The sequence below is a fragment of the Corynebacterium sp. KPL1995 genome, from assembly GCF_000477935.1.
In the GTDB taxonomy this organism is placed as follows: Bacteria; Actinomycetota; Actinomycetes; order Mycobacteriales; family Mycobacteriaceae; genus Corynebacterium; species Corynebacterium pseudodiphtheriticum.
Map to the genome: position 1 here is coordinate 228,176 of NZ_KI515715.1, position 57,671 is coordinate 285,846.

A 57,671-nucleotide genomic window follows, 5' to 3' on the forward strand; every position below is an offset into this window, starting at 1 on the left:
ACCAATGCGATCGCCGACGTTGACGATTGGAATTGGGGTGCGGTTCGGCTTGCGTGGGATCTGGTAGATGTCGTGCATGCCCTCGAGGTTTTCGGACTGCCAGGAGTTAACCTCGATGATGACCTTGTCGGCGTTGTCGATCCACTCCAGGTTGTTACCAACAGCAGACGATGGCACGATCATGCCGTCTTCGGTGATCTTGGTGGCCTCAATAATGGCTACCTGGAAACGCCCGAAGAAGCCCTGCTCTACCTGCAAGCCCAGGTGGGAGAGGTGGATATCCTGGTACTTTGCCTCGCCCGCGTTGAACTGGTTACGCAGGTTTGGATCAGAGTTGTACGGGGTTCGGTAGTTAATCGCATTGGCTTCTGCCAATACGCCGTCGCACTCTGGAGCGGTGGAAGCACCCGTGAACAGATCGATCTTGAACTCTTCGCCCTTGTCGTGGGCTGCCTTGGCTTTGTTGGCGATGGCCGTAGGCAGGGCCTTTGGGTAGCCGGCGCCAGTGAAACCGGACATACCGATCTTGTCGCCGTTGTTGACGTGCTCCGCAGCCTTCTCAGCGGAAGTGATCTTGTCTTTAAAGAATGCGTTAAGGATACGGTCAGCCACGTTATCTCTCCTTGTTCTGAACTTTCGTTCTGTTGCTATGCACGCTGTGCAGTCTGGTGGATACCCAGGCCAGAAAAGTGAGGCCTAGAACTCAGTTGCTGCGTAGCGCTTCTGACACCACAGTATAGCGGAGGTCACTGTGATTGTGTTCATGATGAATACTAGTCCACCTCATATTTTTGGTGCTATTCTTCGCACTTTCACGAACTTCTTCGCGTTTGCACCCCACAGCTGGCGTCTCTTCTGATGTGTCGCGTTTGGTGGATTCCGCGTAGTTAGCGACAATAGGGCCTGTGAGCTTAACAATTGGCCCCCACCGGCTTTCTTCTCCCGTCGTCCTCGCCCCCATGGCTGGGGTGACGAATGTTGCTTTCCGACGTCTCTGCCGCGAGCAAGAAGTGAGCAAAACCGGCACGGTCTCTGGTTTGTACGTGTGTGAAATGGTCACCGCTCGTGCGTTGGCAGAACGCAACGAGAAAACGTTGCACATGACAACATTCGCACCGGAAGAGTCCCCGCGTTCGCTGCAGCTGTACACAGTAGATCCGGAATGGACCTATAAAGCAGCAAAGATGATCGTCGAGCAGGATATGGCCGACCATATTGATATGAACTTCGGTTGTCCGGTACCGAAGGTGACCAAGCGCGGCGGTGGCGCTGCGTTGCCCTACAAACGCCGGTTGTTTAGCCAGATCGTGGCCGCTGCAGTCAAAGCCACAGAAGGCACCGATATCCCGGTGACCGTGAAATTCCGTATCGGCATTGACGACGAGCACCACACCCACTTGGATGCTGGCCGCATCGCAGTCGAAGAAGGCGCCCAGGCCGTCGCATTGCATGGCCGTACCGCCGCACAGCGTTATTCCGGCACTGCGGATTGGGAGCAAATCGCGGCGCTGAAGCAACACCTCGCGCACACCGGAATTCCGGTGTTGGGTAATGGCGACATTTTCAAAGCTTCTGATGCCTCCGCCATGATGGAAGCCACTGGCTGCGACGGCGTGGTTATTGGCCGCGGGTGCCTGGGGCGGCCGTGGCTTTTCGCTGAACTTTCCGCCCACCTGCGCGGTGAGCAACTCCCGGCCCCACCGACTTTGGGTGAACTCACCGGCATCATCACGCGCCACGCGGAACTGCTCGCCGAACACCAAGGCGAAGAGCGGGCCTGCCGTGACCTACGTAAGCATATGGGGTGGTATTTGCGTGGTTACCCAGTCGGTGGCGAGGTCCGGGCACGCTTAGCAAAAGTATCCAGCCTGGCCGGTCTCGCCGAGGAACTCGCACCGTGGGAAGATTCTATGGCGCTTGCCGACGACGCCGACGGCGCCCGTGGCCGCCAGGGTTCGCCTTCGAAAGTGGCGCTACCAGAGGGCTGGTTGGATGATCCACAGGACAATGCCCGGGCGCTGGCTGGTGCAGAATCGATGAATTCAGGCGGCTAGTACTAGTGCTGCCGAGCACTAGTACTAGGCACTGTTTTCGCTGTTAGAAGCGTAGACAACATGGTTTTCTGCGATGTCGAATCCCGATTTTTCGTACACGCGCACCGCAGATTCATTATCTTTTTCGACATACAAGATGACGTTCGTTGCCCCTTTATTCACCATCTGTTTAATTCCCAGGCGCAACAGGTGGCCAGACAGACCGCGGCCTTGGTAGGCACTCGCCAGGGCAATCACATAGACCTCACCTACATAGGCCTCGTCGGTAGCTTCTGGTGAATTTTCGGAAGCATCACCCTTTGCACCTTCACCAGCAGCATCACCAGCACCTTCACCAGCAGCACCGTGCCATTTCGTCCAGTGAAAACCCGCTAATGCAGGGTGCTTGTCGACGCCTACTGCAGCATCGTTGTCCCACAAAAGAATCACATCCTGCGGGTCAAACCACTCGGCCTCCATGGAGCGGTGCAAGCGGTCGCGATCCCAACCGCCTTGCTCGGGGTGCCAGGAAAATGCCTGGTTATTAGCCTCTACCCAACTGTTTTCTACGTGATCCGCACCGAAGCGGTCCACAGATTCCGTGTAATCGGCAGCCACAAAGCCAGCGGGGGCTGCACCTGGCTCCGCGGATTTCTGCAACCCCGCACCGGTTAACGACATCACCAGCAGGTGCCGAACAATCTGTAACTGATGTTTTTCCGCGATGGTGCGCGCAGCCGGCAACTGCCCGTGCGCCCACACCTGCAGGCCCGCACCAACGACCTGCTGCAAATGCTCATATAAACACGTTCCATAGCCCTGCCCGCGGTGTTTCGGAGCAATCACCATCTCTGCATTATCATCATCCAGCCCAGCCAATCCCACCAGCTCGTCGTCAAGAAAAGCCAGTACCTGCTGCTGCCCGACACGCTGGTCAGATAGGCCGGCAACAAATTGCTCAGACAATGGAGCAAAACCATCAGCAGCTTCCGCAGCCTGCAGAATCTGTTCTGCTGCCCGGCGCGTTGCGGTAACAAGGTGTTCACTACCTGGTTCGCCGGAACCGGCAAGGTCTGCTTGCGCGCGATTGGCGTCGGCAAGAATGGTGTGCTGGAAACGTAAACGATCGTAATTAACCATGGCCCTACCCTAATACGGTATGAATGAGGAGTGTCATCGATCGTCGTCAAGCGCAAAACCGCCCGCCGTGCGGCCTGGGCCTTGGGCCTGGCCGGTGTAGTGAGTATCGCCTGGATCGGCGATACCGTGGTCGCTTCCAACGTGGAGCGCAAGATTTCTGATGCGGTGTATGAGTCTTATGCGCCCGAATCCGGAAATGAGCTAGCCACGCCCCCATCGGTGTACGTCGGCGGGATTCCGTATCTGCAAGCCTTGCGCTCTTCTCAGGTACCGGTTGTTGGGGTATCGGCACTTGATGTCGATGTCGACGGCGTCGGCATGGTCAACACCGGGGTCACGTTGCAAGGGTTAAAAGCCGAACCGAATCAGGTGTGGTCTGGTGATTTCCTGGGCGCGAAGGCGCAATCCATGCGTCGCACGATGCGGCTTGATGGCGTGGCGATGGGTGCTTGGCTGGATATGAAAGATCTGACAATCTCGCACCCGAAAAATATTTCTCCCGGTGGTGGCCCTGCAACCGAGGCCGTGTTTCAGGGCCGCCCGCCGGGTTTCCACGAACCAGTATCTGTATTGGCAACGCTGCGGCTGGTGGGCGACGAATTTCAGCTGCGCCCGAAAGAAGTCATTAGTTCCTCAGTGCACCCAGACGATGCCGACGACGACGCGCTGGCAGCTTTTGATCTGACCGTAAACACCACGACCTTGCCGTTGGATAAAGCCGCCGACGCGGTGTACTTGGAAGGCGGCTCCATCGTCTTTGAGGCGGTGCGCAATAACGTCATCGTGCAGCCGGAATATCTCGCCCCCGTCGGCAGAGCGAACGAGCTTTAAATCCGGAACAGATCACGCACCACGGCTAAAATGCCGCGCTGCTGTACTGGAATGATTTCTTCCGGCGAGAACACCTCGATGGCATCCGGGATGCTGTTGAGTTCCACGGTTTTTAGTTTGCCCTGCGCCTCACCATCGGCTTGGAAGCGCAGCGCCTCGTCACATTCCAAGGTAATGCGGGTGGCATCATCAAAGCGCAGCGTGCGGGCATCGGTGAATTTGTTCAAGCGGCCCTTTTCATCTGCCCCGAACAGGTGCAGCAGGCCGACGAAGCCGCCAACCCCTGTCAGATCCGTCAAGCCGAAGGTTCCCAGGCCCTTGTCGAAGGAGTTGCGCGGGTTGGTCACCACCGGCAGCGGCCCCAGGAAAGTCCATGGGTTCGTATTGGAAGCGAAAACCAGCGGGGCTTGGTCAATGTGCTGGGTTTGGCCGTCGGCAGATTCTGCATGCGCACTAATCTTCGGTGGTGCATGCAAGATTCGACGCCATGCCTGGTACGAGATACGCAGGTAGCGCAGCGGGGTGGCGGAAAAACCTTGCTCGCGGAGTTTATCGATGCTGTGCAAAACGTCAGCGTCAATACCGATACCGGCGTTGACGGCAAACCAGCGGTCATTCCACGTACCCAGACGGATACGGCGCCGTAAGTTCTTCTTAATGTGCCCTACCAGCAGCTCTGTGGTGTGCACGGGGTCCAGTGGATAGCCCAGCGCACGCACAAACACGTTGGCCGAGCCCGTAGGAATCACAGCCAGGGCCGGAACCTCAGAGGCTTTACGCCGCCCATCGCCGACCTTGCCTAACAGGCCGTTGACCACCTCGTTGACGGTGCCGTCGCCGCCAATTGCGATGACCACGTCGTAATCATCACGACTAAGCCCACGCGTCATGTCTTCAGCGTGACCGGCATAGTGGGTGAATTTAGTGATCAGATGCGAGTCATCAATACTGCGCACCAAAGGAATGATGCGGCGGAAAAGCTCATTGGTTTGACTCGTGGAATTAGGGTTAGCGATTAACAGTAGGCGCACGACTCAATAGCGTAGCCGATCACACGGACGATCACACGGCAGCGTAGCCGATCGCCCGGACGATCACACGGTAGAATTGATGGTTATGACTTCCGAGGAGCAGAACAACCCCAAAAACCAGAAAGACCAGAAGCAAAAAGTCAACCCACAGATGCGTTTGGACGGCAACCAGGCTGTGAATTTAGCGGAACAACAGGCGAAGAAAACTGCCGACAAGAACATTCCGCAGACCGGCCTGGGCGCACTGCCAGTGCCGGATGACACGGCAAACCTGCGTTATGGCCCGAACCTGAACGACGGCCTGCTCGGAGTACTGCCGCTCATCGGCGTGTGGCGGGGCGAAGGCCAGGCGGTGACCTCCGAAGGTCAGCACACCTTCGGCCAAGAGATCACCTTTTCGCATAACGGCGAAAACCACGTGAAATACGACTCCCGCACCTGGTTCATCGACGAAAACGGCAAGCCTGCGGGTGCTTCCCGACGCGAAACTGGCTACCTACGCATCGACGGTAAAGATGCCATGGAGCTGACCTACACTTCTTCCGACGGCATCGTGGAGATCATGTACGGCCAGCCGCACAACGAGCGTTCCTGGGAGCTGGAATCCGCTTCCACCATGGTCACCGAGACCGGACCAAAGACCCTGGGCCCCGGCAAGCGTTTGTACGGCCTGATGCCCAACAACGACCTGGGCTGGGTGGACGAGCGCGTCACCGACGGCGAGCTAGCACCGTATATGTCTGCACAGCTGCAGCGCGTAGCTGGCTAATGGCTGCCGATTAATGGCTGCGCCGCGCGCAACTAGTTAATGGCTACCGCGCGGTGCTTGCTAAAACTGCACCGCGTGGCCGAGGCAACAGCTTATAAGCTGAGTGCTTGTTCAATGAGGCCACGAATTTCCGCATGATTTACCGGCGCTGGCAACTCCACTGCCGGTGAGTTCGTGTCTCCCAGGCTGGTCACCCGCACTGCGATGCGCACTGACGAGATCAGCCACACCGATTCCGCCTGGTACAGCTCCCCAGCTGTTACCGGGCGGTTTTCGCATATCCACCCCTGCTGCCGCGCATAGTCGAATAGAGCATCGACTGTGGTTCCCGCCAGCACATCCCCGGCAGGGGTCACCAGCCGACGCTGGCTGCCTTCCCGCAGCACCAGCACGACAGTGGAGGTCGCGCCTTCCAACACCCGAGCATCGCTTGCCGACGCGGGGCTGGTCGTCGCGTCGCTTGTCGGCTCTACAAAGATCACATCATCGAAACCGTGGGCCTGCCGCAGCGCCGCCATCGTGGCCGCATAGTTCACGGTCTTCGCACCCACCGTCGTGGTCCAGCCACGCGGAACCAATTGCGCCCGCACCCCGTCGTGCCGCTGTTGTAGAACCCCTTGTGTCACTGGCGCGATCACCAGCCACGCCGTCGGCTGGGGCGCACCCGCTCCGGCGTCTCCGGCACCCCCGGTGCCCCCGGTGTACTGCCGTCCGCGCGAATAGGTCCAGGTGCACTTTCCTTCCCGGCCACCGGACTGTTCTTGCCAGTCCGCCACCGCTGCTGCGGTCACCTGCTGCCACACAGCGCGGTCTGGGGCTGGAAGGTCCATCCGTTGCGCCGAACGTTGTAAGCGGTCCAGATGCCGTTGCAGGTTCGCTGCCCGCCCGTTTCGGACCAACAGCGACTCAAACACGGCCTCGCCGCGGGTCACGGCGGCATCGTCCCAAAAGACCACTGGTTGCGCCGGATCATGGCGTCGGAAAGTACCGGCGCGCACATCCACGGTGTAGATGACGGGAGTTAGCGGTGCTGACGAGGGCTGCTCACACATGCCATGGATTATGCCAAGGTTTTAGCGCTACCATGGTGCTGTGACTACGCATTACCGTTCTGTACTGCTCAACCGTCCGAACGCTATGGCTTATCAGGAGGAGCCACCACACCCGGATGTCACGGGTGTGGCCTGGCATTACGGTGAGCCACTGAGCGAGCAACGCGCCATTACCTCCACTGGCGCGATTGTGGATCGCTCACATCGCCGCGTTATACGGGTGACCGGGCCGGAAGCCGCCGCGTTCTTGCATAATTTGCTTTCGCAAAAGCTTGACGACGTGCAAGCGGGCTGGTCTGGTTCTGCCCTGGATTTGGACACGCAGGGCCGCATTCTGCACACTATGGACATCTCGGTGACCACAGACACTAGTGCCGACGCGGGCACCGCAGCTGCCCCCGAAGGGCTGGCCTTCTACCTGGACTGCGAAGCCGGGAAATTCGATTCCCTGCGGGATTTCTTGCAGAAGATGATCTTTTGGTCCCAGGTAACCATCGAAGAAGCCGATTTAGCGATCATCACCGTGCTTGGTGGACCAACGGATACGCACCTGCCTTCGCAGGCCGTCTATTCGCGCACGGTTTCGACGGCAACTCCCGCCGGTACTGACAGCGCACAACCAACCACTGGTTTGTGGGAAGCCAGCCGCACTGACATCGCAGTTCCACGAGAGCAGCTAGAAGCAGCCGTCGAAGAGCTAGAAAGCACCGGTCTGCAGCTGGTCGGACTGATGACGTATACCGCCGAACGGGTCAAGGCACTGGAGGCGGAGTCTGTGGATTTGGATGAAAAATCCATCCCGCATGAAATCCCACACTGGATCGGGCGTGGCGAAAGGGTCGGCGCTGTGCACCTAGAAAAAGGGTGCTACCGCGGGCAGGAAACCGTCGCACGCGTGGAAAATTTGGGTCGTAGTCCGCGGGTGCTCGTATTACTGCACTTGGATGGCTCGGCGCCCACCATGCCTTCTCCGGGCGCGGACATTCAGGCGAAGGGGCGTCGCGTCGGCAAGCTAGGCACCGTGATTGATGATTGCGACTATGGCCCGATCGCGCTGGGTGTCATCAAACGTTCGGCATTGGATGCGGGACAAGTCAACATTGGTGATGTTGCCGCCAGCATCGATGCTGATTCCATCCCGGTCGAGGAAGGAGAAAAGGCTGGTCGGGCGGCTATTAACAAGTTGCGCGGACACTAGTTAGGCCCCAGTGCAGAATTTTTTGCAGTTTTGCTCTATCCTGTAACACAGGACGAATAAAAAAGCAGATGGGGCATCCGAATTCCCTGGATTGCCCTTAACCCAAAGGGGGTCATGGCTATGGGTCGAGGACGCCAAAAGGCAAAGCAGACTAAAGTTGCCCGGGAGCTGAAGTACAACTCCCCAGCAATGGATCTGGACTCGCTCCAGAAAGAGCTCGCCTCTCAACCGCCGGGACGCGGCTGGTCTCAGGACTCCGATGATGACTATGACTATGATTCGGACTACCGAGGAGACTAGCCCCCTAGGCTTACAGCGAAACTAAAGTTTGTCCCTTTAGTTTTTCTCCACCCCACTACCCCTTCCAGGTCGCACAAGGTTTCTCCGTGCGGTCTCCTGGAAGGGGTTGTTGTGTGGCTGCCACGCGGGCAGCCGAAACACCCCAAACAGCCTAAAACTGTGGGTGTGCACCGTGCATGACGACGCGTGGTTCTTCCTGTTCTGCAGCACGAACCGTGCCCAGCTCCCAAGCGTCGATGTGGCGTGCCGTAAGCACAGCTAGTGCCCGGTCGCGGTCCTCCGGAGAGACAACAGCAATCATGCCCACGCCCATGTTGAAGGTTTCTTCCATGGCTTCCAGGCTGACGTTGCCAGTCTCAGAGATCTTCTTGAAGATCGCCCCAGGGGTCCAGGTGGTGCGGTATACATCGGCAGCCAGGCCTTCTGGTATGACGCGCTCCAGGTTTTTCGCCAAGCCACCGCCAGTGACGTGGCAGAACACCGATACCGAGCATTCCGACATCAGTTCCAGGCAGTCTTTCGCATAAATCCGGGTAGGTTCCAAGAGCTCTTCGCCCAAAGTGCGGCCGAATTCTTCCACGTGGCCATCAAGTGGCAGGTTGGCCTGCTCCAGCAAGACGTGGCGCGCCAACGAATAACCATTGGAATGCAAACCAGACGATGCCATCGCGATAATGACGTCGTCTTCGTTGACCTTTTCTGGCCCCAGCACGTCATCAGCTTCTACCACACCGACGGCGGTGGCGGATACGTCGTAATCGTTTTCACCCATGACCCCTGGGTGTTCTGCGGTCTCGCCACCCAGCAGTGCGCAACCTGCGGTCACACACCCCTCGGCAATGCCACCGACAATATCAGCAACCTTTTCCGGGTACACCTTGCCAATGGCCAGGTAGTCCTGCAAAAACAGTGGTTCTGCGCCACAACAGATGAGGTCATCCACGCACATGGCCACCAAGTCAATGCCGATGGTGTCGTGCTTATCCATCGCTTGGGCCACGGCTAGCTTCGTGCCCACACCATCGGAACCGGATGCCAGCAGCGGCTCACGGTACTTACCCAGAGCAAACAGGCCGGCAAAACCGCCAAGGTCACCGCGGACCTCTGGGCGGGTGGCGCGCTTGGCGTGCGGCTTAATCAGCTCAACAGCCTGCTCGCCTGCTTCTACGCTGACGCCAGCATCGGCATAAGTTGGGGAATCCGGCTGCGATCCAGGCTGGGAAGAATTCGTCATAATCTCAATCTATCCTTTTATCGTGTGTATTCTGCGGCGCAATGCAGCGCGGTATCAAGCATCCTGGCTACTCAGCACTGTTGAGCAGCGTGCGCACAGCATCAGCATTGGAATTACCCTGCGGCAGGCCCAATGGGTAATTACCGTCGAAGCACGCGGTGCACAACTGCCTGGCTGGCTGCTCGGTGGCAGCGACCATCTCATCAATAGAAACAAAGCCCAGAGTGTCCGCACCGATGGCACTGCGGATGGTTTCAGTCATGCCTTCCAGGGAATCATCGCCACCAATATTGGCAATCAACTCAGCAGGGGTAGCGAAGTCAATGCCATAGAAGCATGGCCACTTCACCGGCGGCGAAGCAATGCGCACATGCACCTCGGCGGCACCGGCTTCCCGCAACATTTTGATCAGCGCGCGCTGGGTATTACCACGCACGATGGAATCATCCACCACCACCAAACGTTGGCCTTCGATCACCTCACGCAGCGGGTTCAGCTTCAAGCGGATACCCAGCTGCCGCAGGGTTTGCGTCGGCTGGATGAAGGTGCGCTGCACATAAGCGTTTTTCACCAAACCCTGGCCAAACGGAATGCCGGATTCGCGGGCATAGCCCACGGCAGCCGGGGTGCCCGATTCTGGCACCGGAATTACCAAATCACCGTCGGCAGGATGGGTTTGCGCCAGGCGTTTACCGATCTCTAAACGCGTCGCATTCACATTACGGCCCCGGATGGTGGAATCCGGCCGAGCCAAATACACGTATTCGAACACGCAGCCCTTGTGCTTGGTTTCTGCGAAACGCTGCGTGCGCAGCCCGGCTTCATCAATAGCGATCAACTCACCCGGCTCAATTTCCCGGATGAATTGCGCGCCGACGATATCCAACGCACAGGTTTCCGAAGCCACGACCCAGCCACGCTCCAGGCGGCCAAGCACCAACGGGCGCACACCATGCGGATCACGGGCAGCATACAAAGTATTACCGTCGGTGAAAGTCAAAGAAAACGCGCCATGTACGTCTGGCAACAGGCACGCGGCGGATTCCAAAATCGAATTATCATCGCCGACGCCGTCGGCAAGCAACGCGGACATCACGGCAGTATCCGAGGAGGTATCCCCCGCCGTGATAAGGCCGCGCTCTTCGGCCATGCTGCGCAGCTCCAGGTAATTAGTCAGGTTCCCGTTGTGTGCGAGAGCAACATCCTGGCCATGCTTGGACGTACGGAACATGGGCTGGACGTTGGCCCATTCTTTACCACCAGCGGTGGAATAACGATTGTGCCCAATAGCTACATCGCCCTGCAAAGATTCCAACAGGGATTCATCAAAAACATTTGAGACCAAGCCCATGTCTTTAAACACAAGCAAGCCGTCTTCCCCACCGACCGCCATACCGGCAGCTTCTTGGCCGCGGTGCTGGATGGCATAGAGGCCAAAATAAGTTAGTTTCGAAACTTCTTCCCCCGGCGCCCAGACCCCGAATACGCCGCATTCTTCGCGTGGTTCGGTTTCACCGTGATCGTCGAAGTCATTGTGCTCAGCATGGTCAGTAAATGTGTTTGCTACCACGCAGTTCATCATAACGGTTGGCGGTGGAATCCGCTAACAAGCACTTTTCACACGCCTACCGTGGGCTCGGGAAAAGCTGCGAAGAGCTCGACTAGGGCCCCACTAAAACCCGGCTAGAGCCAGGCTAGAGCCAGATTAGAGCTTGATGATGGGCATCCACTGCGCGATTTCACCGGCCCTCGTACCCGACGCCGTCGTGTCTACCTGAGCCACCAGTTCATCCCAGTTGCTGTAGCCGGTGGCCAAACGCAACCAGGCATGTGGGCTGGCCTCCACCACATTGGGCGGGACTCCCCTAGTATGCCGGGGCCCCTCAATGCACTGCACCGCGACGAACGGCGGCACGCGCAGTTCCACGCTATGGCCGGACGCATCGGCGGCGAGTAGACGCGCGGTGTGGCGCACGGCGTCGGCAAGCTGCGAACGGCTCGGCTGTGCAATGCCAGCCGCACGTGCGGCCTCAGGGGAATCGGCGGCGATCCAATCCGCGATCGCAAGTACTGCCGCGCGGGCTTTGGCCGGGTCAGGTTTTTTCACAGAGTTTGGCCTCAAAAGCTTTCTTTTAGGAGTTCCATAGTGGCAACAACCCTATGAACTCAATCTGCAAATTCTACGCTAAGCACTGGCTACGATGATCCACACCGCCACCAGGTGAAAGATCGCCGCAATGATCGTCGCAGTATGGAAATGCTCGTGATAGCCGTAAAAACGTGCGTTACGGCCCGGCCATTTCAAACCATAAGCCACCGCACCGACGGTATACACCACGCCACCGGCCAACAGCAGCCACACCACGGCAGGCCCAGCGTTTGTCCACAGTTGAGATACCAGCGGCACAATCAACCAACCCAGGGTCACGTAAATGGCCACATCAACCCAGCGTGGGCGGGAAAGCCAGAAGAATTTCATCACCGCGCTGGTGATCGCACCGCCCCACACGGTGGCCAACAACCACCACGCCTGCGGCAACACGATCAAGCAAAACGGGGTGTAGGTCGCGGCAATAAACACCGCGATCATGGCGTGGTCAGCACGACGCCAAGCCTGCACGGTTTTCTGCTTAGCCCACGGGATGCGGTGATACAGCGCAGAGACCGCAAACAAGGCAATCAAACCGCAGCCGTAGACCGTCGCACCCAGGGCTTGCCACCATTCCAGGCGCATCCAGGAAAACGTAGTGAGCACACTAGCTGCAGCCAGCATAAGAATGGCTGCGGCCGTATGGAACCAACCTCGAGTGGCCGGGCGCGGTCCACGATCAACCATAAAGAAAGTGCGTTGGACCAGGCCTTCCCGGTCATGGGTTTGCCAGTCACGGCTCTCCCTGTCATGGCTTTCCTGGTTCACAGCGTGCGAGACAGACGAGGCATTGTTTTTCACGCCCCTTATTTTAGACGAGAAAAATCCCGCCGCGGAAGGTCTTGGCAGTTTTTGCCGAACACAATCCGTGGCGGGAACGCCGAACGCTAATAAGTGGCGGGAATGCCGCGCTCTAATAAAATGCGAAGCGCTAGCGCTGGCTCTTAGTCAAGAACAGAGTTTGCTCCGGTGGCGTTACCAAACAAGCCAGGCAACGTGGCTGCCCATACTTCGCGCAGCTCCGCGACCGAAACGGCAACTCCCTCAGCAACCTGCAGGGTCTGCTCTTTGGTAGTGGCACCGATTTCTGCAGCCGGAACGCCAGCCTCCTTGGCAGCCGCCAGCGTGGCTTCCACGTCGTTCGTGGCTACCAGGATGCGGGAGGCTGACTCAGAGAACATCGCCGTGGTGGCATCAGCGTGCACAGCAGACAAATCCACCTGCGCACCGACGCCACCGTCGAAGCACATCTCGGCCAAAGTTTGGCCCAAGCCGCCCTCGGAAAGATCATGCGCTGCGGTGATACCAGTGGCCTCGCCAGCGCTCAGCACAGCCGCCAAGCGCTCTTCGTTCGCCAGATCCACCTGCGGTGGCAGGCCGTTCAAACCAGCACCGGTCACCTGCTGCCAGATGGAACCGCCAAATTCTTCCTTGGTCTCACCCAACAGCACCAGCTTCTGGCCAGCTTCCGGACGGTGCCCGATCGCCTTACGCACATCATCAAACACACCAAGCACGCCGACGACTGGCGTCGGCAAGATTGGTTCCTCACCAGTTTGGTTGTAGAACGAGACGTTACCGCCGGATACCGGCAGTTTCAGCTCCACGGCGCCGTCGGCAAGACCATGCACGGCCTCGCGGAACTGCCACATCACGTCGGTGTTTTCTGGGGAACCGAAGTTCAAGCAGTTGGTGATCGCCACCGGGGTCGCGCCCTTGGCCACGACGTTGCGGTAGGCCTCTGCCAGTGCCAGGCGCGCACCCATGTTCGGGTCCAGCTTGGTGTAACGGCCGGAGCAGTCCGCAGACACAGCCACACCACGGTGGGTTTCTTCGTCGATGCGCAGCACGCCAGCATCCGAATGCAAAGCGTCCACGGTGTTGCCGCGCACGTAGCGGTCGTACTGCTCGGTGATGAAATCGCGGGAGCACAGCGCTGGTGATGCCAGCATCTTCTTCCATGCGGATAGCAGGTCTGCTCCCACAGGCTTGTCGACGCCACGGAACTGCTGCAGCTCGTCTTGCCACTCGGGGCGGGCATACGGGCGTTCATAGACTGGGCCTTCATCGGCCATGGTGTAGGCCGGAGCATCCACGACCACTTCGCCGCCGTGGCGGATCACCAGGTGCTTGCCGTCGACGACCTCGCCGATCTCCGCACAGGTGACATCCCACTTGGCGCAGATTTCGCGGAAGCGTTCCACGTTTTCTGGGGCCACGACTGCACACATGCGCTCCTGGGATTCCGAGGCCAGGATCTCTGCCGCCGTCATGTTTTCTGCCCGCAGCGGCACCGCATCCAGGTTGACTTCCATGCCACCATCACCGGCGGCGGCCAGCTCAGAGGTTGCGCATGCCAAGCCGGCGCCACCGAGATCCTGAATACCCACCACGGTTCCTGCGTGGTACAGCTCCAGGCAGCATTCGATCAGAACTTTTTCTGCGAACGGGTCGCCCACCTGCACGGCCGGCAGCTTGCGCTCTGCGCCTTCGTCGAAGGATTCCGAAGCCAGCACGGACACGCCACCGATGCCATCCAGGCCGGTGCGCGAACCAAACAGCATGACTTTGTTGCCCTTACCGGAGGCAAAAGCCAGCTTCAGGTCTTCCACCTTCAGCGTGCCGACGCACAACGCGTTGACCAGTGGGTTAGCCGCATAGGATTCATCGAAGACGGTCTCGCCACCAATATTGGGCAGGCCCAGCGAGTTACCGTAACCGCCGATACCATGCACGACGCCCGGCAGCACGCGGGAAGTATCCGGTGCTTCTGCTGGGCCGAAGCGCAACTGGTCCATCACGGCAATCGGGCGCGCCCCCATAGCCATGATGTCGCGAACGATGCCGCCGACGCCGGTAGCAGCGCCCTGGTAGGGCTCAACGTAGGACGGATGGTTGTGGGATTCCACGCGGAAAGTCACCGCGTTGCCATCTCCAATGTCAACCACACCGGCGTTTTCGCCAATACCGGCGAGGATTTTTTCGGCCATCTGCTCGGTCATAGTCTCACCGAAGTAACGCAGGTGCGCCTTGGAGGATTTATACGAGCAGTGCTCCGACCACATCACGGAGTACATGGTCAGCTCGGCATCGGTCGGGCGACGGCCGAGGATTTCTTTAATGCGCGCGTATTCGTCGTCTTTCAGACCCAGCGCGGCATAAGGTTGTTCTTGGTCTGGGTTCTGCTGGGCTTGTTCGACTGTGTCGTTGACGATCTTTTTCGCAACAGCGTCATTGGCGACGTGGGCCATAGGTGTGTCTCCTTAGAGCTTCTCGGCGCTCAAAGCGTTGAGTGCGGAACGGAAAATGCCCAGGCCGTCGACAGAAGGCCCAGTCAAAGCTTCAACAGCGTGCTCCGGGTGGGGCATCAAACCAACGACGTTGCCAGCCTCATTGGTGATGCCGGCGATGGAGTTGATCGAGCCGTTGAAGTTGTCGGTATAGCGGAATACCACGCGGCCTTCTGCTTCTAGCTGCTCGATGGTGGCAGCATCAGCTTGGAAACGGCCCTCGCCGTGCTTAGCTGGGATCAAAATTTTCTGTCCCTGCTCATATTCGCTAGTCCAGGCGGTGTTCGCATTCGCGACTTCCAGGTAGGTATCCACGCAGTGGAAGTGCAGGTGCTGGTTACGGGTGAGCGCTCCCGGCAGCAAACCGGACTCGGTCAAAATCTGGAAACCATTGCAGATGCCCAGCGTCGGCATGCCTTCGCGGGCTGCTGGGATCACAGCCTGCATGACTGGCGACAGCGCAGAGATCGCACCGGAGCGCAGGTAGTCGCCGTAGCTGAAACCACCTGGAACAATGACGCCGTCGACGTTGTGCAAGCTGTTGTCGTCATGCCACAGCTCCACCACGTTTGCTCCGGCCAGGCGGGCAGCGCGGGCCGCGTCGACGTCATCAAGAGAACCAGGGAAGGTAATGACACCGATGGTTGGGCTCATTAACGCTCACCCCGGTCAGCAGCTGCGGAAGCACCGGTAGCTTCGTCCGCAGCTACCTCGGCGTCGCGTTCTTCGATGACGATTTCAAAATCTTCAATAACCGTGTTGGCCAGCAGTTTTTCTGCTACTGCCTGGATTTCGGTTTCGGTGACGGTCTCATCGACGTCGAGTTCAAAACGCTTCCCCTGGCGCACCTGGCTGGCGCCGGTCACACCGATGCGGCCCAAGGCCTGCAATACTGCTTTGCCTTGCGGGTCCAAGATCTCGGGCTTGGGCATGACATTGACTACGACTCTGGGCATTGCACTTCCTTTAGCGACTCGGAGTGTGGGCGTGCCACGGAGTGTGGGCGTGCCACCGTTTTCGTTGCCAGTCTAGCGTGAAAGCCGAAAAGATAAATGCATGGGCTTGCGTTCTGGCCGGGGTTCGTCGCGCAAAAATTCTGCTAGACATAACGCAAGCACAGAGCCCACCAGTGCGGTGAACGCCGCCCAGGGTAACCAGCGCTCGGAATCCCAGGCTGCCAGGGGCGGGAAGGCAAAGACTGCACAGACGGGAATTAAATACAGCACCCATCCTTGGCCCCGGGCTAAAACGCCTAATAAGGGCAGTACGATCAATAAAACGTAGTGATCCCACAGGATGCCGCTGGTGGCGGTGAGCGTGGTAAAAATTCCCACTGTGGTGATCTTCCACGGTTCGCTCGAGCGCCAAGCGATGTAGACCACCACAGCGATCAATGCTAACGCCAACAAGCGCGGCACCAAGCTGGTGACCAGCGACGGATCCTCCACGATGGAAACCAGGGCGTCGGGATCTTCCACGACGCCAACATTAATCAGCGAGGCAAAGGCACCATTAACGGGCGCAACTAACGCGGCCGCGTTGAGCTCTTGCAGGGTTTCCACCCAGGTGCGGAACGTGGCAAAGCCCAGGGAAACGATGGAAACCACCACCGCAGTAATACCAAAAAGCAGCCCGGCCACCCCGGCTTTGCGTGCGCGGGGAAAAAACAAGCAGATGATTACAAGCACCACCGGGGTGAGCTTGACGACGGCGACCGCGCCGAGAGCCAGCCCGGCGCGAACCGGGTGTATACGCGCTGCTGCGAGCCCATAGGCCACCCCAGCGAAAATAAAAGGAGTGGTTTGCCCCAGATGCAAGGAGGATTGAAAAGAGGTAGCCACCCAGCCCAGTACAAGGCCTAAGGCCAAATACCCTGGCGGGATTTCATCTTCGAACCAGAACCGCCAAGCGGACACGATGAGTATTACCAGGGCCCACGCTGACAAAACGGTGATCCAAAATACCGCAGAATCAAAGCTCAACAGCTTGGTAATCCAGGACATCACCTGGGCCACAAACGGGGTGTGCACGAATGGGTGCGGGTAGGCCGAAACATCAGATTGTTCGTAGGTGTTGATCCAGGCTTCGCCCGTGATGAGGGCGAAGTCAGTTTCGTGGATGGCGTAGAGGTTTTCGGTGTCGCCTTTCCCCACCAGCAAACCAGCGATCCACAGTGAGCCGAGGTCGCCCGGGTCTTGTGCGCCACGCACCAGGAGCATAACGACCGCGCCGAAAAGCAAGCCGGTGACATGGTGGTACCACCGCACGATGGCCGAAGAATCCGTCGCAGCTTCGGGCTTACGGTGGCGGGCCCGCCGTGTGGAGTTCGTGGAGACTCTCGTGGAGGCTGATGTACTCATGATGTCACTAAGTTATCAGCTTTCACACAAACACTCAGCAGCCACATCTGCCCCAGCAAATACTCACCGGCGACACCCACCCCACCAAGCTATTCGGCCGCCGGAGCTATTTTTATTCCGTGATACCCGTGGCCTTGTTGATCGTCCACGCGTACTCGAACGCCGCCTGCTTCCACTTGCCGTAGCGCCCCGACACTCCCCCGTGGCCAGCCGCCATCTCCGTTTGCAACAAGAACTCGCCGCCACCGGCGATCTCACGCAACTTCGCAATCCACTTCGCCGGTTCCACGTACAACACGCGGGTGTCGTTCAGCGAGGTCACCGCCAGAATATCCGGGTAGCGCTGGTCCGTGATGTTTTCATACGGCGCATATGAGGCCATGTAGTCGTAGTAGTCCGGGTCGTGGTACGGATCGCCCCATTCGTCCCACTCGACGACGGTCAGCGGCAGCTCTGGTTTCAGCATGGATGTCAGTGGGTCCACGAACGGCACGATGGCAGCAATGCCCGCAAACCGGTCCGGCGCCATGTTGGCGATCGCACCCATGAGCATGCCTCCGGCCGAGCCGCCTTCGGCCACCATCGTCTCTGGTGCGGAAAGCCCACGGGAGACCAGGTCGTCGGCCACGTCAATGAAGTCAAAGAAGGTGTTTTTCTTCTTTTCCATCTTGCCGTTGTCGTACCAGCCACGGCCCATCTCTCCGCCGCCGCGCACGTGTGCGATGGCGAAGATCATGCCGCGATCCAGCAGCGACAGCCGCGAGATAGAAAAACCGGGGTCCGTGCTGGACTCATAGGAGCCGTAGCCGTACAGCAAAGTTGGTGTCGGGGTGCTGGTGTCCAAGTCCGCGTGGTGGATGATCGACACCGGAATCTCGGTGCCGTCCCGGGCGGTGGTCCACAAGCGATACGCGGTGTAATTGCTGGCATCGTAGCCGCCGAGGACTTCCTGACGCTTGAGCAGCGTGAACACACCGGTGGCCGGGCGGTAATCATACAGGTGTGCCGGTTGGGTGAACGAGGTATAGCCCAGGCGGATCACCGGGGCGTCCCATTCCGGGTTGCCGGACACACCGACGGTAAATAGTTCTTCCTCGAATTCGATTTCTTGGAAGCTACCCCAGTCGCCGGTGGCATCGGTGATCGAATCCAGCATCATGATCGCCGCGCGTGGGATCGCACCACGTCGGTAAGAAAGCACCAAAAAGTCGCGGTAGGCGTCGACGTCTTCGATGCGCACTTCCGCATCATGCGCAAGCAACACCGGCAAATCCCGCAGGCCAGGCAGGGTGCTTGCCGACGCCACGCTTGCGCTCGTATCGCCACCGTGACCGTTACCTTCGTGAACACCAGCGCCCATACCGCCACCATTTCCAGCCCCACAGCCTTCCGGAACCGGCACGGTGGACACCGCAAAATTCGCACCCGCGGTGTTGTGCGTGACAATCCAATAATCCGCACCAGCTACCACCGCGTGATCAACTTCGTATTCCACCCCCGGCTCACGAGCCCACAGGCACTCGAACTCACCTTCTGGGTTGTTGTAATCCAGCACCCAGACTTCGGAGGTGATCTTCGAGGAGGTGACGATCATCAGGTATTTTTCAGAGCGTGTGGCACCAACCCCGACGTTGTAGCGCTCGTCTTTTTCTTGGAAAACCAACACGTCTTCCGACTGCGGCGTACCGATGCGGTGCCGCCAGACGGTATCCGGGCGCCAAGCTTCGTCGACACGCTGATAAAAGATGTAGTCCTCGCCTACCCAGCTGGCGCCGTAAAAAATGCCCGTGAGCTCGTCGGCAAGATAGTCGCCAGTCTGCAAATCTTTCACGTATAGGTGAAAGCGCTCGTCACCGGCGGTGTCCACGGAATACGCCAGGTAGCGCCCGCTGGTGGTCACCGTGGAAGCACCCAGGGAGAAAAACTCGTGGCCTTCGGCCAAAGCGTTGAGGTCCAGCAGGATTTCCTCGCCCGGCACCGGGCCGTCGTCTGGGATGCTCGGCGGGGTCCACGGGTCCGTGCCCTCTTCTACCGGGATGCGGCAGGAATAGCCGTAGTCTTTGCCCTCTTCGGTGCGCCCGTAATACCAATAATCGCCCGCGCGGGTGGGCACGGACATGTCGGTTTGTTTGATGCGCGAGGTGATCTCGGAATAAATATTGTCCCGCAGGCCGGCGAGGTGTTCGGTCTGCGCGTCCGTGTAGGCGTTTTCCGCCTTCAGATAAGCGAGAGTGTCCTCTGCTTCTTTGTCGCGTAACCACTCGTAATTATCCACGAAGTCCCGGCCATGAAAACTACGTGTGACCGGGTGTTTCTTCGCCTGTGGCGGCTGCGCGGGTGCTGGGGTGTACGGAACGCTAGTAGCAGAATTATCCATACCGCCACATGATACTGGTTTTAACTAATGCGCTCGCCAGCCCGCTTGCCGACGTTTAACCGCCTAGCCAACCCGCTTTCCGGGGTGCTTGCCGACGTTTAACCGCCTAGCCAGTCGCTAAATTGCGCACCGCTCAGACGTTCATAGGCCTCGATATAGCGCGCCCTAGTCGCTGCCACGACGTCGTCGGGGAGCTCGGGCGGGGTCGACTGACCATCCCAGCCGGATTCCGCGCTGGTGAGCCAGTTGCGCACGTATTGTTTATCGAAGCTCGGCTGCACCTGGCCTTCCTGGTAGGAATCTGCTGGCCAGTAGCGGGAAGAATCCGGGGTCAGTACCTCATCGCCCAAGACCAGCTGGCCGTCGGCATCCAAGCCGAATTCAAGCTTGGTATCGGCCAAGATGATGCCCCGTTCGGCAGCTAGCTGCTGCGCGCAAGCGAAGATGTCCACGGTGGCGCTACGCAGCTGCTCGGCGCGCTGCTCACCCAAAGAATCAGCTACCACTGAAAAGCTAACGTTTTCGTCGTGCTCGCCCTGCTCCGCCTTGGTTGCCGGGGTGAAAATTGGGGTCTCCAGCTTGGAGGCTTCCACCAGGCCGTCGGGAAGCACCACCCCGCACACCTCGCCGGTCTTCTGGTATTCCTTCAGCCCAGAGCCGGTCAGGTAACCGCGGGCGACGCACTCGAAAGGCAACATGTCTAGCTCATGGCACACCATCGCGCGGCCCAGCACGGATTCTGGAATGCGCGGGTCATCCAATGGGCCTGCCAGGTGGTTGCGCACACCCATGCGCTGGGATAGTTCTTCGAAGAAGTACGCAGAGATCGCGGTGAGCACCCGCCCTTTATCCGGGATTGCTGGTTCCAGGGCGTAGTCATAAGCAGAGATCCGGTCCGAGGCGACAATCAGCAACGTGGAATCGTCAATACGGTAGATATCGCGCACTTTGCCAGTGGCAATCGGGGTATAAGCAGAAAGTTCTGGTCGCGTGGTCATCTACGCTCGTGGGCCTTTCGTGAATTCAGGGTTCGGAAATGCGGGGATTCAGGAATTCGGGTGCTAAAGCTAAGGCATGCCCGCAGGCTTGCTTTAGCCATGCTGGGGCATGCAGAAGGGGCGCGCCGGAGAACATGCCGGAACAGTAACGGGCTTAGAGAATCTCGCCTGGGCGATAATTCGCAGCGTCCGGGTGCTCGTTGCGCAGTGTGCTTACCCGCGCCAGTACGCGCTTTACCTGTGATTCTGCGGCACCGATGAAAGCGTGCTTGTCCGCTAGCGCCTCGTCCAAAGCCTGCTTATCCAGTGGCAGTGCGTCGTCGGCAGCCAAACGCTCCACCAGGTCTTGGTCCGCACCGTTTTCGCGCATGTTCAGGGCCACGGCGACGGCGTGCTTTTTGATGATTTCGTGGGCGGTTTCGCGGCCCACCCCGGCGCGCACGGCGGCCATCAGGATGCGGGTGGTGGCCAAGAATGGCAGGTAGCGCTCTAGTTCGCGGTCAATCATGGCTGGGAAGGCGCCGAATTCATCCAACACCGTCAGGAAGGTTTCGATCATGCCGTCAATGGCAAAGAACGCATCTGGCAGGGCAACGCGGCGCACCACCGAGCACGAGACGTCGCCTTCGTTCCACTGTGTGCCAGCTAAATCGCTGACCATAGTCAGGTAACCGCGCAGCACCACCTGCAGGCCGGAAACCCGCTCACAGGAGCGCGCGTTCATCTTATGCGGCATGGCAGAAGAACCAACTTGGCCTTCTTTGAAACCTTCGGTAACCACCTCATTGCCAGCCATCAAACGGATGGTGGTAGCCAGCGAAGACGGTCCGGCACCGAGCTGCACCAGGGCAGAGACGGCGTCGAAATCTAGGCTGCGCGGGTAAACCTGCCCAACGGAATGGAACAGGTGGGCAAAGCCGAGGTAGTCCGCGATTTCGGTTTCCAAGCTGGCGAGCTTATCGTGCGAACCGCCCAGCAAGTCCAGCATGTCCTGGCTGGTACCCATTGGGCCTTTGATGCCGCGCAGTGGGTAGCGGCTGAGCAGGCCGTTGATGCGGTCGATGGCCAGCAAAATTTCTTCCGCCGCGCTGGCAAAACGCTTGCCCAGCGTGGTGGCTTGCGCGGCGACGTTGTGGGAACGGCCGGCCATCACCAGCGACTGGTAATTGGCGGCATGCTCACTCACGCGAGAGACCACGGCGATGGCTTTATCGCGAATGATCTGCAACGAGCTGTAAATCTGCAGCTGCTCGACGTTTTCCGTGAGATCACGCGAGGTCATCCCCTTATGGATGTGCTCGTGGCCCGCCAGCGCGTTGAATTCTTCAATGCGGGCTTTGACATCATGGCGGGTGGAACGCTCGCGCTGCGCGATGGATTCCAGATCAACCTGGTCGATGACCTTTTCATAATCCGCGATGATCTCCGCGGGAATATCAATGCCCAGGGAACGCTGGGCGCGCATCACGGCGATCCACAGCTGACGCTCGTAGATCACCTTGTTGTGCGGGCTCCACAGATTCACTAGGTCTGCAGAACCGTAGCGGGAGGCAAGGACATTACTCATCGGCATTTTTTGTTGCGTCACATTGTGTATTATCACACGAATTTCGCTAGACCGACAACGCTTGCCGACGCCACCCCTACCCCGGGCGTCGGCAAGCAACCATGGGCATTAAACACCCGTGGGCATTAAACACCCGTGGGCATTAAGCAACGGGGTATTAGACAACCGTGGGCTTTAAGCGACCATGGGTAATCGCTAAATGCTGATCTCGCCGCGTGCGGCCTTGGCCCCGATATCGCGACGGTAGAATCCACCGGCCATCTGGATGCCGCCGATGGTCTGGTACGCGGCCTCGCGGGCGGCGTCCAGATCCGCGCCGGTGCCGATTACGTTCAGCACGCGCCCGCCATTCGAGTAGTATTCGCCGGATTCGCGGCTAGTGCCACCGTGCAGAATCTTTTCCGCGTTCTCGATATCTTCCGAAACAATCCGGTCGCCTTGGCGCGGGTTAGCCGGGTAGCCCTGTGCAGCCAAAACGACGGTGACAGCCGAGCCTTCGTGCCACTCCAGAGGTGCCAGCTCAGCCAAGGTGCCATTCGCACAGGCTGCCAGTGCCGGGGCCAGTGGCGATTGCAGCATCGCAAGCACCGCCTGGGTTTCTGGGTCGCCAAAACGGCAGTTGAATTCCACCACCGCTGGGCCGTCTTCACCCCAGGCCAGCCCGGCGTACAGCAGGCCGGAATAGGCACAACCGCGCGCAACCAGTTCCTTGGCTACGGGGCGGCAGACTTCGTCCACGATGCGCTGCACGCCGTCTTCCGGCAACCACGGCAATGGCGTGTAGGCGCCCATGCCGCCGGTATTCGGACCTTCATCATTGTCGTAGGCACGCTTGTGGTCTTGGGCAGGCAGCAGCGGAACCACGTCTTCGCCATCAACCAAGCAGAACAGGGAAACCTCTGGCCCGGAAAGGAAAGATTCCAACAGCACGGGGTTGCCGCCTTCGTGTACGGCGTGGATGTGCGCAACGGCTTCGTCGTAATCCTGGGTGACAACCACGCCCTTGCCACCGGCTAGGCCATCATCCTTGACGACGTAATTGGGACCGAAATTCTGCAATACCCGCGCGATCTCTTCCTCGCTGGCACCGGGGGTAATTTGTTCGGCGCGCGCGGTAGCTACACCAGCGGCAGCCATCACGTCTTTGGCAAAGGCCTTGGAACCTTCGATGCGGGCAGCGTCTTTGTTGGGGCCAAATACAGCAAAACCAGCTTCGCGTAGCGCATCTGCCACACCTGCAACCAGCGGAGCTTCCGGGCCGATGACCACGAGTTCTGCCTGCAGCTTCTGCGCCAAAGCCACCATGGCTGCGGCGTCATCGGCGCTGCCAGCATCGGTGTGCCGGGTGGCTAAGTTCTCCATGCCTGGGTTGCCGGGGCAAACATGCAGCTCATGGGCTACGGCCTGGGAGGCACCGTTCTGGCCGTCAGTATTCGAACCTTCACCGTTCGAACCTTCAGTGTTCAGGGCGTCATTTTTCTGCGCGTCGCGAGAAAGCCCCTGCAGCAGGGCATGTTCGCGGCCGCCAGTTCCGAGTACGAGAATACGCATGGCCTATATCCTATATGGCTGGGCTTGCCCGCCGGGCTGCGCACCAAAGCCCGGTAGTGTGGTGGCATGAGCACAGTATTTAGCAAAGTCATTAATGGCGATCTGCCTGGCCGTTTCGTCTACCGCAGCTCGGATGTGGTGGCGTTTTTGAGCATCGAGCCGCTCACCTACGGCCACGTGTTGGTGGTGCCGGTCGAAGAGGTGGATAAGTGGACCGATATGGCCCCAGAGCTGTGGGCGCGGATCAATGCGGTTGCTTATGAAATCGGCAATGCCGTGATCGAAGCCTTCGACGTCCCGCGTGCTGGCAATGTCATCGCTGGTTTTGAAGTCCCCCACACACACATTCACGTTTTCCCGGCCCGCAGCATGGATGATTTCAATTTCGCCAACGTCATCCCAGCCGATCAGACCGATGAAGCCGCGATGGACGAGGCTGCGCAGAAGCTACGCGCAGCGCTGGGCACTAACGAGGACGGCACCAAGATTTAACGTCCCGGAACCGGGGCGGCCTCCGGCTCCTGTTTGTTCGCCCGCTGTTTAGTAATTTTCGCCGTAGTCGTCGAAGGTTTCTTCGCTTGCCGAAGGCTCGTCTAGCGCCGGAATGCGCACGGTGAAGGTCGATCCAACCCCTGGTTCACTGTCGACGGTGATTTCACCATCGTGCTGGTCTACCAGCGATTTCACAATCGCCAGCCCCAGCCCGGAGCCGCCACCGGCACCCCGGGCGCGGGATGGATCTTCGCGGTAGAAGCGCTCAAAAATCAGCCCGGTTACTTCTTTACTCATGCCGCGGCCGTCGTCGGTGATGTCGATGCAGACGTAGCCCTTCGCGCTTTCCCCGTCTGTGCCCTTGTTGCCGTCTTTCCCAGCCTTGCCATTTTTGCCGTCTTCCTGGCTCCAGCCGCTGGTTTTCTCCTCGGCCTCGTAGTTATCGCCGGCTTCCTGCTGTTCGGTCGCAAGGCGTATACAATCGGCTTGGCTTTCCTTGCGCAGCGTCAGCGTGACTGAGGCCTCCGGCCCACCGTGGTTCAAACCGTTAGTGATGAGGTTCAGCAATACTTGGTGTAGGCGGTCTGGGTCGCCAGAAACCACCGGAATATCGGTGGTTTTATTTTCCACCCGGATGGTGCGTTCTGGGTAGGCGGCTCGTGCGGTACCAACCACCGCCAGGGATAGTTCCAGCACGTCGACGGTGCGTTTATCCAGCCGGGAACCTTCTGCCCGCGTAAGCGCCAGCAAGTCTTCCACCAACAACTTCATGCGCCCGGATTCATCGTCAATGGTGGCAAACACATGGTCCACATCATTGGTGGCTCCGGAGCGGTACAGCTCCACGTAGCCGCGCAAAGAGGTCAATGGGGTGCGCAGCTCGTGTGAGGCATCGCCGACGAAGCGGCGCATTTGTTCCTCTTTCGACTGCGCGGTTTCGACGGAATCCTGCAGCCGTTCCAGCATGATGTTCAAGGCAGCCGCCAGTTGGCCTACCTCCGTGTTCAGGGGCCATTTTGGCACGCGGAGGTCCAGATCACCTTCGGCAATATCACTGGCGGTGCGCTCCACAATCTGCAGGGGTTTCAGGGTTTGTCTAATCACCGCAAACGCCAATAATGCCAAAAATCCCAGCATGACCAGGCTGATTAAGGCCTGCAACATTGCCAAACCGCGTAGTAGGCCGTTTTCGCGTTCCAGGTTCTTGGCGACGATCGTCACCACGCCGTTCTGCTGGTTGGCCAGTGCGCGCCATTCTGGTTGCTGTGGCCCGTCAACGCTCGCTACGCTACGCGGCCCACCGCCGATGACCAGGTTGTTGATCTGCGGCAGGGTATCGCGGTCGTTATACACCCGCGAGGAACCATCCGGGAAGATGTGGATCACGGCGTAATCTGTGGGCGGGCTGGCGGAAAGGTTGCCGGAAAAGAGTTCGGAATTTTGTGCCCACCCGGCCATGGATTGGGTTAGGTCGTCGTCGACGCGCTGGTAAAAGACCTCACGCATGACGGAGTACACCGCAAACGAGCTAGCAAAAAGCCCGAAGGCAGAAACCAGGACGGTGAGCACCACCAGCCAGGTGCGCAGACGCAACGGCCGGTGGGTGCGGTATGCGCGGTAGGAACGGCGTTTGCGTTCCCCCTGCGTGCCCCATCCTGCGGTTGGTTCGGGGGCTTTCTGCGGCTCGGACTCGGACATTGGCGTAATTCTAGCGCTTCGGGCTCTGCTTTAACGGCATTAAGGCTTTAGTTACTTCAGCATTTTTAGCGGCGTGGTTTCCGCAGCACGTAGCCCACTCCACGCACGGTGTGGATCAGCGGGGTATCGCCGGTATCAATTTTGCGGCGCAGGTAGGAAATATAGGATTCCACCACGTTGCCGTCGCCGCCGAAGTCGTAGTGCCAAACGTTATCCAGGATCTTCGCCTTGGACAGCACTACTTCTTTATTCAGCATCAAAAAGCGCAGCAGGTTGAATTCGGTTGGGGAAAGTTCAATGAGTTCGCCGCCTTTGGTGACTTCGTGGGTGTCATCATTCAGCGTCAGATCGGCGTAGCTAATCGAGGAATCTTCTGCTGTATCCTCCTGCACATTGCCGCGGCGCAGTACGACGCGCAGGCGGGTGATAACTTCTTCGAGGCTAAATGGCTTGGTGATGTAGTCGTCTGCACCGATGGTCAGGCCATGGATGCGCGATTCGACGCCATCTTTCGCCGTCAGGTACAACACGGGGCCTTCCAGGCCTTCGGCACGTAGTTTTTGCAGCAACTCGTAGCCGTCCATGCCTGGCATCATGACGTCCAGAATATAAGCGTCTGGGCGGAATTCCCGGGCCACGCGCAACGCGTCTGTGCCGGAGTTAGCGCTACGCACGTCGAAGCCTTGGAACTTGAGGGAAACAGTTAAGAGTTCAACAATATTAGCTTCATCGTCAACAACGAGAACCTTAACGGGATCGTTATGGGTGTAATCATCCATGGAAATCACTGTCTTCTTTCTTGGTGCTGGTGTAACTAGTTTATCTAAGTCTTTTCTACGGCTAGGAACTTGCACCCAACTGACCGGACACTGAATAGATTCTGTGAGCACCCAAGGCCGCTGAACCAGTATTGTTGAACATATGGGATTTTCTGACCTCGTCCGCGCAGCCGAGCACAAGATCAACACCTACGGCGTCCAGCGTAAGACCCGGGCGGGTTGGCTGCCGAAAATCGTTCCGTACACCGGCTACGGCACCACTGAACGTGTGCACGTTATCGGGCGAATTCTTATGGACGATCCAACGTTCGATGATTCCGATTCTGCCGCTACCGGCAGCCACCGCACAGCTGCAGGACACGTGGAAAATTTCGCGCACGAGGCCCAGCGAGGCTACCGCCAATTCTTTACCGTCCAGGTGGGCGATCACCCGGTGCAGGTGCACGTCGGCGGCGAGGTGGTGCAAACCTATACTGATTCCAACGGCTATTTTGATGTGTCCATCGTCGGCCATGGCTTAGAACCTGGTTGGGGCGAGGTGGATGTCACTGCCGAGGGCGCAGAAGCTGTGAAGGCCAAAGTGCTCATCACCTCCAGTGAAGAGACCATCGGGTTGATCTCTGATATTGACGACACCATCATGGTCACCAACCTCCCGCGCGCCTTGCACGCGGCCTACAATTCTTGGTTCAAAAAGACGAACAACCGGCAACCGATCCCGGGTATGGCGAAGTTGTACAGTGAGCTGCTTAAGGACCACCCCAATGCCCCGGTGTTTTATCTCTCCACCGGTGCGTGGAACACTTTCCATACGCTCGAGCAGTTCATCGACGACAACAACCTGCCCCAAGGCCCACTGCTGTTGACCGACTGGGGGCCAACCCCCACCGGTTTGTTCCGTAACGGTTCTGAACACAAGAAAGTGCAGTTGCGGAACCTGATTATCGATTACCCAAATATCAAGTGGATTTTGGTAGGCGATAACGGGCAGCACGACCCACTCAACTACGGCGATTTAGCCATTGAGCACCCCGGTGCAGTCGCGGGCATCGCTATCCGTGAGCTCACCCCCACCGAACACATGCTTTCGCACGGCACGATGAGTTCCCTGACCGGCCCACCACGCACCAACCGGGGCGCCGTGCCGACGATTTATGGCCCGGATGGCCATGCCTTGCTGCGGGAGTACCGGCAGAAGCCGTTTGCCTAGTTGGCACAGCCGCCGCGAGCTTGGATGAGACATCACCTAATGGTGTTAATCTGCATCCATGACTGATGACTTATTGATCCGTATGCGCGATGTGCGGAAAAATTATGCGGCGAAATCCGGCACCGTGCATGCCTTGGATGGGCTAAACCTGGAGGTTGCGGAAGGAACAGTCCGGGGCCTGTTGGGCCCCAATGGTGCGGGTAAGACCACTACCGTGAAAGTCTTGACCACCCTCACGCGGCCGACTTCCGGCGAGGTCACCATCGACGGCCTGGATGTGGTGCGTCATGGCCACGAGGTACGCAACCGCATTGGGGTTTCTGGGCAAAACGCCACTATTGATGAGGAGCTCACGGCCAGGGAAAACCTCATGCTAGTGGGCCGCCTGTTCCATCTGGGCGATAAAGGTGCGAAAAAGCGCGCCGATGAGCTGCTCGAGATTTTTAATTTGGAGCACGCCGCAAACCGCCCGATCAAGAGCTTTTCTGGTGGTATGCGCAGGCGCGCTGATCTGGCGGCGTCTTTAGTAAACGATCCGAAGATTTTGTTCTTGGACGAGCCGACCACAGGCTTGGACCCGGCTGCGCGTTTGTCTTTGTGGGAAGTTATCAAACAGCGGGTGCGTTCTGGCACTACTTTGCTGCTGACCACGCAGTATTTGGAAGAGGCGGACTATTTGGCCGATCAGATCAGCGTGATTGACCAGGGCAAGGTCATTGCCGAAGGCACTGTCGATGAGTTGAAGTCTAGTGTCGGTGGCCAGCGGATTTCCGTGGTGCCGGTTAATCAGGCGGACCATGCTGCCGTACAGAGTTTATTGGATGCGGTTGCGGCCGATCACGGATCGGTGACCATTGATGGCAACGAGTTGAGTGTGTCTGTGCACGATGGTCCTGCTGCCCTGGAGCAGGTGGTGGCCAAGCTACGCGCGCAGGAGATCGCGGTGCATGATGTTGGGATGTCGCGCCCAAGCCTGGATGAGGTCTTTTTGGATCTCACTGGGCAAAGCGTTACTGGGGAAACCCACACGGAGAATACTGACGCTGGGGCGGGTATTCCGGCCCACGGCACGCAAGAATTTGCACAGAAAGGCGGCACTAACTAATGAGCGTTACGAGCCCTACCCCGGCTATTACTTCTGCCCCTGCGATGTGGCTTGCGGACGTCCGCGCGGTGGTTATTCGCAATTTGATTCGGATGCGCCGTTCGCCGGATATCATCGTGTTTACCGTGTTGCAGCCGATCATGTTTGTGTTGTTGTTTTCGCAGGTTTTTGGCGGCGCTATTGATATTCCGGGAATGAGTTATGAAAATTTCTTGATGCCGGGAATTTTTGTGCAGTCGGCGATTTTCGGTTCTACTACCTCGGGCCTTTTTATCGCGAATGATAAGAAGGATGGCTTGATTAGTAGGTATAAGACTTTGCCGATGGCGCGTTCGGCGGTGGTTTTTGGCCGCACGGTGGCTGATATCACGTTGGCGAGTGTCACTTTGTTGGTGATGGTGGTTACTGGTTTGGCGATTGGTTGGCGTCCGGAGTCTTTCTGGGGTTTTGTGCAGGGCTATTTGTTGCTGTTGTTGTTTGTGTGGGCTTTTTCTTGGTTGATGGTCACGTTGGGTTTGGTGGTTCCGCGCCCGGAGGCGATGAATTCGGCGACGTTTATTACGTTGTTTCCGTTGACTTTTTTGTCGAATGCTTTTGTGCCGCAGGAGACGATGCCTACGCCGTTGCGGGTTTTTGCGGAGTGGAATCCTTTGTCTGCTTTGGTGCAGGCGTTGCGTGATTTGTTTGGTAATAATGGCGCGTTGGAGACTCCGGATGTGTGGAGTTTGCAGAATCCGGTTGCGTTGGTGTTGGTTGGCGCTGCGTTGTTCTTTGTGGTTTTTTGTCCGCTTGCGGTGCGGGCTTATGACCGGAAGGCTTAGGTTTTAGCGTTTTTGGGCGCTTTGGTTATAGCAAAACGGGGCATCCGGTGTGATGGGCACTTGTTGAGAGTGCGTTCACACTAGATGCCCCGTTTGCTTTGGGCATTGCTTGCGCGTAGTGCCCGGTTGCCTGGGCTACGCGTCTGGTATCCCCCGGCCTGGGCCGGGGTTTACCGTGTCCTAGCTTTGTGCTGGGACTTCCGCGTTATTACTTGCGGTTGAACAGTCCTTGGAACCAGCCGACGATTCCGCGGGACTCTGTCTGCTGCTCACTGGAGGATGAGGACAGGTCGACCGAGGAACCAGTAGCCGAGGAGGACTGGTTGGCCTGGGTGTTCATGCAGTGCTGGTAGCTCAGGCCGGCTACGGCGATGGCAGCTGCTGCCAGGCCGATGTGGCGGTTTTCGTGAGCGAATTGACCCAGCTGCTGGTTGAACTGGTGTACGCGACCGTTGATGTGATCCAGAACGTCCAGTGCAGCGCGTCCTTCTGGTCCCACGCTACGACGTACTTGCTGGTCAATCGCGTGGATTTCGCGGTTGAACTGCTCACGCAGGCCGGCCAGGTGCGGGTTCATGACCAGTTCGTACATGTTGTGCAGTGGCGACAGCAGGATCAGCGGGATGGCGGTGACGCCACCGGCGAACACTGCACACTGCAGGTGACGCGGAATGTCGAAGTTGCTGGAGCCCAAGGAGGATCCTGGCAGTTCGGACGAACCTGGATTTGGCAGAGGCTCGTTGCCCTTGCCGACAGTCACAATGATCTGGTCGGATTCAGCTTTGTCGCCATCCTTTTGGGAAACGATGTACTGCGCTTCTGGGGTTGCTCCACCAGGTAGATCGATAGACCAGTTGCCATTCTCGTTCACCTTTGTGGTGGTGGAGAAGCCGTTAGGTCCGGTGACCGTGATGGTAGCGCCTGGTTTACCGGTACCGGTGATGATGTTGTCACCTGGGTGTACATCATTGACCGTTGGCGCTTCAGTGAAGACGTCACCTGCGGTGAGGTCATCGTTATCATCACCAGTCAGTACTGGAAGCTCTCCGAAGTTTCCTGGTACGAACTCTTCGCCAGTAACTGGTACTTGGGTGACGAAGGACTTGGTTTCTTTGGTTCCATCTGGGTAGGTGATGGAAACCTCGACGACGATTGAGTCGCCTGGCTTAGCATCAGCGCCTGGTTTGACGGTGATGTCGCCGTTTTCTTCCAGGTCGACGTCCCAGTCTTGCGTACCCTTGTTGTGGGTTCCGTGGCCCCAGCCAAGATCTACCTTAGTGCCGTGAGGCAAGGCATCACCAGTGTTCTTAACCGTGACAGGAGAGCCATCTTCAGGGGTGCTGGTATCAGCCCAGTTAGGCTCGATCATCTCAGCTTGACCGAAAGCTTCCTCAGCGGTGAGTTCGGTTTCTTCAGACTGCAGCATTGGACCGTACTCGCCAAAGTTTCCAGGTACGTACTCTTCACCGGAAACTGGTACCTGAACGATGAATTCTTTAGTCTCCGTTGAACCATCGGCGTAAGTGATTACCGCCTGGACCAAGACAGAGTCGCCGTGTTCAGCATCAGCACCTGGAGTGACGGTGATGTCGCCATTTTCTTCCAGCTCGACATCCCAGTCTTGCGTGCCCTTGTTGTGGGTTCCGTGGCCCCAGCCAAGTTCAACTGTGGTGCCGTGAGGCAACGCATCACCGGTGTTGTTAACGGTGACAGCAGAACCATCCTCAGGTGTATCGGTATCGTTCCATTCTGGGTCAAAACGATCGGCTTGGTCGAAGACATCTCCTGCAGTGATGTCACCGGAATCCTCACCTGTGATTGGACCGAACTCGCCGTGCGTTGTGTTCGGTGTATTCGGACGATCGGAACCTCCGCTATTTGGATAGTCCGGTTCGCCGAGATTTTCTGGGAAGAATCCTTCAAAGGTTAGAGGGACTTTGACGATGAAAGTCTTGGTCTCCTTGGAGCCGTCTGCGTAGGTGAGTTCCACGTGTACTTCGATGGAGTCCTCTGGCGCTGCATCGCCGCCTGGGATCACAGTAATTGATCCATTTTCTTCCAGGCGTACGGTCCAGTCCTGTTCACCCTTGTTGTGTTCACCGTAGCCAACCAACAAGTCAACATCGGTGTCATGAGGAATCTCATCGCCGGTGTTAGGAACGTTCACGCGCGAACCATCATCTGGAAGGTTGGTGTTCTTCCATTCTGGATCGACGACCTTGGAGATCTCCTTAGTCACCTTCGCATCAATCGGACCACCAACATTGTTGCCATCAGCATCAGTGATCTGAACCTTCGCAGCCTTCTCAGTAACACCATCACCCAAAGTTCCCTCAGGAACCGTAACAGTAATCTCACCAGTCTCCGGATCAACAACTACCTTCGCACCAGCAACAGGCTTGTCATCAATAGTGACGGTACCGCTCATACCCTCAGTCGGATTAGCAACCTTCTGACCAACCTTAGTCGGAGTACCCTCAGGCAGCTTATTACCACCCTCAGCAGCATCACCAGTAATAGAAGGAGCAGGAGCAGGAGTGGAATTCTTATCCTTAGGATTCGAACCCTTCTCAAGCTCGTCAGTATCTGCTACACCATCACCATCATCATCTGCATCAGTGGCATCAGGCTGACCATCACCATCGGTATCACGCTGAACAGTCAGAGTAAACGACTGCTTAGCCGCAGGCTCACCAGGAACCGTAACCTCTACCTCGAAATCACGAGAATCCTCAAACTTAGAGTTCTTTGGATTTTCCTGATCAAAAGAATCCTTCCAATCCGAAATCTGCGGAGTACCAGAAATCTCACCGGTCTCAGGATTAACGCTCAAACCATTAGGCAAACCAGAAGCAGTGATCTGACCCTCACCCTTGTTCTCTACAACAGGCTTAATCGGATCAATTTCCTGACCTTCAACAACACTCTTGGGTCCCAAACCAGAAATAGACGGAGCAGAATTCTTAGCTGGTGTGAAAACGACATCAACATGATCAGTCGACCCGTCCTCGTACTCAACCTTCACCGGAACGGTGGTCTCTGCAGTCACCGGATTATCGAGGGAAACCACACCAGTTTCCGAATCAACAGTCACCCCTTCGGGGGCACCTTCTCCCTTACCGAAGAAGGTTCCCGTTGGTTTTTCCTTGATCTCATCGGAATTGCCTTCAGCATGGAAGGTTGGCTTCTCAGAAGTCTTACCACCAGGCTTAGGCTTACCATACTTCGGCTGAACCTGCTCAGCAGTCTTCTTAGCAGCAGGCTTGAACACAACATTAGTTGTATCCGAAGAACCATCAGAATAGGTTACTTTAACCGGGACTGAGGTCTCTTGATCGACAGGTTGTGCTAGTGACACCACACCAGTATCAGCATTGACCGTTGCACCCTCAGGAGCACCATTTCCTAGGCTGAACTTAGTACCGTTTGGTTTATCAGCGGTTTTCGATTGATCATCTTGATCAACAAAACTTGGCTGCGCAGATTGTGTTCCACCATTTTCTACAGGTTTATATTGAGGCTCAACGTCTTCTGCAATGTCAGCCAAATTAGGGTTGAATTTTGGCACGTTCTTGCGTTCATACCATTTGCCAATCGAACCCATCGGCTGCCCGTACCAACCAGCAAATGTATCTATGTTTGGCGCCCCTTCATCAAATTTGATTTTCCCCTGAGAACGAAGGGACTCTGCTGGGATCGCGCCGACAAACACTGGATCTTTCATACCCTTCGGTGGCTGTTGTCGATTTGCCACCTGCGGATTTTTAGAATAAACTATTTCCTGATCAAAAGTCCATACATATTTCCTACGGTTTTGAGCATCTTCAAAAGTTGCTTTCATTGGGACTTTTACAGACGTACCGGCTGTCTTTGGACTTCTTCTTACATTTGGTCCAAGTGAAAACAGGATTTGACCGGTCTCTTCAACCACATATGGATGGTTGCTAGGCGAATTACTATACTTAGTCTCTTTATTTATAGGCGTGGTCACTAGTGAGCCATCATTTTTACGACCGACACCATACCAACCAGTATTCCCACCCCCTTGACTAAAAGTCCAGGTTGGATCTTGCAACTCAAATTTTGTCCCTTCCGGGAAAAATTCTCCCGCCAAAATTCCGGTTGTTCTTAAAGAACGTTTACCGGTTTTCTGACCAACAAGATCAATTTGACTGTTCGCATAGAACACGGGTGGATTGAAATCAAGTTTACCTGACCCACGTTCTTTCAGGTCTGATTGGTCGGCGCGCGCAGCAGCCGAAATCTCAGGGTAGGCAACGGACTGGGCGAATGGTGCAACCAGCGCCATAGAAAGAGCAGCGGCCGCGATGGTAACGCCTTTACGGCGCACTGCCTTGTTCATGGGAATTTGGTGATTCAAAATAATTCCTTCCGGGAATCAGACGTCGCCCCATATTTGGGGTCAGGGAATTTCAAGCTGAACAACAAGCTTGCTAGCGACAGGATACAGGCTTTTCAGGGATCGGCAAGCACCATTCGGCTGAAACCTAGCAGCATATCTGGGTTTTCGCATTAAATTTCCGCGTTCTATCGAACAATAGAGAGCTCTTAGCTGTGCGTTTCCCAAAAAATGTTGAACAACAATAGAACAAAAATCTTTATGCTTGTTGATAAAAATTACATTCTTGTAACGCCAGAGAATCAATAAAGCCACAAATCGGCACGCACAAGGCGCGGGGCCGAATTACCAGACAAGGGAAAATAACAGTAATTCCCCTGGCAGTAATCGACCCCGCCAGGGGAATGCTGAGCTGGAGACGAGACTCGAACTCGCAACCGACGCATTACAAGTGCGTTGCGCTACCAATTGCGCCACTCCAGCACCGTGCAACCGTTTCTCGCAACCACCGCTGAATTTACACAGCATTGCGGTATGCGCGGGGCACGAGAAAACATTTTAGCCCAGGCGTCGGCAAGAGAAAAATTACCGCGCCAGCCAGGGCACTCTTCCGGGCAAAAAGCCACACCGCCAAAACATGTAAAATCCCCACAGACTGTACAGACCACCCCCAGCAACCGCGCGATATGAGGTATAGCCACTGTGTCTTGGTTGAACAACCTGAAAACAAACCTGCGGGGCACCGGCTCCAAAATATCCACCGTCGACGCCGCCAAAGCCGCACCGCCACCATCGCCACTGGCACCGGTGGATCTCACCAACCCCGCACACCTGACCGGAGTCATGGAAATCGCCGCCCGCATCGGGGAAATCCTGATCTCATCCGGCAACTCGAACTCAGACGTGCGCGCACAAATCCACTCCGTGCTTAGCGCCTACGGCCTGTACCAGGCACACGTGGATATCACCACAAAAACAATCACCATCCACGCCAATATCGGCACCATCAACGAGCGCATCCCTGTCAACGTCTTCCGCGTGGCACCAGACTTGACGGTGGACTTCTCCAAACTCACCGCCGTGGACCGGCTAATCCGCTCCATCCAGTCCGGCGCCACCCCGCCAGAACGCGCCGAGCAGATCCTCGACAACATCATGGCCGAAGTACCGCCACACTCGCCGAAGATGGTCAACGTCGGCTGGGGCATGCTGGGCGGCGGTGTATCCGTGATGCTCGGTGGCGACGCCGCAGTGGGAATCCTGGCGTTCATCATCTCGTTTGCGATCATGGCCACCAACTCCTGGCTTTCGAAATTCCGGCTGCCCGCGTTTTACCAAAACGTGGTGGGCGGATTCATCGCCACGGTGCCCGCAGCTGGGTTTTATACCTTCGCGGGCAATATCGGCTGGACCTTCTCGCCGTCATACCTGATTGCTTCCGGCATCATCGTGCTGGTGGCAGGTTTGACGCTGGTGCAGTGCTTTGTCGATGGCATCACCGGCGCCCCGGTCTCCTCCGCAGCGCGCTTATTCGAAGCCATTCTGATGACCGGCGCCATCGTCGGTGGCGTGGCACTAGGCATTCAATTCGCCATCCTGGTCGGCTGGCAGCTACCACCGCTAGAGCACACCAGCCCACCAAACGCACACGAGATCCCGCTGCGCATTGTGCTCGGCGCGCTTTCTTCTGCTGGTTTCGCCTTCGCGTGCCAGGCGCGCCGTGCCGCAGTGGCGGTGGCCGGCGCCACCGCTGGAGCAGGCATGATCTTCTACTACGGCATCATGGTGCCCCTTGGCGCCGGCGTGGTGCTGGCCTCGGGCGTAACCGCGGGAATCATCGGCCTGGCCGGTGGTTTGCTGGCTCGCCGTTATGAAATCCCACCACTAATCGTCGCCGTGTGCGGCTATACCCCCATGCTTCCCGGTTTGATGCTCTACCGCGGCATGTACGCGATGATCAACGAGCAAGCCATCGTCGGCTTTTCCAATGCCGGTGGCGCCATCGCCATCTCCGCAGCCCTGGCAGCCGGTGTGGTCTTCGGCGAAAAAGTAGCCCGCAACCTACGCCGCCCCCGCTCCTACCGCGCCTACGCCGCCGTGCAACGCGCCGGACGGTTCTCTTACCGCCAGGCCGCCAAAGCCGCCGCCAAAGGCAGCTCCGCAGCGCGGCGCATCCCCCGCGGCAACAGCGGAACCAACGCGGGCAAGCAGGCGTCGGCAAGCACCAACGTCAACAGCGACGCGCACGCCGCGCAAACACGGCCCTCAGAAACCCAGACCTCACAGCGCAAAACCGACCACACATAGCGTAGAATGGCTTAGTTGTAGGTAAGACGCACAGCGTTGTAGGTAAAACGCACAGCAGACCCAAAAACGATACCGTTCCAGGAGGAAGCACTCCATGCCACCAAAGGTCACTGACAAGCATCCCGAAGTAGAACAAGAACAGGCAGTCGAAGAACAAACCGCTTCTGCCGCCCGGCGCATCGTTGCCACCTACGCCGAAGACTTCATGGATGGCGTGACCCTGATGTGCATGCTCGGTGTAGAACCAGAAGGGCTCGTGCACTCCAAGGTTTTGGCCGAGCAAAACCCGCAGCCGGCAGACGATTCTGCAGAGGGCTCCGGCACGGCCAAAAAGACCACCAAAAAGACTTCCAAGAAGGCATCGAAGAAAGCCACCAAGAAGTCCAGCAAAAAGTCGACGAAGAAGACTGCTAAAAAGGCCTCCAAGAAGTCGACGAAGAAGACCGCAAAGAAGTCTGCGAAAAAGACCTCTAAGAAGGCCACCAAGAAATCCACAGCCAAGAAATCTGCTGACTAAGCCTGCCGGAACGGTGGCACGGTGAATAAACGAAATGGTGATTGAGGTACCACGGTGAGTGTTGGGCACAACGGGCACGGCGTCGGCGCGCATGATTTCGTGGTGGTCGCGAACCGCCTGCCCGTGGACCTGCTCAACAACGCCGACGGCACCACAGAATGGAAAGCCTCGCCCGGCGGGCTGGTCTCTGCGCTTTCCCCCATTTTAGAATCCCGGCAAGGCTGCTGGGTTGGCTGGCCCGGTGTGGCTGATGCCAGCCCCGAACCGTTTTACAACGACGCCGGGGCACTGCTGCACCCGGTCACGCTTTCAGAATACGACTACGAGGCGTTTTACGAAGGATTTTCCAACGCCACCCTGTGGCCGCTCTACCACGACCTGATTGTTCCCCCGACCTACCACCGCGAATGGTGGACGGCCTACCGCGAAGTCAATACACGCTTCGCCGAACACGCCGCCGCCGTGGCCGCACCCGGGGCCACCGTGTGGGTGCAGGACTACCAACTGCAATTAGTCCCCGGCATTCTGCGCCAACTACGCCCGGACGTGCGCATCGGGTTTTTTGCACACATCCCTTTCCCACACCCGGATATCTTCCGACAACTGCCCTGGCGCCACGAAATCATCCGTGGGTTACTGGGCGCCGATGTGGTGGGATTTCAGCTCACCACCGATGCCAACCACTTCTTACAGCTGGTGGCTGCAGGATATGGGGTCTCCAACCATGACGCCCGCGATAGCCTGGAATCAGCGCCGCAAGGGCAGGGTTTTTCTGCACTAGGTACTGCGAGTTTGCGGGAAATTACTGCGCGCATCACCACCCCGGATTCCCGCGAGGTTGGGGTGGCTGCATTCCCTATCTCTTTGGATTCTGCAGCACAGCTGGAATTCACAGACGCCGATGCTGCAGAAATCACGCGCCTACGGGCAGCTCTTGGCAACCCGCAGGTGGTGTTTTTAGGTGTAGACCGGCTGGATTACACCAAGGGCATCGTCGAACGGCTACAAGCTTTTGAAGAATTGCTAGAAGCCGGGGTGCTACACCCGCGCGAAGTATCCTTCGTACAACTGGCTACCCCCTCCCGCGAACGCATCGAGCACTACCGCAAAACCCGCTCGGTGGTGGAAGAAGCCGTCGGGCGCATCAACGGACGTTTTTCCACCTTCGGCCACCCCGTGGTGCACTACCAGCACACCAGCGTGCCCAAACAAACACTGCGCCGCTATTACCGCCTGGCCGATGTCATGGTGGTCACCCCGTTTAAAGACGGCATGAACCTGGTGGCGAAGGAATACGTCGCCTGCCACAACGACGGCACCGGCGCGCTAGTGCTTTCCGAATTTGCGGGCGCAGCCAACGAATTACCGCAAGCGGTGCTGTGCAATCCTTTCGATATGGAATCGATCAAAGCCGCGATGGTCACCGCCGTGGCCGGGCTACGCGAGCACCCGGAGCGCATGCGGGACCGTATGCAGCACATGCACGCCCACGTGTTGGAATACGACGTAGCCCGGTGGGCGCAGTCTTTCCTGTCCAACTTGGATAGGTTCGGCTCGGAAGAACTCAACCTCAGCAAATTCGCTGCCGGAAGTGGTGAGCGCCCATGAGATTGAGCTTTCGCCGCAGGCGCAGCTGCAACACCGGCCACAGCGGCAGTTACAGCGCCAGCTGCAGCCCGCACCCCAGCGCGAATCCCAGCCGTCGACAAGTGCTGGCCGGGGTGCTGCTCAGCGCCAGTGTGGGCTTAGCTGCCTGCGGGAACGAAGAAACCGGCGCCCTATTAGATTCCACATGGCAGATCACCCACATCTATTCCGCGCCAGAAGACCCCACCGAAGTACCAACCGATATCGCCGGGGTACCGCGCCTAGGCTTTAGCCAGAACAGCATGGCGGGATACACCGGCTGCGCACCACTGCAGGCCCAGGTGAGTTTCAGCGATGACTCCGGCGCGTCCGTCGCCGCTAGTGAAGCCAGCTTTGTGCTGCTCAATGAAGTCATCAGCGACGAGATCGATACCGAATGCACCGGAACCGCCGCCTGGGTACACAGCCACATTGCCGGCTTGTTGCAGTCCGGCAACCGCTTCGCCTTGCACTTTGACAGCCGCGGCGAGCTAGTCATGCAGCTTGACGACGGGCAGCCGATCAATTCACCTGCACTGCGCATGTTCGTGCTGTAGTAGGCCACCCGCCGAGCCACTATCATGTGGGGCATGAACACCCCGCACTCTCTAGCCACACACCCGGCTTTTGTGGCAGCCACAGAAACCCCACGCCTGCTAGTCGTCTCCGATTTCGATGGCACGTTGGCGGGTTTTGATCCTGACCCCTATGCCGTGCACGCCCACCCCGGTTCGCTGCAAGCACTTCGGGAACTATCCGAGCTGCTCAACACCACCGTCGGGGTGCTATCCGGCCGACACGTAGCTGGTTTAGAAAAAGTATGCCCACTGGAACCGCCCATATTGCTGGTTGGCTCGCACGGAGCAGAAGACCGCGACGGGGCCACGATACCGCTGACGGCGAAGCAACAGAACTTCTTAGACGACGTCGGCGCCGAGCTGGAAGCTTTAGCCGCGCAACACCCCGGCACCTACGTGGAGAACAAGCCATTCCAACGGGTGTTTCATGTTGCTCCCCTGGCAGTGGAGGACCCAGCGGCTGCACAGGAAATCTTGGCGCGTGCCCGCCAGGTCGATGCGCGCGGGTTCCCCGTCACCCCCGGAAAGAATTTGGTGGAGTTTTCTGCCCTAGAAATCACAAAAGGCACCTGGCTGCAGCGCGAAAAACAACGCTTACAGGCAGATGCCGTGGTGTTTTTCGGTGACGATACCACCGATGAAAATGCCTTCGCCGTGCTCGGCCCCGATGATGTGGGAATCAAGGTCGGGGCCGGTGCTACCTGCGCGGGCCACCGGGTCGCAGATATTGACGAGGTGGCGAACGTATTGCAGGACCTAGCGGCCCGGCGCGGCAGGTACCTCGCTAGGGATTAAACGGCCGGGGGCAAAGGCGGCAGCGAGGGATTTAGTGCTCATCCCAGTGGCCGTCGTGGAATGCGTGGCGGTGGCCATCGTGCACGTAGTCCACGTGGTCATCGTGTGGCACAGCGACGTGTCCGCAATTTGGGCCATGCTCGTGCTCGTGGGTTTCGTGTGGCTGGTGCTGCTCGTTTTCGCACTCGTCCCAGTGGCCTTCGTGCTCGCGGTGCAGGTGGCCGTCGTGCACGTAGTCAACGTGATCATCGTGTGGGATAGCAACGTGACCGCAGTTTGGGCCGTGCTGGTGGGTGTGCTCTTCGTGGATTGCGTGAGTCATTTTCTGACATCCCTTCCGCCTCGTTTTCAGTACATTTTCATTAAACATCATTGCCGATGGATTTTCAACAAGCAGACGTTAATGAAAATGACACCGTTTACGGCTTAAGCATGACCTTGATGGCTTCACGACGGTCCATAGCCGCATAACCTGCGGCAGCATCATCCAGCGACAGAGTTTTATCGAAAACATCACCCGGTGTGATCTTGCCCGCAAAGATTAAATCAACCAATTCTGGCAGGTATTTGCGCACTGGAGCCGGGCCACCTTCCAACGAAACCATCGAAGCGAATAAATCCTTGCCATCCAGTTGCACCCCATGGCTAACACCAACGAAGCCCACATTGCCGCCGCGGCGGGTAGCACCAATGGCTTGTTTCATCGAACCATCCGTGCCCACGGCCTCAACACAACCATGCAAGCCCAAACCGTCGGTCAGTTCTTTTACTTTTTCAATAAATTCCTCACCACGCTCGGCGATAATGTCCGTGGCACCAAATTTCTTCGCCAGCTCCTGGCGGGTTTCATGCCGGGAAGACACCACGATGCGCTCCGCGCCCATCTGCTTGGCAGCCAGAACCGCAGACAAGCCCACGGCACCATCGCCGACTACGCCAATAATCTTGCCTGCACCAGCACCGGCAACATCTGCGCCATACCAGCCAGTACCCAGCACATCAGAGGCAGCCAGCACGTGACGCAACTGGTCCTCATTTGGTTCGGCAGGCAACTTCACCAGGGTGCCGTCGGCAAGCGGGACACGAGCAAATTCCGCCTGAGTGCCCACACCACCCATAAACTCGCGATTTAAGCAGCCAGAGGGGTAACCCGCCTGGCAGATTTCACATTTACCGCAGCTAGCGACGAAAGAACCAACAACCCAGTCGCCAACCTGAATATCCTGAACCTCAGAACCGATTTCGGTGACTTGGCCGACATACTCGTGGCCCATGCGAGCACCTGGGTTTACCTCTTCGTCACTGCGGTACGGCCAAAGGTCAGAGCCGCACACGCAAGCCGCCGCAACTTTGATAACGGCGTCGGTAGGTTTTTCTAGTTGTGCATCGGCGACATTTTCAACACGGACATCGCCGGCAGCATGGATGGTCACAGCGCGCATGTATGTGCACTCTCCTTGTCATGATTGAATTTCTGCTTTTGTGCAGAATCCCGATTCTAAGAAGCAGAACACACTGGGGCTGGGTGCAATTTTCAATAAGGGATCACAAGCTAGGAAAATGCAGTTGACACGGCAACTTTATGCAATCTGCTACGCGCAGCCGCTTAGCTGCGGGCAAACTTTTTCTGCCAAGCCGTGTCGAATTTTGGAAGCAAAGCCCATGAGATGCGTGAATTCATCACGATGCGCATGGACATGAATGTGCGAACTCGGGCGGTGAGAATCCTGCTCCTTGACGTACTCCACACGAAACAACGGTGCTTCGGTATCACTGCCATAAGGCATCACACGAATCGAGGACTTCTCAACCGCTAGATGCTTCCCTTGAGAATCCCAAGTGCAATTAATCTTCATCCCCAGGCCTAAAACCGGCCATCCCCGAGACTTCAACTTCACCACTTTGGGTAAGTCTTCTTTCTGCGCGAACTGAATAACAATGGAATTACCGCGTGCGGATTGCGCAATCACGGTTTCAAGAACAAAGTCATTGTCAGCAAAATATTCCAGCGCATCCGTCAATGTCCAAGCCAGCTCATCAGCTTTAGCCTCTAACAATTTTTCATCAGCACTACTCAATGCCAAGCAACCACCTTAAAGTTTCAATCCGGTCCCACACACCCGCTTCTTTCGGGGAAAGGCTATACGTGTAAGCGCGTGCTTCAAATTCTTCGATTCCACCTTCCACGCTTGCCTCTAAATCCTGTAATTGCCGGGCGGCTTCTTCTTCTGTCAGATGGATATGGCGAACGGCCATCATTTCCTCCTTTCCATCACGTCGATATTCTGCCTTCTACCGCTCACATAACTACAGATTCTGCGCAATTTCCATAGAACGCGAGTTCTAATTATGTGGTGGGGCTACCGTAGAACCGGAATATAACGAAGTCCCCAAAATCCTGCGCACAGGCGTACTATCCGGCTCGTCAATCAACCCACGCAGCACACGCCCGGCCGCAGCCCCCTTGGCTTTGTTCGGCTGGATGATCGTCGTCAAACCAGCATGCCGAGCTTCCGCGATACCGTCGAAACCAGTCACCGAAAGCTGTTCCGGAACCGAAATCCCGCGCTCACGGGCCTCGTTCAACACCGCCAAAGCCATGGAATCAGTAGTGCAGACAATCGCGGTCAGTTCTGGATGCTTATCCAGCATCTCACGGGCGGCACTGCGCGCATTATTGGCGTCGTTAATATGCCGTGAAATCACCGGAATCTGCACGGGATCCAGCCCGGCGCGCCGACACTCATCCAACACGCCGGATACCCGCCCGCGCTGCACGTGCATGTCTGCCCCAGGAATATCGGCTGCAGCCACAGCCCCATCAACACGCTGCTGGAACAGCCGGATCGACAACACACCGATGCGCCGGTGGCCCGCTTCCAACACGGCACGGGCAGCCGGGCGGATCGCAGCATCATCATCAATACCCACGAAAGGCGCGCCAGAATCCGTCGGCTGGTCACACACCACCACCGGCAACCCACGCGCGCGGGCCGCCCGCAAATAGGGATCGTTCGCAGCCACCGAATAAATAATGAAACCATCCACCCCAGCCTGGTTCACTGCAGTGGTGGCTGCGGTAGTGGTGGCGTCGGCAAGCGTGTCCGGGCCCGCGGGAATCAACGTCAACGAAAAATCGGTGCCGTGGGTGGACTCGGCAATCCCGGCCAAAAAATCCACCGATGCCATGTCCTCGAAGGCATAAGACAGATGTTCGGTCAGCACCACACCCCAGGAACCAGCATGTTTGGTGCGCAACGAGCGCGCCGTCGGGTCCGGCCCCGGGTAACCGCGGGCTTTCGCAGCCGCCATGATGCGCTCACGGGTGGCCGCGGACAACTGATCCGGGCGGTTATAGGCATTAGAAACCGTCGTACGGGACACGCCCAGATCAGCGGCAATCGATGCCAAAGTTCCTTTGCTGAGCCCAGACCGTGATCGCGGTGCCATGCGGGTGATTCTACCGGGCTTCGGCCAGGCCATTCTTCACCGCCTTGACGACGAGCAAGCACTCCGATTTTTGTGGCCCACCGCAAGCCAGGAAGACGCCGTCAAGCTGCTTATTTTCACTAGATTTTCAATTGACAACTGTTTTCACCACAACCATAGTGTTAACTATGATCACACAACGTCGAGGAGTCTTGACCGCAACCGCCACCGCCGCCATGATGTTCCTGGCAGCCTGCTCATCAGGAGAAACAGAAAGCACCGCCACGTCGGCAAGCAACGGCGATACCGCCGCGGGCGGCGAAGGCACCATCGAAATCGTAGCCTCGACTAGCGTGTGGGGCGATCTCACCAAAGCCGTCATCGACGACGAATCCGTCGCGAATATCCGCACCATCATCAGCGACACCAACACCGACCCCCACCACTTCGAACCCACCGCAGCCGACCTGGCTCGCGCCAACGAAGCCGACGTCGTCGTCGCCGGTGGCGGCGGATACGACGCCTGGCTCTACGAACCTCTCGACGAAGACATCGTTATCCACGCCCTGCCACTAACCCCGCACGAACACAACTCCGGCAACGAAAAACCAGAAGGCACCGAGGCACACGCACAGTACTACGGCGACAACGACACCTTCGACGTCGCCAACAACGAACACGTCTGGTTCGACACCAAAGCACTATCCACCGTAGCCAACGGCGTTGCCGACCGCATCAAAGAAACCCACCCAGATGCGCCACTGAAAATCGACGAACTCAACGCCGAGCTAGATGAGATCGCCGCGCAAATCAAAGCCCTGCCAGCCATCAACATCGCGCAAACGCACCCGATCGCCGACTACATCCTCACCCACACAAAGATGGACGAAGTCACCCCAGAGTCATACCGGCACGCCACGCTGAACCACAGCGATGCCGCCGCCGCCGACCTGGCCTCATTCCTCGAGCTCATCGAAAACGACGAACTCGACGTACTCATCTACAACCCGCAAACCGAAACCGACCTGACCAAACGCATCCGCGAAGCCGCCGAGGCCAAAAACATCCCGATGGTTCCGGTCGGTGAAACCCCACTGGGTGGCGAAAACTTCCTGGAATACTTCCACTCCGTCGTCGATGACTTGGAAGCAGCCGCCGCAAAGGCGAGCGCATAAACCGCGATGCCGATTCAGTTTTCCAACGCTGGTGTAGACCCGCTATGGAGCGGGCTGGACTTGGACGTACAACCCGGCGAATTCATCGCCATTTTGGGGCCGAACGGCTCCGGCAAATCGACGCTGCTGAACACAGTCCTGGGCACCCGCACGCTTACTGCTGGCTCCGTGCGCGTCGACGGGCGCATCGGCTATATCCCGCAACAGCACATGTTTGATAAACATCTGCCGGTGCGAGCACGGGACTTGGTGTCGCTATCCCTCGGCCACGGGGTGTTTTCGGGGCGTCGGCCGAGCAAACACGCCGTCGACGAGGCACTAGCCTACGTCGGCGCAGAAGGCATCGCGGACCGATCCGTCGGCACGCTTTCCGGTGGCCAACAGCAGCTGATCCGCCAAGCCCAAGCCTTTGGCACGGACCCGGACGTGGTGCTTGCCGACGAACCCCTGCTCTCGCTAGACATGGCCCGCGAGCACGATACCGTCGCCCGGCTGCACGAACACCGAGCGGCGGTCCTGTTTGTCACCCACGGCATCAACCCAATCCTGGATGTCGTCGACCGCGTGCTGTACCTGGCACCCCGCGGGCACATGTTGGGAACAATCGACGAAGTTATGCAAACCCAGGTGCTCAGCGAGCTGTACGGCACGCATGTGGAAGTAGCAACCTTCAACGGGAAGCTGGTGGTGGTCTAGTGAGTTATTGGGAAGATACCGCCTATTTGCTCTCGGTGGGCTTTGTGCAGCAGGCGCTGATTGCCTCTGCCCTGCTGGGGGTTTTATCCGGTGTGATCACCAGTTTGATTGTGCTGCGGCACATGTCGTTTTCCGTGCACGCAACCTCGGAGCTAGCGCTGATGGGTGCTGCGGCCGCGTTATTGTTCGGCATCAACATCGGCTTCGGCGCAATCATCGGCTCGATTACCGCGGCGGTGATTCTGGCGGTGCTGGGGCTGCGGGGTAACCAAGATTCTGCGATTGGTGTGGTCATGAGCTTCGGCTTGGGCCTATCCGTGCTGTTCATCCACCTGTACCCTGGCAACACGACGACGGCGATGTCGTTGCTGACCGGGCAGATCGTCGGCGTCTCCGGCGCATCGACGTGGATGCTGGCGGCAACCACGGTGGTGATCACGGCGTTGATCATCGTGCTGTGGCGCCCCCTGCTGTTTGCCTCGGTGGATCCGCTGATGGCACAAGCCGCCGGTGTTCCCGTGCGCGGGCTGGCCGTGTTGTTCGCGGTGATGGTGGGTTTGACCGCCGCGCAATCCGTGCAGATCGTCGGTGCGTTGCTGGTGATGGCACTACTGATTACCCCAGGTGCAGCCGCGGTACAGGTGACGTCCTCGCCGGTGAAATCCGTGGTGCTCTCGGTGGTATTCGCTGAAATCGCTGCCGTCGGTGGTTTGGTTGCTTCCCTGGCGCCGGGCCTGCCGGTTTCGGTGTTCGTGACGACGATTTCGTTTGTGATTTATTTGCTGTGCCGGATTATCGGGAATTTGCGCAGCCGCAAGACTTCCCGCGATGAAGTCGCTTATGCACGCCGCGTAAAAGCATTGGGTGCAGGAAACAATGCCACTGTGCAACCGCACCACGTCGCGCAGGATGCTGGCGGCGCTCTGGATTCTGGCGGCGCCGAAGGAAAAGCTGACCGGGGCTGAGCTAACGGCGCGGGTACAGGCTCGGGTCTCGGCCCGGCGCGGGTAGCGGGCAATAAAACAACACAAAACCGGGGCTTGCAGCCTGCCAGCTAGTGCTGGTGGTGGCTGCAAGCCCCGGTTGTTATTCGCGATAAGTTTTCGCCTAGAGCGTGGCGGTGCCTAGGGCGTAGTGGTTATCGCTTAGTGCGAGTTTTTACTTCTTCCCGTTGTCCCACTGGTTATCGGTGCTCCACTGGGTGGTTTCTGCGTTGGCATCTACACCATCAGCGGTGGAGTTGTTGCCAGCTGCGTTATCGAAGTTCGGGGTAGAAAAGTCTTGGTCGTCAGAGTATTCCTGCCCGGAGCTCTGGCCGTAGTTCTGGGTGGAGTTCTGGCTGGAGAAGTTCTCGCCGCCGAAGTTCTGCTCAGCACCGGCGATACCGGAGCCAGCAACGCCAGAACCAGCAACGCCAGCGCCGACAGCCTGCTGGTTATCAGCAGCTTCTTTTTCTTCCTTGCGCTTACGGAACGGCGCGACAAACAAGTGATCCAGCGAGGCCCGACCAGCACCGGCAGCAGACAGTGCCAGACCAGCAGCTCCGATTACGGCAACAAACTCCCAGCCGCCGTCGGAAACAAAGATGCCGGAATCGCGGTGCGCAAACCACGCAGCACCGGCCATCTGCACGAACAGTACCGGGCCAACCAGGCGCACCAGCAGGCCGAGGATGATGGCTGCGCCACCACCAATTTCAAACCAGGTAGCAACCTGTGCGGAAATCTCTGGGGAAGGCACACCCATTTCCTGGAAGGAGCTTGCGGTGCCGTCGATGGTCCATTCATTAAACTTCTGCCAGCCGTGCGCGATGAGCACGCCACCCAGAATGATGCGGGCGATAAGCAGGAAAATATCTCTGATGACAGTCATATCACCAGTCTAACCTGTTTGTGGCCACGTCACCTATTGACTCCGCGGCGTTTCTTCCCGGATAAAGCGCCAGACCGCTACGTACCCTTAGCGTTCAGCACCTGCCGCAGTTCCGTGACCACTTCTACGAGATCCGCGGCATCAGCCATCACCTGGTCAATCGGCTTATACGCATCCGGAATTTCATCCACCCATTGCTCACCTGGCCGGTACACGATATCGCCCATGCGATTCGCCAAATCTTCCGCGGTGTACTGCTTCTTTGCTTGCCGACGCGACATCACTCGCCCCGCCCCGTGCGGCGCAGAATTCAGGCCCGCAGCGTTACCGCGACCACGCACCACATATGATCGCGCGCCCATCGAACCGGGAATCAACCCGAACTTGCCGACGCTGGCATCAATCGCGCCCTTGCGGGTAAGCCACACGGACTCACCATTGATGGTCACCTTTTCGGTGTAGTTATGGTGGCAGTTCACCCGTTCCACCTCGGTATCCGCACTATCTGCGGGCACCTCCATGGAAATACGCCCGTCGTCATGCGCCTGGCGCATCATGCGGGCCAGCTGATCAACGAAGCGATCCATCATCTCATCGCGATTCAGCCGTGCAAAACGTTGCGCCCACGCGAGTTCCCGCAGGTAAGTATCGAAGGACTCGGTACCCTCACGCAGGTACGCGTGATCCTTTTCTGCAAGCTCGACGCCCGCTTCCCTGATTTCTCGCGTCGCGATCTTAATGTGCTTTTGCGCGATCTTGTTCCCCACCCCGCGCGAACCCGAGTGCAGGAAACACCAGACATTATCGTCACCATCCAGGCACAACTCGATGAAGTGGTTGCCGCCACCCAAGCTGCCTAGCTGCTCGCGCCACTTCGGGGAATGCGACAGGTCGACGTCGTCACGCTCGGCTAATTCTTCGAGTTCCTGAATGCGGGCCTTGGTGTGCTCGCGGTGGATCTTCTTATTGTAATTTCCCGGCGAAAGCGGAATGGAACGCTCAACCTCGTCCCGCAACTGCTCCAGGGAAATCTGCGCGATGTCGTCGGCAGTAAAAATGGTGCGCACTGCAGCCATTCCACAACCAATATCCACCCCGACAGCAGCCGGAATCACAGCCCCCTTAGTAGGGATAACCGTGCCGATGGCTGTGCCCTTGCCGCTATGCGCGTCGGGCATCAACGCGATATGCGGAGAAACAAAATCTAGCTGCCCCAATCCAGCAGCTTGGTCTGCGGTGTTCTGATCAATAATGCTGGCCCACGATAAAACCCGTGGGACAAGTTCTATTGGCTTATGTGTCATGCTCACGAGCGTAGCAGCCAGGTAGCACACTACTCGAACATGAATGCGATTACATTATACGACAGGAGCCTCAGCTGGGCCGAAAGCACCGACAACAGGCCACAAGCAATGGCAAATGGCCAAACACGACGAGGCGGCAACAAGCCTGCCGCCCCAACCAAAACAAATGAACTAGCCGACGCGGCGCTGGCGCGCGAACTCACTCAAGACCGCACCGGCTGCCACCGACGCGTTCAGCGATTCCACCCACCCCACGGTCGGAATAGACATCAGCACATCACAGTTTTCGCGCACCAAACGCGAAATACCCTTACCTTCCGAGCCAACAACAATAACCACGGGATCTGTGCCGCCGTCGTAGGTATCCAGCGTGTGCTCTCCGCCAGCTTCCAGCCCAACAACCTGGTAGCCGTTCTTCTGAAATTCTTTTACCGTGCGCGTCAGGTTCGTCGCCCGCGCCACCGGCAACTGCGCGGCCGTACCAGCAGAAGTACGCCAAGCAACAGCCGTGACCGAAGCCGAACGACGCTCCGGAATAATCACACCGTGACCACCAAAAGCAGCCGCCGAACGAATCACCGCACCCAAATTTCGCGGGTCTGTGATGTTATCCAGAATGACAAACATGCCGGTCTCATTGCGCTGCTGCACATCAGCAAGCAAATCCTCTACTTCCGCGTATTTAAACGGCGGAATCTGCAAACCAATACCCTGGTGCATGCCGTTGCCGGTTTTCACGTCCATCTCATGACGCGGCAACTCGGTGATCGGAATACCACGGCTGTTCGCCATCTGCACAGCCTGCGTCAACCGCTCATCCGAACCCGTACCAGCCACCACGAACAACATGCTCGCCGGAACCTTTGCGTTCAGGCATTCCACCACCGGATTCCTGCCGACGACCAGCTCCGTCGTCGCCTCGTGGCGCCCAGAATTAGAACGCTCACGCTGCTGTTTCGCCTTATGCTTCTGGTGATAAACCCGATCTTCCGCCTTCGGCGTCGGCCCTTTGCCCTTCAGGCCACGACGACGCACAGCGCCAGAACCCTTCGTGGCTCCTTTTTTGTTGGTCTTGCGGATGCCCGCTCCGCCCCTACCGTGGGTACGTGCCATAAAAATTCACTATCCTTGCTGTAAAAATTTCATTTTCGAGTATTTCGAATTTACTGTACTTTGTCGGCGCTGCACCACGCGATTTTCTGGTGGTACGCCGCGCGAGTTTGCTAACACTACGCCGAGCGAATTTACTAACTCTGTGCTCTGCTAGCCCTGTGCCCAGCGATGTTGCTGCGAATATCCACCTAGCGCAGTTTCCATTCCGCGCCACCCGGGGTATCAATGACCTCAATGCCAGCCGCAGCCAAACGATCCCGCACGCCGTCGGCAGTAGCGAAGTCTTTCTCCCTGCGCGCCGCGGCCCGGAGCTCAAGTTCGTGTTCTACCAAACTAGCAAGCGCTTGCTGCACACCACCATCTGCGGACTGCTGCGTGCCACCAGCCCACTGCGTATCCAACGGGTCAATGCCCAAAATGGCAGTCATCGCACGCACCAACGACGCCAACGCCACGGCTTTGGCCTTGGCAGCATCTTTGCCTGTGTCCTTGGCAGCCAGTGCATTATTGCCTGCCTTCACCGTGGTGTGAATGACGGCCAACGCACGCGGCACCGCAAAGTCATCGTCCAACGCGGCAGCAAATTTTTGCCAGTATTCGGAAACTTCCTGGGCAATGCTGTCCTGAGCGTCATCGTCAGTAAGCAAGGCACCACCGGCCACACCGGCGTCGGCAAGCATGCCCTGTTCCACCGCCAGCTTGTCGACGGGCGCTCCCGCCAACTTCGACGCACGATTAACGAAATCCTCAATGCGACGGAAACCAGCGGCGGCCTCATGCACCGCAGCCTCGGAATACTCCAACACGCTGCGGTAATGCGCGCTACCCAGGTAGTAACGCAGCTCCACCGGACGGACCTTTTCCAGCAAAGCGTCGATATCCAGGACATTGCCCAGCGACTTGGACATCTTCTCGCCAGCCATGGTCACCCAATGGTTGTGCATCCAGTAACGAGCAAAACCATCACCGGCAGCGTGCGACTGCGCAATCTCGTTCTCGTGGTGCGGGAACTGCAAATCCAGCCCGCCGCAGTGCACATCAAACTCCGCACCCAAGTAATACGTGGCCATGGCCGAGCACTCCAAGTGCCAGCCAGGGCGACCATCACCCCAAGGTGTGGGCCAGGCAGGCTCACCCGGTTTCGCGGCCTTCCACAACGCAAAATCCAGCGGGCTCTTCTTGCCCACGTTGTCGGTCTCGCCTTGCTCCATTTCTTCTGGGCGGTTGCCCGAAAGGTGGCCATAATCCGAGCCTTCTGCTTGCTGCCAAGCCAGAACGTCAAAATACACCGAGCCGTCGACGGCGTAAGCAAAACCACGGTCCATCAACCGCTGCATATACTCCACCATCTGGGTAACATGCCCGGTTGCGCGCGGTTCCACGCTCGGGGCCATGACGCCGAGTGCTTGATAGGCGCGGGTGAATTCACGCTCATGAGTGGAAACCCACTCCCACCACGGGCGGGAATGCGCTTCAGCTTTGGTGAGGATCTTATCGTCGATATCCGTCACATTGCGCACGAATGCGACATCGTAGCCTTTGGCCAGAAACCAACGGCGCACAATATCAAAAGCCACCCCGGAACGCAGGTGGCCGATGTGCGGTTTCGCCTGCGGGGTGGCCCCACACAGGTAGATCGAAACCTGGCCTTCGCGCAGGGGTTGAAAGTCGTGGGTCTGGCGCGTCGCGGTATCAAAAATCCGTAAGCTCACAGGGTACTAGTTTACGCACTCCTGCCCGCACTAGTTCGCGCGCCATACCACTGCGTTGGCGATTGCCGCGCGGCCTTCCTCGCGGCCAGTAAATCCCAGGTGATCAGTGGTGGTTGCCGAGACCGACACCGGGGCACCCAGTAGCTCACTTAAAACCTGTTGGGCTTCTTCCCTACGCGGGCTGAACTTCGGGGTTTGCCCGATCAGCTGCACCGCAACGTTGCCGATGCGGAAGTCGTTGTCGTCGAGAAGCGCACGGACCTCGCGCAGAAGCTGCGCACCGGAAACATTGTCGTATTCTGGTCGGCCGACGCCGACAAACGAGCCCAGATCACCCAAACCAGAGGCAGACAACAACGCATCCACCATGGCGTGCGAGACAACGTCGCCATCCGAGTGACCTTCGCAACCGTCGACGCCGTCGAAAAGCAACCCGGCGATCCAGCACGGCTTGCCTGCCTCAATCTGGTGCGCGTCGCTAGCGATACCAACGCGCGGGATGGGCATGGCCGGTGGCTGCGTGGTTTTTGACTGCGCGGGTTGTGGCTGCATCAAGTGGGACTGTGCGGAATTACCTTGCACTGGGATGGTCTGGAACGAAGAATTCACGCTTTCAGACCCTTCAGTGACGCCGTCGGCAAGAAATGCCCGGGCCAGCAGCAAATCCTTGCGCGTGGTGATTTTAAAAGCCAGCTCGTCGCCGTCAACGCACACGACGGGCACGCCCTGCCACTCAAGCAGCGAAGCATCATCGGTGGGCACAAAACTGCGGGTCCCGGCTTCAGCATCCGCTTGCACGCTGGCGTAATACATCTCGTTGGCAGAAAACAGCGCGCTGTAGCGAAAGCCCTGTGGCGTCTGCGCGGCACGCACATTGCTGCGGTCCACGGTTTTGGTGATCTGCGCCTGGCTGCGCGCTTCGCCGTGACCAGCAGTTTCCGTCACAGCTTTGATCGTGTCCACGACCGGCACCACGGGAACCACCCCCGAAGCGCCATCTGCCACTGCACGCGCTACCCGGTCAATCATGCTCGCGGGGGTCAGAGCCCGCGCAGCATCATGAACCAGCACGATCGGATCGACGCCTGGCTCCACCGAAATCGCTTCCAGCCCAGCCATGACGGAATCCGCGCGTTCCCCACGGCCAGGAACCAGGCGGATCGTGCGCCCATCGCTAGCATCGGCGCCAGCGCCGCGGGTGGCGTCAGCGGACTCGCACCGGGAAATCACGTCGGCAGCCTCATCCAACATATCCGGCGCAGCAACAACAATGATCTCGTCGACAAGCTCGGTTGCGTGCATGGCACTAATGCTGCGTTCCAGCAGGGATCTTCCTGCGAGTTCAACAAACGCCTTCGGTTTATCCGCGCGTAAACGAGTGCCCTGCCCGGCAGCGGCGATAATCGCAATTACTGGGGCAGGGCGAGAGCTCGAAATATTCATCAACAACTAGTTTTCAGCGGTTAATTTTCAGTAATCTCGTCTTCAGCTATCTAGTCTTCGTCGTCGAAGCTGAGATCATCCAAGTCCACATCAACCTTGGTATCCACCTCTGGGCCAGTGTTGCCGATCAAGCCAGCAGCCCGGTGACGCTCGATGGTGGCATCGACTTCGGCCAGCATCTTATCGGCTTTGGCCTCATCCACTGGGCCTGCCAACGCGAGCTCGCCGACTAAAATCTGGCGTGCCTTCACCAGCATGCGCTTCTCACCTGCGGAAAGGCCCCGATCTTGATCGCGGCGCCACAGGTCCCGCACAACTTCAGCAACCTGGTTGATATCACCAGAAGCCAGGCGTTCCTGGTTTGCCTTATAACGACGAGACCAGTTGCCGGCTTCCTCTACGTCAGTCTCGCGCAATACGGAAAAGACCTTCTCCAGGCCTTCCTTACCGACGACATCGCGCACGCCGACGCGCTCCACGTTCTTGGATGGGACGCGAACCACCAGGTCAGATTGGTTGATGGAAAGCACGACATACTCGAGCGTTTCCCCGCCCATCTCGCGCGTTTCAATGGCCTCGACCTTCGCCGCGCCGTGGTGCGGGTAGACAACAACCTCGCCGACCTTGATTTCCATTCCCACTCCTCGCTTAACAGGCAGACTTCAAGCCACCAGTTTAACACGCAGCAAGTGCTTGCCGACGCCCGGGAGCGGCTCAGGTGGGCGTCGGCAAGCACTCCACGGCACCTACCGGACCGCACCCATAAAAAGTTTGCCCCCGAATGCCCCGCATGAGCGATGGTACAAACCGGAAACTGTGTACCGCCGGGGGTAAACAGCTAAGGTAAAGTCTGAAAAATCTTTGTGCTCGATGAGTTGTTGGAGGACCCCACAGTGACGTCCCTGAAATCGTTTGTTCGTCGCGGCGGCACCATTTCCGCTGCTGCCCTGGCCAGCCTTACCCTGGCTGCCTGCTCGGCAGGACACATTACCCAGACTTCTTCGCAGGTCGCGACCGTCGATGGGCAGAGCGCGAACAGCGAAAACGGCGAACTTTCGGTCCGCGATGTCACCATCACCGTGGAAGATAACGCCGCGGCGTTGAAATTCACCGCCACCAACCAGGATCCTTCCATGAAGGCCCACACCCTGGAATCCATTTCAGTCGACGGCAACCAGGTTTCCTTGGGCACCCTGGACCCCATCGAGCCAGGATGCTCAGTCTTTGGCGACAGCGCATTGGAATTGAAGGACACCCCACAGGCAGAAAAAGCCTGCATCCAGTACGTCGAAACCACCCTAGACAATGACGACTACGCACCGGGCGGCCACCGTCCAGTGGAATTCGTCTTCGATTCGGTCACCATCACCGTCGACGCTGCCATTGCAGCTGCACCGTTGACTACCGGCGAGCACGACCGCGACTGGGAAGAAGGCTACGCACCACGCGGTGACGGTTCCATCAGTGGCAATCACGGCCACGGACATGATCACAGCCACGGCGGCGGCCAGCACTAAAGGCAGCAGCCTCCTGCAGCTCCCCCGCTGATCCACCACCCTGCACGGCAGCACTGCACAGCACACGTTAGCTGATCGCTCTGCTGCCGGCGGGGTGGATTTTTGTGCCCGGGGACTCGAATATATTGTCGAATTTTATTTTTGGATTGGGCGGGGTGTGCGGCACCTGCCTTAGGATGAGTGCCATGGCGAAAAAACAGCGGGCGATCCACACCTGTTCCGAATGCGGCTACTCCTCCCCAAAGTGGTTGGGGCGCTGCCCGGAGTGTGGCTCGTGGGGCACCCTGGAAGAAGCTGCCCCGATCTTTTCCGCTGGCCTCGCAGCTGGTTTGGGTTCCGGCGCGAAAGCTTCTGCTGCGCGCGGGGGTGCTGGTGGTTTGGGTGCGGGTACGCGGACTTCTAGCAGTGGGCGTCGCGGAGGGCTGGCCCCCAGCAGCGCCGCGGTGCCGATTACCCAGATCTCCGCGCAATCTGCGCAAAGCATGCACACAGGCATCGGGGAATTGGATCGTGTGCTGGGCGACGGCATCGTCGCCGGTTCCGTGGTGTTAATGGCTGGCGAACCGGGCGTCGGCAAGTCCACTCTGCTGTTAGAGGTAGCAGCGCGCTGGAGCCAGGTACCAGAACCCCAGCCAGATAGCGGAGAAAGCTCCGCTGCCGCTACCGAAATCACTGCAGATCAGCAAGCACAGCCTGCCACCCGCACGGCGTTGTATGTGACGGCAGAGGAATCCGCAGCACAGGTCTACTCCCGGGCGAAGCGTACCAGTGGGTTGTCCCCCACGCTATACCTGGCGGCGGAATCAGATCTGGATGTCGTGTTCCAACAAGTCGAGGCGCTACGACCATCGCTGATCATCGTCGATTCTGTGCAAACCATGCAGGCCACCGGAGTGGAGGGGGTTGCGGGCGGCGTGGCGCAATCCCGCGCGGTCACGGCCGCGTTGACCACGCTGGCGAAAACCACCGGTATTCCGATTCTGCTGGTCGGCCACGTCACCAAAGACGGCAACGTTGCCGGTCCGCGCGTGCTGGAGCACCTGGTTGATGTGGTGCTGAACTTTGAAGGCGAGCGGCAATCCAGTTTGCGGATGCTGCGCGGAATTAAAAACCGTTTTGGTGCTACCGACGAGGTCGGCTGTTTTGAGCAAACTGCCGACGGCATCCGGGAAGTCGCCGACCCATCCGGGCTGTTCCTATCCCACCACGGCGCAACACCCAACGGTTCCGCGGTCACCGTCGCCATGGACGGGGTGCGCCCAATCGTGGCCGAAGTGCAGTCTTTGACGGTCGATCCCGTCGCCAAGAATCCCCGCCGGGTAGTCACCGGATTGGATCAAAACCGCATCCCACTGGTACTCGCCGTGCTGCAAGCGCGCGCCGGTGAACGAACGAATGAAAAAGACGCCTACGTGGCGACGGTCGGCGGGGTACGCATCACCGAAACCGCCACGGATCTGGCGGTGGCCTTGGCGACGTGGTCGTCGCTGCATGAAACACCACTGCCGGCCAAGACCGTGTTCATTGGAGAAATTGGTCTGGCCGGCGAGATGCGCACGGTGCCGAATTTGCGGCGGCGTTTACAAGAAGCCGCGCGTATCGGTTATCGCTGCGCGGTTGCCCCAAGCCGCAACGACGCAGAAGACCGCGCGCTCGCGAAAGAACTCGCCGCCGAAGGCATGGATCTGCGCAGTGTCAGCACCCTGCGCCAGGCACTAGCCGTGGTTCGTGAACTGCGCGGTTAACCGCCCCGGGAAGGCGGGCCGGTCATGGTCCTCACTTCGTCACGCAGATAAGTTAGGCGGTCAACACGGTGATGCTGAACATGCCACCGGTACGCCTGGAAGAAGAACCAGGAGCCGGTAGACCAATATAGATAAACGAAATGTTTATTTCACATCAAAATGAACACGGCAACACATGCTGCTATAAAAATTGCCGAGACAACAGATAGTGAAATCATCTTTTTTGCATTGGTAGAACCAGAGAAAAAACGGCTTACCGTGAACAAAGTAAAGAAAAGGGCGAAAAACTTAAGCACGTAAGCCCAGTAAGGAACGTGATCTTCACTAAATAAGGAAAAGTCAATAGTGAAGATGCCAGCGATGACTAGAGCAAGTGCCCACCCCATTCCCTTACGGGCATACAGCTCTCGATCATGATTCTTTTCCATCTAGCACCTCGCAGCAGTAACTAGACCAGAGCCAATTCCATGACATGCCGCTCGAAGCCCCCACTGCACCCACTTATTAGAAGTACATCCCCTAAAGGCAAGACCACTGTCATTCGGATTAGCCTTAACCTCCCTTGCTGAAATCGGCGCCGTTGCCATAACGACATCAGAAAAAAGGTTTTTCTTTGACATAGATTCCTGCCTTCCAAGGTCAGGGGCTTTTCTCTTTCGCTTCCATTATAATTACGTCTTCGTTTTATAAGGAAGAGAATTGGAAAAACATACGCATCTATACACCTCAATAGGTGTGCCGCTACCCCCCCCCGAGGCCCGCAGTTAAATTACGCCCGCAGCGCGAAGGTCAGTGCGTCGGAGGCGTTATCGCCCACCACCGCGTGCAGGAAGTAATTGCCTTCCGGGGTAGCCGGGCGGTGGTTGCACTCGCCCGGCGCGGAATTCGTCTTCGACCATACAGCCTCGAAGTGGCGGGTCTGGCCAGCCTTGAATTCCTGATTACCAGTAATCACGGCTGGGTAGCAGTCTGTATCTGCCCACATGCGATGGTTCGTGTTCAGATCATAAACCTCGAAGCGCAGCGGGTTCTCGTCAAGATTGACCGCGCAGTCGTGGCCGGTGGGATTTTCGATAGACATGTAGAACGTCGGCTGGTCACCACCGGCGTAATAGGCCTTATCGCTGTGCGCGGTGACCCGCAAATTATGTAGGTCACAGGCGCCAGCAGCCGACGTGGCCTCGTCAGCTTCTGGGTACGGCGATGGGCGCTCGTCGGCAGACTTCGCGCCTTCCCTGCCCTTCTTCGGGCGGTCCGATTCCTGCGAATCGTCAGCAGCATCGATGTCATCGGCTTCTTTCGCCGCACTGTCGTTGGCTGCCTCGTCGGCGTCCTTGTCTGCGGCCTTATCGGCTTTGCCGTCTTTTTCCTCCCGCGCTGCGGTGGCCGTGGCGGTTTGGTTAGCCGCCGAATCCGCAGCAGATTGCGGGTTCTCTTCGCTGCCACCACCGAAAATGGCGCTGAAGATCCAGACCAACAAAAGCACAAGCAAGAGAA

At 58.0% G+C, this 57,671-nt stretch carries 51 protein-coding genes, 1 tRNA gene and 1 pseudogene (2 of these 53 running past the window's edge); 19 read left to right on the forward strand and 34 right to left on the reverse strand.

Annotated features, from left to right (window positions below; genetic code table 11):
• A protein-coding gene (locus tag HMPREF1292_RS01050; RefSeq protein ID WP_021354028.1) for an acetyl-CoA hydrolase/transferase family protein crosses the window boundary here: on the reverse strand, window positions 1-612 show its start. Its footprint begins 900 nt before the window's first position; only the first 612 of its 1,512 coding nucleotides appear in the window; the start codon lies at window positions 610-612; the stop codon falls past the left edge of the window.
• Window positions 613-905: 293 nt separating this feature from the next.
• On the opposite strand from HMPREF1292_RS01050, the gene dusB reads away from it, so the two are divergent.
• On the forward strand, window positions 906-2,054 hold the full coding sequence (gene dusB / locus HMPREF1292_RS01055; protein WP_024272930.1) for a tRNA dihydrouridine synthase DusB: 1,149 nt from the start codon (window positions 906-908) through the stop codon (window positions 2,052-2,054).
• A 24-nt stretch (window positions 2,055-2,078) separates the two neighbouring features.
• Here dusB and mshD read toward each other — a convergent pair whose 3' ends face one another.
• A complete protein-coding gene (mshD, locus tag HMPREF1292_RS01060; protein ID WP_023018356.1) occupies window positions 2,079-3,173 on the reverse strand; it encodes a mycothiol synthase in 1,095 nt (364 codons plus the stop codon).
• Between the two features lie 30 nt (window positions 3,174-3,203).
• On the opposite strand from mshD, the gene HMPREF1292_RS01065 reads away from it, so the two are divergent.
• Window positions 3,204-4,004: a DUF2993 domain-containing protein gene (locus HMPREF1292_RS01065; protein ID WP_023018357.1), complete on the forward strand. Its 801-nt coding sequence runs from the start codon at window positions 3,204-3,206 to the stop codon at window positions 4,002-4,004.
• Here the strand turns inward: HMPREF1292_RS01065 and HMPREF1292_RS01070 are convergent.
• Complete coding sequence (locus HMPREF1292_RS01070) at window positions 4,001-5,035, reverse strand: diacylglycerol kinase family protein (RefSeq protein ID WP_021354023.1); 1,035 nt, start codon at window positions 5,033-5,035, stop codon at window positions 4,001-4,003. The genes HMPREF1292_RS01065 and HMPREF1292_RS01070 overlap by 4 nt on opposite strands.
• A gap of 151 nt (window positions 5,036-5,186) precedes the next feature.
• Here HMPREF1292_RS01070 and HMPREF1292_RS01075 point away from each other — a divergent pair, with 151 nt between their 5' ends.
• Window positions 5,187-5,804, forward strand: a complete 618-nt coding sequence (locus HMPREF1292_RS01075; RefSeq protein WP_027018064.1) for an FABP family protein — start codon at window positions 5,187-5,189, stop codon at window positions 5,802-5,804.
• Window positions 5,805-5,896: 92 nt separating this feature from the next.
• Here the strand turns inward: HMPREF1292_RS01075 and HMPREF1292_RS01080 are convergent, their stop codons facing one another.
• A complete protein-coding gene (locus tag HMPREF1292_RS01080) occupies window positions 5,897-6,856 on the reverse strand; it encodes an aminodeoxychorismate lyase (protein WP_023018358.1) in 960 nt (319 codons plus the stop codon).
• Window positions 6,857-6,941: 85 nt separating this feature from the next.
• On the opposite strand from HMPREF1292_RS01080, the gene HMPREF1292_RS01085 reads away from it, so the two are divergent.
• A complete protein-coding gene (locus HMPREF1292_RS01085; RefSeq protein WP_023018359.1) occupies window positions 6,942-8,054 on the forward strand; it encodes a folate-binding protein YgfZ in 1,113 nt (370 codons plus the stop codon).
• 120 nt (window positions 8,055-8,174) lie between these two features.
• The gene (locus HMPREF1292_RS01090; protein WP_023018360.1) at window positions 8,175-8,354 is read left to right on the forward strand and encodes a DUF3073 domain-containing protein; all 180 of its coding nucleotides are present in this window, start codon (window positions 8,175-8,177) and stop codon (window positions 8,352-8,354) included.
• Window positions 8,355-8,505: 151 nt separating this feature from the next.
• On the opposite strand, the gene purM is transcribed toward HMPREF1292_RS01090, so the two are convergent.
• From purM to purD, 12 genes are all read right to left on the reverse strand, one after another.
• On the reverse strand, window positions 8,506-9,588 hold the full coding sequence (purM, locus tag HMPREF1292_RS01095) for a phosphoribosylformylglycinamidine cyclo-ligase (RefSeq protein WP_023018361.1): 1,083 nt from the start codon (window positions 9,586-9,588) through the stop codon (window positions 8,506-8,508).
• 67 nt (window positions 9,589-9,655) lie between these two features.
• Window positions 9,656-11,167 (reverse strand): amidophosphoribosyltransferase, encoded by a 1,512-nt coding sequence (gene purF / locus HMPREF1292_RS01100; protein WP_232218031.1) that lies wholly within the window; start codon window positions 11,165-11,167, stop codon window positions 9,656-9,658.
• Between the two features lie 126 nt (window positions 11,168-11,293).
• Window positions 11,294-11,695, reverse strand: coding sequence for a sterol carrier family protein (locus tag HMPREF1292_RS01105; RefSeq protein ID WP_023018363.1), 402 nt, complete (start codon window positions 11,693-11,695; stop codon window positions 11,294-11,296).
• A 78-nt stretch (window positions 11,696-11,773) separates the two neighbouring features.
• The gene (locus tag HMPREF1292_RS01110; RefSeq protein ID WP_232218032.1) at window positions 11,774-12,424 is read right to left on the reverse strand and encodes a hemolysin III family protein; all 651 of its coding nucleotides are present in this window, start codon (window positions 12,422-12,424) and stop codon (window positions 11,774-11,776) included.
• A 257-nt stretch (window positions 12,425-12,681) separates the two neighbouring features.
• Complete coding sequence (gene purL / locus HMPREF1292_RS01115) at window positions 12,682-14,988, reverse strand: phosphoribosylformylglycinamidine synthase subunit PurL (RefSeq protein WP_023018365.1); 2,307 nt, start codon at window positions 14,986-14,988, stop codon at window positions 12,682-12,684.
• Window positions 14,989-15,000: 12 nt separating this feature from the next.
• A complete protein-coding gene (gene purQ / locus HMPREF1292_RS01120; RefSeq protein ID WP_021354014.1) occupies window positions 15,001-15,681 on the reverse strand; it encodes a phosphoribosylformylglycinamidine synthase subunit PurQ in 681 nt (226 codons plus the stop codon).
• Window positions 15,681-15,983 carry a phosphoribosylformylglycinamidine synthase subunit PurS gene (gene purS / locus HMPREF1292_RS01125; RefSeq protein ID WP_023018366.1) on the reverse strand — a complete coding sequence of 101 codons (303 nt, stop codon included), beginning with the start codon at window positions 15,981-15,983 and terminating at the stop codon, window positions 15,681-15,683. The genes purQ and purS overlap by 1 nt, the downstream gene beginning before the upstream one ends.
• Before the next feature lie 72 nt (window positions 15,984-16,055).
• The gene (locus tag HMPREF1292_RS01130; RefSeq protein WP_023018367.1) at window positions 16,056-17,387 is read right to left on the reverse strand and encodes a glycosyltransferase family 87 protein; all 1,332 of its coding nucleotides are present in this window, start codon (window positions 17,385-17,387) and stop codon (window positions 16,056-16,058) included.
• 112 nt (window positions 17,388-17,499) lie between these two features.
• On the reverse strand, window positions 17,500-19,764 hold the full coding sequence (locus tag HMPREF1292_RS01135) for a S9 family peptidase (protein WP_023018368.1): 2,265 nt from the start codon (window positions 19,762-19,764) through the stop codon (window positions 17,500-17,502).
• A 98-nt stretch (window positions 19,765-19,862) separates the two neighbouring features.
• Window positions 19,863-20,762: a phosphoribosylaminoimidazolesuccinocarboxamide synthase gene (locus tag HMPREF1292_RS01140; RefSeq protein WP_023018369.1), complete on the reverse strand. Its 900-nt coding sequence runs from the start codon at window positions 20,760-20,762 to the stop codon at window positions 19,863-19,865.
• A gap of 154 nt (window positions 20,763-20,916) precedes the next feature.
• A complete protein-coding gene (gene purB / locus HMPREF1292_RS01145) occupies window positions 20,917-22,335 on the reverse strand; it encodes an adenylosuccinate lyase (RefSeq protein WP_023018370.1) in 1,419 nt (472 codons plus the stop codon).
• A 189-nt stretch (window positions 22,336-22,524) separates the two neighbouring features.
• The gene (gene purD, locus HMPREF1292_RS01150) at window positions 22,525-23,880 is read right to left on the reverse strand and encodes a phosphoribosylamine--glycine ligase (RefSeq protein WP_023018371.1); all 1,356 of its coding nucleotides are present in this window, start codon (window positions 23,878-23,880) and stop codon (window positions 22,525-22,527) included.
• Between the two features lie 66 nt (window positions 23,881-23,946).
• Between purD and HMPREF1292_RS01155 the strand changes: the two genes are divergently transcribed.
• Window positions 23,947-24,372 (forward strand): HIT family protein, encoded by a 426-nt coding sequence (locus tag HMPREF1292_RS01155; RefSeq protein ID WP_023018372.1) that lies wholly within the window; start codon window positions 23,947-23,949, stop codon window positions 24,370-24,372.
• A gap of 48 nt (window positions 24,373-24,420) precedes the next feature.
• Here the strand turns inward: HMPREF1292_RS01155 and HMPREF1292_RS01160 are convergent, their stop codons facing one another.
• The gene (locus HMPREF1292_RS01160) at window positions 24,421-26,070 is read right to left on the reverse strand and encodes a cell wall metabolism sensor histidine kinase WalK (RefSeq protein WP_023018373.1); all 1,650 of its coding nucleotides are present in this window, start codon (window positions 26,068-26,070) and stop codon (window positions 24,421-24,423) included.
• A gap of 65 nt (window positions 26,071-26,135) precedes the next feature.
• Complete coding sequence (locus HMPREF1292_RS01165; RefSeq protein ID WP_023018374.1) at window positions 26,136-26,849, reverse strand: response regulator transcription factor; 714 nt, start codon at window positions 26,847-26,849, stop codon at window positions 26,136-26,138.
• Window positions 26,850-26,991: 142 nt separating this feature from the next.
• Between HMPREF1292_RS01165 and HMPREF1292_RS01170 the strand changes: the two genes are divergently transcribed.
• Genes HMPREF1292_RS01170 through HMPREF1292_RS01180 form a run of 3 tightly spaced genes read left to right on the forward strand, consistent with a single transcriptional unit; the run spans window position 26,992 to window position 29,985 of the window.
• Window positions 26,992-28,059 carry an App1 family protein gene (locus HMPREF1292_RS01170; protein ID WP_023018375.1) on the forward strand — a complete coding sequence of 356 codons (1,068 nt, stop codon included), beginning with the start codon at window positions 26,992-26,994 and terminating at the stop codon, window positions 28,057-28,059.
• 58 nt (window positions 28,060-28,117) lie between these two features.
• Entirely contained in the window at window positions 28,118-29,164 is a 1,047-nt protein-coding gene (locus HMPREF1292_RS01175) for a daunorubicin resistance protein DrrA family ABC transporter ATP-binding protein (RefSeq protein WP_023018376.1), read from the forward strand.
• The gene (locus tag HMPREF1292_RS01180; RefSeq protein ID WP_023018377.1) at window positions 29,164-29,985 is read left to right on the forward strand and encodes an ABC transporter permease; all 822 of its coding nucleotides are present in this window, start codon (window positions 29,164-29,166) and stop codon (window positions 29,983-29,985) included. Before HMPREF1292_RS01175 ends, HMPREF1292_RS01180 begins: the two co-directional genes overlap by 1 nt.
• A gap of 208 nt (window positions 29,986-30,193) precedes the next feature.
• Here the strand turns inward: HMPREF1292_RS01180 and HMPREF1292_RS01185 are convergent, their stop codons facing one another.
• A complete protein-coding gene (locus tag HMPREF1292_RS01185) occupies window positions 30,194-33,739 on the reverse strand; it encodes a Rib/alpha-like domain-containing protein (RefSeq protein ID WP_156912290.1) in 3,546 nt (1,181 codons plus the stop codon).
• Between the two features lie 1,016 nt (window positions 33,740-34,755).
• Window positions 34,756-34,828 (reverse strand) — tRNA-Thr (locus HMPREF1292_RS01190).
• Window positions 34,829-35,047: 219 nt separating this feature from the next.
• Here HMPREF1292_RS01190 and HMPREF1292_RS01195 point away from each other — a divergent pair.
• From HMPREF1292_RS01195 to otsB, 5 genes are all read left to right on the forward strand, one after another.
• Window positions 35,048-36,652 (forward strand): threonine/serine exporter ThrE family protein, encoded by a 1,605-nt coding sequence (locus HMPREF1292_RS01195; protein ID WP_023018379.1) that lies wholly within the window; start codon window positions 35,048-35,050, stop codon window positions 36,650-36,652.
• A 94-nt stretch (window positions 36,653-36,746) separates the two neighbouring features.
• Window positions 36,747-37,169, forward strand: coding sequence for a hypothetical protein (locus HMPREF1292_RS01200; protein WP_021352422.1), 423 nt, complete (start codon window positions 36,747-36,749; stop codon window positions 37,167-37,169).
• Between the two features lie 54 nt (window positions 37,170-37,223).
• A complete protein-coding gene (locus HMPREF1292_RS01205) occupies window positions 37,224-38,777 on the forward strand; it encodes a trehalose-6-phosphate synthase (protein WP_023018380.1) in 1,554 nt (517 codons plus the stop codon).
• Window positions 38,774-39,352 carry a hypothetical protein gene (locus tag HMPREF1292_RS01210; protein WP_023018381.1) on the forward strand — a complete coding sequence of 193 codons (579 nt, stop codon included), beginning with the start codon at window positions 38,774-38,776 and terminating at the stop codon, window positions 39,350-39,352. The genes HMPREF1292_RS01205 and HMPREF1292_RS01210 overlap by 4 nt, the downstream gene beginning before the upstream one ends.
• A 33-nt stretch (window positions 39,353-39,385) precedes the next feature.
• Window positions 39,386-40,168: a trehalose-phosphatase gene (gene otsB, locus HMPREF1292_RS01215; protein ID WP_084521377.1), complete on the forward strand. Its 783-nt coding sequence runs from the start codon at window positions 39,386-39,388 to the stop codon at window positions 40,166-40,168.
• Window positions 40,169-40,199: 31 nt separating this feature from the next.
• Here the strand turns inward: otsB and HMPREF1292_RS01220 are convergent, their stop codons facing one another.
• The 5 genes from HMPREF1292_RS01220 to HMPREF1292_RS01240 form a co-directional block, all read right to left on the reverse strand.
• Window positions 40,200-40,490, reverse strand: a complete 291-nt coding sequence (locus HMPREF1292_RS01220; protein WP_027018179.1) for a hypothetical protein — start codon at window positions 40,488-40,490, stop codon at window positions 40,200-40,202.
• 97 nt (window positions 40,491-40,587) lie between these two features.
• Window positions 40,588-41,610, reverse strand: coding sequence for an alcohol dehydrogenase catalytic domain-containing protein (locus tag HMPREF1292_RS01225; protein WP_023018384.1), 1,023 nt, complete (start codon window positions 41,608-41,610; stop codon window positions 40,588-40,590).
• Between the two features lie 150 nt (window positions 41,611-41,760).
• A complete protein-coding gene (locus HMPREF1292_RS01230; protein WP_126856492.1) occupies window positions 41,761-42,252 on the reverse strand; it encodes a hypothetical protein in 492 nt (163 codons plus the stop codon).
• Window positions 42,239-42,427, reverse strand: coding sequence for a hypothetical protein (locus HMPREF1292_RS01235; protein ID WP_027018181.1), 189 nt, complete (start codon window positions 42,425-42,427; stop codon window positions 42,239-42,241). The genes HMPREF1292_RS01230 and HMPREF1292_RS01235 overlap by 14 nt, the downstream gene beginning before the upstream one ends.
• An 84-nt stretch (window positions 42,428-42,511) precedes the next feature.
• On the reverse strand, window positions 42,512-43,618 hold the full coding sequence (locus HMPREF1292_RS01240; RefSeq protein WP_034644950.1) for a LacI family DNA-binding transcriptional regulator: 1,107 nt from the start codon (window positions 43,616-43,618) through the stop codon (window positions 42,512-42,514).
• Between the two features lie 167 nt (window positions 43,619-43,785).
• Between HMPREF1292_RS01240 and HMPREF1292_RS01245 the strand changes: the two genes are divergently transcribed.
• The 3 genes from HMPREF1292_RS01245 to HMPREF1292_RS01255 are packed head-to-tail and all read left to right on the forward strand — an operon-like array spanning window position 43,786 to window position 46,433.
• The gene (locus tag HMPREF1292_RS01245; protein ID WP_023018387.1) at window positions 43,786-44,772 is read left to right on the forward strand and encodes a metal ABC transporter solute-binding protein, Zn/Mn family; all 987 of its coding nucleotides are present in this window, start codon (window positions 43,786-43,788) and stop codon (window positions 44,770-44,772) included.
• A 6-nt stretch (window positions 44,773-44,778) separates the two neighbouring features.
• Window positions 44,779-45,468 carry a metal ABC transporter ATP-binding protein gene (locus tag HMPREF1292_RS01250; RefSeq protein ID WP_023018388.1) on the forward strand — a complete coding sequence of 230 codons (690 nt, stop codon included), beginning with the start codon at window positions 44,779-44,781 and terminating at the stop codon, window positions 45,466-45,468.
• The gene (locus HMPREF1292_RS01255; protein WP_023018389.1) at window positions 45,468-46,433 is read left to right on the forward strand and encodes a metal ABC transporter permease; all 966 of its coding nucleotides are present in this window, start codon (window positions 45,468-45,470) and stop codon (window positions 46,431-46,433) included. Before HMPREF1292_RS01250 ends, HMPREF1292_RS01255 begins: the two co-directional genes overlap by 1 nt.
• 193 nt (window positions 46,434-46,626) lie before the next feature.
• On the opposite strand, the gene HMPREF1292_RS10590 is transcribed toward HMPREF1292_RS01255, so the two are convergent.
• The 7 genes and pseudogenes from HMPREF1292_RS10590 to HMPREF1292_RS01285 all read right to left on the reverse strand — a co-directional run bounded on the left by HMPREF1292_RS10590 (window position 46,627) and on the right by HMPREF1292_RS01285 (window position 53,547).
• On the reverse strand, window positions 46,627-47,340 hold the full coding sequence (locus HMPREF1292_RS10590; RefSeq protein ID WP_023018390.1) for a DoxX family protein: 714 nt from the start codon (window positions 47,338-47,340) through the stop codon (window positions 46,627-46,629).
• A 77-nt stretch (window positions 47,341-47,417) separates the two neighbouring features.
• Entirely contained in the window at window positions 47,418-48,644 is a 1,227-nt protein-coding gene (locus tag HMPREF1292_RS01265) for an RtcB family protein (RefSeq protein ID WP_023018391.1), read from the reverse strand.
• Window positions 48,645-48,815: 171 nt separating this feature from the next.
• Window positions 48,816-49,757, reverse strand: coding sequence for a 23S rRNA (guanosine(2251)-2'-O)-methyltransferase RlmB (gene rlmB, locus HMPREF1292_RS01270; protein WP_021352436.1), 942 nt, complete (start codon window positions 49,755-49,757; stop codon window positions 48,816-48,818).
• 188 nt (window positions 49,758-49,945) lie between these two features.
• Complete coding sequence (gene cysS / locus HMPREF1292_RS01275) at window positions 49,946-51,469, reverse strand: cysteine--tRNA ligase (protein ID WP_023018392.1); 1,524 nt, start codon at window positions 51,467-51,469, stop codon at window positions 49,946-49,948.
• A 30-nt stretch (window positions 51,470-51,499) separates the two neighbouring features.
• Complete coding sequence (ispF, locus tag HMPREF1292_RS11320) at window positions 51,500-51,976, reverse strand: 2-C-methyl-D-erythritol 2,4-cyclodiphosphate synthase (protein ID WP_027018187.1); 477 nt, start codon at window positions 51,974-51,976, stop codon at window positions 51,500-51,502.
• Window positions 51,977-52,117: 141 nt separating this feature from the next.
• Window positions 52,118-52,912, reverse strand: a pseudogene (gene ispD, locus HMPREF1292_RS11325) (2-C-methyl-D-erythritol 4-phosphate cytidylyltransferase); the annotation flags it as partial.
• Window positions 52,913-52,962: 50 nt separating this feature from the next.
• The gene (locus HMPREF1292_RS01285; protein ID WP_023018394.1) at window positions 52,963-53,547 is read right to left on the reverse strand and encodes a CarD family transcriptional regulator; all 585 of its coding nucleotides are present in this window, start codon (window positions 53,545-53,547) and stop codon (window positions 52,963-52,965) included.
• 258 nt (window positions 53,548-53,805) lie between these two features.
• Here HMPREF1292_RS01285 and HMPREF1292_RS01290 point away from each other — a divergent pair, with 258 nt between their 5' ends.
• Entirely contained in the window at window positions 53,806-54,429 is a 624-nt protein-coding gene (locus HMPREF1292_RS01290; RefSeq protein ID WP_023018395.1) for a hypothetical protein, read from the forward strand.
• A gap of 185 nt (window positions 54,430-54,614) precedes the next feature.
• On the forward strand, window positions 54,615-56,174 hold the full coding sequence (locus tag HMPREF1292_RS01295) for a DNA repair protein RadA (protein ID WP_023018396.1): 1,560 nt from the start codon (window positions 54,615-54,617) through the stop codon (window positions 56,172-56,174).
• Window positions 56,175-56,323: 149 nt separating this feature from the next.
• Here HMPREF1292_RS01295 and HMPREF1292_RS01300 read toward each other — a convergent pair whose 3' ends face one another.
• Together HMPREF1292_RS01300 and HMPREF1292_RS01305 are read right to left on the reverse strand one after the other, a co-directional pair.
• Complete coding sequence (locus tag HMPREF1292_RS01300) at window positions 56,324-56,602, reverse strand: hypothetical protein (protein ID WP_023018397.1); 279 nt, start codon at window positions 56,600-56,602, stop codon at window positions 56,324-56,326.
• Between the two features lie 341 nt (window positions 56,603-56,943).
• Window positions 56,944-57,671, reverse strand: the 3' portion of a protein-coding gene (locus tag HMPREF1292_RS01305; protein ID WP_034644959.1) for a hypothetical protein. 73 nt of this gene lie beyond the right edge of the window; the window shows 728 of its 801 coding nt (coding positions 74-801); the start codon falls outside the window, past its right edge; it ends in the stop codon at window positions 56,944-56,946.

Excerpts from the sequence above, each read along its gene's own strand:
- HMPREF1292_RS01155 (WP_023018372.1), top strand. The coding sequence starts at position 23,947 with ATGAGCACAGTATTTAGCAAAGTCATTAATGGCGATCTGCCTGGCCGT.
- HMPREF1292_RS01285 (WP_023018394.1), bottom strand. The coding sequence starts at position 53,547 with ATGGAAATCAAGGTCGGCGAGGTTGTTGTCTACCCGCACCACGGCGCG.
- HMPREF1292_RS01130 (WP_023018367.1), bottom strand. The coding sequence starts at position 17,387 with ATGAGTACATCAGCCTCCACGAGAGTCTCCACGAACTCCACACGGCGG.
- HMPREF1292_RS01225 (WP_023018384.1), bottom strand. The coding sequence starts at position 41,610 with ATGCGCGCTGTGACCATCCATGCTGCCGGCGATGTCCGTGTTGAAAAT.
- purD (WP_023018371.1), bottom strand. The coding sequence starts at position 23,880 with ATGCGTATTCTCGTACTCGGAACTGGCGGCCGCGAACATGCCCTGCTG.
- HMPREF1292_RS01170 (WP_023018375.1), top strand. The coding sequence starts at position 26,992 with ATGGGATTTTCTGACCTCGTCCGCGCAGCCGAGCACAAGATCAACACC.
- otsB (WP_084521377.1), top strand. The coding sequence starts at position 39,386 with ATGAACACCCCGCACTCTCTAGCCACACACCCGGCTTTTGTGGCAGCC.
- ispF (WP_027018187.1), bottom strand. The coding sequence starts at position 51,976 with ATGCCCATCCCGCGCGTTGGTATCGCTAGCGACGCGCACCAGATTGAG.
- HMPREF1292_RS01220 (WP_027018179.1), bottom strand. The coding sequence starts at position 40,490 with ATGACTCACGCAATCCACGAAGAGCACACCCACCAGCACGGCCCAAAC.
- purL (WP_023018365.1), bottom strand. The coding sequence starts at position 14,988 with ATGGCCCACGTCGCCAATGACGCTGTTGCGAAAAAGATCGTCAACGAC.
- HMPREF1292_RS01240 (WP_034644950.1), bottom strand. The coding sequence starts at position 43,618 with ATGGCACCGCGATCACGGTCTGGGCTCAGCAAAGGAACTTTGGCATCG.
- HMPREF1292_RS01175 (WP_023018376.1), top strand. The coding sequence starts at position 28,118 with ATGACTGATGACTTATTGATCCGTATGCGCGATGTGCGGAAAAATTAT.
- HMPREF1292_RS01210 (WP_023018381.1), top strand. The coding sequence starts at position 38,774 with ATGAGATTGAGCTTTCGCCGCAGGCGCAGCTGCAACACCGGCCACAGC.
- HMPREF1292_RS01265 (WP_023018391.1), bottom strand. The coding sequence starts at position 48,644 with ATGACACATAAGCCAATAGAACTTGTCCCACGGGTTTTATCGTGGGCC.
- HMPREF1292_RS01235 (WP_027018181.1), bottom strand. The coding sequence starts at position 42,427 with ATGATGGCCGTTCGCCATATCCATCTGACAGAAGAAGAAGCCGCCCGG.
- purM (WP_023018361.1), bottom strand. The coding sequence starts at position 9,588 with ATGACGAATTCTTCCCAGCCTGGATCGCAGCCGGATTCCCCAACTTAT.
- HMPREF1292_RS01295 (WP_023018396.1), top strand. The coding sequence starts at position 54,615 with ATGGCGAAAAAACAGCGGGCGATCCACACCTGTTCCGAATGCGGCTAC.
- HMPREF1292_RS01245 (WP_023018387.1), top strand. The coding sequence starts at position 43,786 with ATGATCACACAACGTCGAGGAGTCTTGACCGCAACCGCCACCGCCGCC.
- purF (WP_232218031.1), bottom strand. The coding sequence starts at position 11,167 with ATGAACTGCGTGGTAGCAAACACATTTACTGACCATGCTGAGCACAAT.
- purQ (WP_021354014.1), bottom strand. The coding sequence starts at position 15,681 with ATGAGCCCAACCATCGGTGTCATTACCTTCCCTGGTTCTCTTGATGAC.
- HMPREF1292_RS01090 (WP_023018360.1), top strand. The coding sequence starts at position 8,175 with ATGGGTCGAGGACGCCAAAAGGCAAAGCAGACTAAAGTTGCCCGGGAG.
- HMPREF1292_RS01075 (WP_027018064.1), top strand. The coding sequence starts at position 5,187 with ATGCGTTTGGACGGCAACCAGGCTGTGAATTTAGCGGAACAACAGGCG.
- HMPREF1292_RS01085 (WP_023018359.1), top strand. The coding sequence starts at position 6,942 with ATGGCTTATCAGGAGGAGCCACCACACCCGGATGTCACGGGTGTGGCC.
- purS (WP_023018366.1), bottom strand. The coding sequence starts at position 15,983 with ATGCCCAGAGTCGTAGTCAATGTCATGCCCAAGCCCGAGATCTTGGAC.
- HMPREF1292_RS01140 (WP_023018369.1), bottom strand. The coding sequence starts at position 20,762 with ATGACCACGCGACCAGAACTTTCTGCTTATACCCCGATTGCCACTGGC.
- HMPREF1292_RS01250 (WP_023018388.1), top strand. The coding sequence starts at position 44,779 with ATGCCGATTCAGTTTTCCAACGCTGGTGTAGACCCGCTATGGAGCGGG.
- HMPREF1292_RS01110 (WP_232218032.1), bottom strand. The coding sequence starts at position 12,424 with ATGGTTGATCGTGGACCGCGCCCGGCCACTCGAGGTTGGTTCCATACG.
- HMPREF1292_RS10590 (WP_023018390.1), bottom strand. The coding sequence starts at position 47,340 with ATGACTGTCATCAGAGATATTTTCCTGCTTATCGCCCGCATCATTCTG.
- HMPREF1292_RS01160 (WP_023018373.1), bottom strand. The coding sequence starts at position 26,070 with ATGTCCGAGTCCGAGCCGCAGAAAGCCCCCGAACCAACCGCAGGATGG.
- HMPREF1292_RS01165 (WP_023018374.1), bottom strand. The coding sequence starts at position 26,849 with ATGGATGATTACACCCATAACGATCCCGTTAAGGTTCTCGTTGTTGAC.
- HMPREF1292_RS01080 (WP_023018358.1), bottom strand. The coding sequence starts at position 6,856 with ATGTGTGAGCAGCCCTCGTCAGCACCGCTAACTCCCGTCATCTACACC.
- HMPREF1292_RS01180 (WP_023018377.1), top strand. The coding sequence starts at position 29,164 with ATGAGCGTTACGAGCCCTACCCCGGCTATTACTTCTGCCCCTGCGATG.
- HMPREF1292_RS01200 (WP_021352422.1), top strand. The coding sequence starts at position 36,747 with ATGCCACCAAAGGTCACTGACAAGCATCCCGAAGTAGAACAAGAACAG.
- purB (WP_023018370.1), bottom strand. The coding sequence starts at position 22,335 with ATGCCGATGAGTAATGTCCTTGCCTCCCGCTACGGTTCTGCAGACCTA.
- HMPREF1292_RS01135 (WP_023018368.1), bottom strand. The coding sequence starts at position 19,764 with ATGGATAATTCTGCTACTAGCGTTCCGTACACCCCAGCACCCGCGCAG.
- HMPREF1292_RS01300 (WP_023018397.1), bottom strand. The coding sequence starts at position 56,602 with ATGGAAAAGAATCATGATCGAGAGCTGTATGCCCGTAAGGGAATGGGG.
- mshD (WP_023018356.1), bottom strand. The coding sequence starts at position 3,173 with ATGGTTAATTACGATCGTTTACGTTTCCAGCACACCATTCTTGCCGAC.
- rlmB (WP_021352436.1), bottom strand. The coding sequence starts at position 49,757 with ATGGCACGTACCCACGGTAGGGGCGGAGCGGGCATCCGCAAGACCAAC.